General features: G+C 70.3%; 58 protein-coding genes (2 of these 58 running past the window's edge). 23 read left to right on the top strand and 35 right to left on the bottom strand.

All coding sequences use genetic code 11. The annotated features are described in order from the left end of the window. Positions 1-86: the beginning of a PAS domain S-box protein gene (locus tag ACIBZJ_RS27370; RefSeq protein WP_395934435.1), read on the bottom strand. The gene continues 2941 nt to the left of window position 1, outside the view; 86 of the gene's 3027 nt are visible here — the first part of the coding sequence; its start codon is at positions 84-86; its stop codon lies beyond the left edge, outside the window. A gap of 339 nt (positions 87-425) precedes the next feature. Between ACIBZJ_RS27370 and ACIBZJ_RS27365 the strand changes: the two genes are divergently transcribed. Next, the gene (locus ACIBZJ_RS27365; protein WP_395934433.1) at positions 426-2135 is read left to right on the top strand and encodes a PAS domain-containing protein; all 1710 of its coding nucleotides are present in this window, start codon (positions 426-428) and stop codon (positions 2133-2135) included. Position 2136: 1 nt separating this feature from the next. Here the strand turns inward: ACIBZJ_RS27365 and ACIBZJ_RS27360 are convergent, their stop codons facing one another. From ACIBZJ_RS27360 to ACIBZJ_RS27345, 4 genes are read right to left on the bottom strand one after another with little or no spacing between them, the layout of a single operon-like run. Next, on the bottom strand, positions 2137-3828 hold the full coding sequence (locus ACIBZJ_RS27360; RefSeq protein WP_395934431.1) for an ABC transporter permease: 1692 nt from the start codon (positions 3826-3828) through the stop codon (positions 2137-2139). 5 nt (positions 3829-3833) lie between these two features. Continuing rightward, on the bottom strand, positions 3834-4976 hold the full coding sequence (locus ACIBZJ_RS27355) for an ABC transporter ATP-binding protein (RefSeq protein WP_395934429.1): 1143 nt from the start codon (positions 4974-4976) through the stop codon (positions 3834-3836). Continuing rightward, complete coding sequence (locus tag ACIBZJ_RS27350; RefSeq protein WP_395934427.1) at positions 4973-5743, bottom strand: SDR family NAD(P)-dependent oxidoreductase; 771 nt, start codon at positions 5741-5743, stop codon at positions 4973-4975. Before ACIBZJ_RS27350 ends, ACIBZJ_RS27355 begins: the two co-directional genes overlap by 4 nt. Before the next feature lie 22 nt (positions 5744-5765). Then, positions 5766-6803, bottom strand: coding sequence for an ABC transporter substrate-binding protein (locus tag ACIBZJ_RS27345; RefSeq protein ID WP_395934425.1), 1038 nt, complete (start codon positions 6801-6803; stop codon positions 5766-5768). A gap of 147 nt (positions 6804-6950) precedes the next feature. Here ACIBZJ_RS27345 and ACIBZJ_RS27340 point away from each other — a divergent pair, with 147 nt between their 5' ends. Then, positions 6951-7703 (top strand): SDR family NAD(P)-dependent oxidoreductase, encoded by a 753-nt coding sequence (locus tag ACIBZJ_RS27340; protein WP_395934423.1) that lies wholly within the window; start codon positions 6951-6953, stop codon positions 7701-7703. Between the two features lie 8 nt (positions 7704-7711). Here the strand turns inward: ACIBZJ_RS27340 and ACIBZJ_RS27335 are convergent, their stop codons facing one another. Both ACIBZJ_RS27335 and ACIBZJ_RS27330 read right to left on the bottom strand, forming a co-directional pair. Then, the gene (locus ACIBZJ_RS27335; protein ID WP_395934421.1) at positions 7712-8734 is read right to left on the bottom strand and encodes a zinc-binding dehydrogenase; all 1023 of its coding nucleotides are present in this window, start codon (positions 8732-8734) and stop codon (positions 7712-7714) included. 4 nt (positions 8735-8738) lie between these two features. After that, entirely contained in the window at positions 8739-9389 is a 651-nt protein-coding gene (locus ACIBZJ_RS27330) for a TetR/AcrR family transcriptional regulator (RefSeq protein WP_395934419.1), read from the bottom strand. A 120-nt stretch (positions 9390-9509) separates the two neighbouring features. On the opposite strand from ACIBZJ_RS27330, the gene ACIBZJ_RS27325 reads away from it, so the two are divergent. Next, positions 9510-10205 (top strand): alpha/beta fold hydrolase, encoded by a 696-nt coding sequence (locus tag ACIBZJ_RS27325; protein WP_395934417.1) that lies wholly within the window; start codon positions 9510-9512, stop codon positions 10203-10205. A 49-nt stretch (positions 10206-10254) separates the two neighbouring features. Here ACIBZJ_RS27325 and ACIBZJ_RS27320 read toward each other — a convergent pair whose 3' ends face one another. From ACIBZJ_RS27320 to ACIBZJ_RS27265, 12 genes are all read right to left on the bottom strand, one after another. Further along, positions 10255-10578, bottom strand: a complete 324-nt coding sequence (locus ACIBZJ_RS27320; RefSeq protein ID WP_395934415.1) for an EthD family reductase — start codon at positions 10576-10578, stop codon at positions 10255-10257. 50 nt (positions 10579-10628) lie between these two features. Next, positions 10629-12119 (bottom strand): class I adenylate-forming enzyme family protein, encoded by a 1491-nt coding sequence (locus ACIBZJ_RS27315; protein WP_395934413.1) that lies wholly within the window; start codon positions 12117-12119, stop codon positions 10629-10631. A 22-nt stretch (positions 12120-12141) separates the two neighbouring features. Next, a complete protein-coding gene (locus ACIBZJ_RS27310; protein ID WP_395934859.1) occupies positions 12142-13164 on the bottom strand; it encodes an alcohol dehydrogenase catalytic domain-containing protein in 1023 nt (340 codons plus the stop codon). Between the two features lie 5 nt (positions 13165-13169). Continuing rightward, positions 13170-13934, bottom strand: coding sequence for an SDR family NAD(P)-dependent oxidoreductase (locus tag ACIBZJ_RS27305; protein ID WP_395934411.1), 765 nt, complete (start codon positions 13932-13934; stop codon positions 13170-13172). Further along, positions 13934-14677, bottom strand: a complete 744-nt coding sequence (locus ACIBZJ_RS27300; RefSeq protein WP_395934857.1) for an SDR family NAD(P)-dependent oxidoreductase — start codon at positions 14675-14677, stop codon at positions 13934-13936. The genes ACIBZJ_RS27305 and ACIBZJ_RS27300 overlap by 1 nt, the downstream gene beginning before the upstream one ends. A 5-nt stretch (positions 14678-14682) precedes the next feature. Next, positions 14683-15888 (bottom strand): acyl-CoA dehydrogenase family protein, encoded by a 1206-nt coding sequence (locus ACIBZJ_RS27295; RefSeq protein ID WP_395934409.1) that lies wholly within the window; start codon positions 15886-15888, stop codon positions 14683-14685. 29 nt (positions 15889-15917) lie between these two features. Continuing rightward, positions 15918-16880, bottom strand: a complete 963-nt coding sequence (locus ACIBZJ_RS27290; RefSeq protein WP_395934407.1) for a phosphotransferase family protein — start codon at positions 16878-16880, stop codon at positions 15918-15920. Then, positions 16877-18067 carry an acyl-CoA dehydrogenase family protein gene (locus tag ACIBZJ_RS27285; protein ID WP_395934405.1) on the bottom strand — a complete coding sequence of 397 codons (1191 nt, stop codon included), beginning with the start codon at positions 18065-18067 and terminating at the stop codon, positions 16877-16879. Before ACIBZJ_RS27285 ends, ACIBZJ_RS27290 begins: the two co-directional genes overlap by 4 nt. Before the next feature lie 11 nt (positions 18068-18078). Next, complete coding sequence (locus ACIBZJ_RS27280; RefSeq protein ID WP_395934403.1) at positions 18079-19227, bottom strand: thiolase family protein; 1149 nt, start codon at positions 19225-19227, stop codon at positions 18079-18081. Continuing rightward, complete coding sequence (locus tag ACIBZJ_RS27275; RefSeq protein ID WP_395934401.1) at positions 19224-19565, bottom strand: Zn-ribbon domain-containing OB-fold protein; 342 nt, start codon at positions 19563-19565, stop codon at positions 19224-19226. Before ACIBZJ_RS27275 ends, ACIBZJ_RS27280 begins: the two co-directional genes overlap by 4 nt. 22 nt (positions 19566-19587) lie before the next feature. Beyond that, a complete protein-coding gene (locus ACIBZJ_RS27270; RefSeq protein ID WP_395934399.1) occupies positions 19588-20376 on the bottom strand; it encodes an enoyl-CoA hydratase/isomerase family protein in 789 nt (262 codons plus the stop codon). Positions 20377-20465: 89 nt separating this feature from the next. Further along, a complete protein-coding gene (locus ACIBZJ_RS27265; RefSeq protein ID WP_395934397.1) occupies positions 20466-21554 on the bottom strand; it encodes an acyl-CoA dehydrogenase family protein in 1089 nt (362 codons plus the stop codon). A gap of 105 nt (positions 21555-21659) precedes the next feature. Here ACIBZJ_RS27265 and ACIBZJ_RS27260 point away from each other — a divergent pair, with 105 nt between their 5' ends. The 4 genes from ACIBZJ_RS27260 to ACIBZJ_RS27245 all read left to right on the top strand — a co-directional run bounded on the left by ACIBZJ_RS27260 (position 21660) and on the right by ACIBZJ_RS27245 (position 23421). Continuing rightward, positions 21660-22043 carry a hypothetical protein gene (locus ACIBZJ_RS27260; RefSeq protein WP_395934395.1) on the top strand — a complete coding sequence of 128 codons (384 nt, stop codon included), beginning with the start codon at positions 21660-21662 and terminating at the stop codon, positions 22041-22043. Continuing rightward, entirely contained in the window at positions 22040-22402 is a 363-nt protein-coding gene (locus ACIBZJ_RS27255) for a hypothetical protein (RefSeq protein WP_395934393.1), read from the top strand. Before ACIBZJ_RS27260 ends, ACIBZJ_RS27255 begins: the two co-directional genes overlap by 4 nt. Before the next feature lie 132 nt (positions 22403-22534). Next, entirely contained in the window at positions 22535-23149 is a 615-nt protein-coding gene (locus ACIBZJ_RS27250) for a superoxide dismutase (RefSeq protein ID WP_395934855.1), read from the top strand. Next, positions 23146-23421, top strand: coding sequence for a superoxide dismutase (locus ACIBZJ_RS27245; protein ID WP_395934391.1), 276 nt, complete (start codon positions 23146-23148; stop codon positions 23419-23421). The genes ACIBZJ_RS27250 and ACIBZJ_RS27245 overlap by 4 nt, the downstream gene beginning before the upstream one ends. Positions 23422-23767: 346 nt before the next feature. On the opposite strand, the gene ACIBZJ_RS27240 is transcribed toward ACIBZJ_RS27245, so the two are convergent. The 11 genes from ACIBZJ_RS27240 to ACIBZJ_RS27190 all read right to left on the bottom strand — a co-directional run bounded on the left by ACIBZJ_RS27240 (position 23768) and on the right by ACIBZJ_RS27190 (position 33554). After that, the gene (locus ACIBZJ_RS27240; protein ID WP_395934389.1) at positions 23768-24229 is read right to left on the bottom strand and encodes a cupin domain-containing protein; all 462 of its coding nucleotides are present in this window, start codon (positions 24227-24229) and stop codon (positions 23768-23770) included. A gap of 14 nt (positions 24230-24243) precedes the next feature. Next, positions 24244-25197 (bottom strand): helix-turn-helix domain-containing protein, encoded by a 954-nt coding sequence (locus ACIBZJ_RS27235; RefSeq protein ID WP_395934387.1) that lies wholly within the window; start codon positions 25195-25197, stop codon positions 24244-24246. A gap of 67 nt (positions 25198-25264) precedes the next feature. Continuing rightward, entirely contained in the window at positions 25265-25870 is a 606-nt protein-coding gene (locus ACIBZJ_RS27230) for a nuclear transport factor 2 family protein (protein WP_395934385.1), read from the bottom strand. A 10-nt stretch (positions 25871-25880) separates the two neighbouring features. After that, on the bottom strand, positions 25881-27308 hold the full coding sequence (locus tag ACIBZJ_RS27225) for an aldehyde dehydrogenase family protein (protein ID WP_395934383.1): 1428 nt from the start codon (positions 27306-27308) through the stop codon (positions 25881-25883). After that, positions 27301-27951 carry a 3-oxoacid CoA-transferase subunit B gene (locus ACIBZJ_RS27220; protein ID WP_395934381.1) on the bottom strand — a complete coding sequence of 217 codons (651 nt, stop codon included), beginning with the start codon at positions 27949-27951 and terminating at the stop codon, positions 27301-27303. The genes ACIBZJ_RS27225 and ACIBZJ_RS27220 overlap by 8 nt, the downstream gene beginning before the upstream one ends. Next, a complete protein-coding gene (locus ACIBZJ_RS27215; RefSeq protein ID WP_395934379.1) occupies positions 27948-28610 on the bottom strand; it encodes a 3-oxoacid CoA-transferase subunit A in 663 nt (220 codons plus the stop codon). The genes ACIBZJ_RS27220 and ACIBZJ_RS27215 overlap by 4 nt, the downstream gene beginning before the upstream one ends. Continuing rightward, positions 28607-29800 (bottom strand): thiolase family protein, encoded by a 1194-nt coding sequence (locus ACIBZJ_RS27210; protein WP_395934377.1) that lies wholly within the window; start codon positions 29798-29800, stop codon positions 28607-28609. Before ACIBZJ_RS27210 ends, ACIBZJ_RS27215 begins: the two co-directional genes overlap by 4 nt. Further along, positions 29800-30702 (bottom strand): LLM class flavin-dependent oxidoreductase, encoded by a 903-nt coding sequence (locus ACIBZJ_RS27205; protein ID WP_395934375.1) that lies wholly within the window; start codon positions 30700-30702, stop codon positions 29800-29802. Before ACIBZJ_RS27205 ends, ACIBZJ_RS27210 begins: the two co-directional genes overlap by 1 nt. Continuing rightward, a complete protein-coding gene (locus ACIBZJ_RS27200) occupies positions 30703-31776 on the bottom strand; it encodes an ABC transporter substrate-binding protein (protein WP_395934373.1) in 1074 nt (357 codons plus the stop codon). Positions 31777-31809: 33 nt separating this feature from the next. Next, entirely contained in the window at positions 31810-32661 is an 852-nt protein-coding gene (locus ACIBZJ_RS27195; RefSeq protein WP_395934371.1) for a hypothetical protein, read from the bottom strand. Continuing rightward, positions 32658-33554: a DUF6282 family protein gene (locus ACIBZJ_RS27190; RefSeq protein ID WP_395934369.1), complete on the bottom strand. Its 897-nt coding sequence runs from the start codon at positions 33552-33554 to the stop codon at positions 32658-32660. Before ACIBZJ_RS27190 ends, ACIBZJ_RS27195 begins: the two co-directional genes overlap by 4 nt. Before the next feature lie 199 nt (positions 33555-33753). Here ACIBZJ_RS27190 and ACIBZJ_RS27185 point away from each other — a divergent pair, with 199 nt between their 5' ends. The 4 genes from ACIBZJ_RS27185 to ACIBZJ_RS27170 are packed head-to-tail and all read left to right on the top strand — an operon-like array spanning position 33754 to position 36986. Then, the gene (locus ACIBZJ_RS27185; protein WP_395934367.1) at positions 33754-34533 is read left to right on the top strand and encodes an IclR family transcriptional regulator; all 780 of its coding nucleotides are present in this window, start codon (positions 33754-33756) and stop codon (positions 34531-34533) included. A 38-nt stretch (positions 34534-34571) separates the two neighbouring features. Continuing rightward, positions 34572-35360 carry an ABC transporter ATP-binding protein gene (locus ACIBZJ_RS27180; RefSeq protein ID WP_395934365.1) on the top strand — a complete coding sequence of 263 codons (789 nt, stop codon included), beginning with the start codon at positions 34572-34574 and terminating at the stop codon, positions 35358-35360. Positions 35361-35368: 8 nt separating this feature from the next. Beyond that, a complete protein-coding gene (locus tag ACIBZJ_RS27175) occupies positions 35369-36232 on the top strand; it encodes an ABC transporter permease (protein WP_395934363.1) in 864 nt (287 codons plus the stop codon). Positions 36233-36236: 4 nt separating this feature from the next. Further along, entirely contained in the window at positions 36237-36986 is a 750-nt protein-coding gene (locus tag ACIBZJ_RS27170; RefSeq protein ID WP_395934361.1) for an SDR family NAD(P)-dependent oxidoreductase, read from the top strand. Positions 36987-37001: 15 nt separating this feature from the next. Here the strand turns inward: ACIBZJ_RS27170 and ACIBZJ_RS27165 are convergent, their stop codons facing one another. Beyond that, complete coding sequence (locus ACIBZJ_RS27165; RefSeq protein ID WP_395934359.1) at positions 37002-37646, bottom strand: TetR/AcrR family transcriptional regulator; 645 nt, start codon at positions 37644-37646, stop codon at positions 37002-37004. Positions 37647-37718: 72 nt separating this feature from the next. On the opposite strand from ACIBZJ_RS27165, the gene ACIBZJ_RS27160 reads away from it, so the two are divergent. Then, positions 37719-38189 (top strand): SRPBCC family protein, encoded by a 471-nt coding sequence (locus ACIBZJ_RS27160; protein ID WP_395934357.1) that lies wholly within the window; start codon positions 37719-37721, stop codon positions 38187-38189. A 157-nt stretch (positions 38190-38346) separates the two neighbouring features. After that, entirely contained in the window at positions 38347-38865 is a 519-nt protein-coding gene (locus ACIBZJ_RS27155) for a TrmH family RNA methyltransferase (protein ID WP_395934355.1), read from the top strand. Positions 38866-38885: 20 nt separating this feature from the next. Here the strand turns inward: ACIBZJ_RS27155 and ACIBZJ_RS27150 are convergent, their stop codons facing one another. Both ACIBZJ_RS27150 and ACIBZJ_RS27145 read right to left on the bottom strand, forming a co-directional pair. Beyond that, positions 38886-39287, bottom strand: a complete 402-nt coding sequence (locus ACIBZJ_RS27150; protein ID WP_395934353.1) for a hypothetical protein — start codon at positions 39285-39287, stop codon at positions 38886-38888. A gap of 127 nt (positions 39288-39414) precedes the next feature. Beyond that, positions 39415-40254 carry an alpha/beta fold hydrolase gene (locus ACIBZJ_RS27145; RefSeq protein ID WP_395934351.1) on the bottom strand — a complete coding sequence of 280 codons (840 nt, stop codon included), beginning with the start codon at positions 40252-40254 and terminating at the stop codon, positions 39415-39417. Between the two features lie 180 nt (positions 40255-40434). Between ACIBZJ_RS27145 and ACIBZJ_RS27140 the strand changes: the two genes are divergently transcribed. Further along, positions 40435-40866, top strand: a complete 432-nt coding sequence (locus ACIBZJ_RS27140; RefSeq protein ID WP_395934349.1) for a MarR family winged helix-turn-helix transcriptional regulator — start codon at positions 40435-40437, stop codon at positions 40864-40866. Further along, positions 40863-41096: a hypothetical protein gene (locus ACIBZJ_RS27135; RefSeq protein WP_395934347.1), complete on the top strand. Its 234-nt coding sequence runs from the start codon at positions 40863-40865 to the stop codon at positions 41094-41096. Before ACIBZJ_RS27140 ends, ACIBZJ_RS27135 begins: the two co-directional genes overlap by 4 nt. 142 nt (positions 41097-41238) lie before the next feature. On the opposite strand, the gene kstD is transcribed toward ACIBZJ_RS27135, so the two are convergent. Next, positions 41239-43011: a 3-oxosteroid 1-dehydrogenase gene (gene kstD, locus ACIBZJ_RS27130; protein WP_395934345.1), complete on the bottom strand. Its 1773-nt coding sequence runs from the start codon at positions 43009-43011 to the stop codon at positions 41239-41241. A 609-nt stretch (positions 43012-43620) separates the two neighbouring features. Between kstD and ACIBZJ_RS27125 the strand changes: the two genes are divergently transcribed. The 7 genes from ACIBZJ_RS27125 to ACIBZJ_RS27095 all read left to right on the top strand — a co-directional run bounded on the left by ACIBZJ_RS27125 (position 43621) and on the right by ACIBZJ_RS27095 (position 51603). Further along, positions 43621-44217 (top strand): DUF3761 domain-containing protein, encoded by a 597-nt coding sequence (locus ACIBZJ_RS27125; protein ID WP_395934343.1) that lies wholly within the window; start codon positions 43621-43623, stop codon positions 44215-44217. Positions 44218-44790: 573 nt separating this feature from the next. After that, complete coding sequence (locus tag ACIBZJ_RS27120; protein WP_395934341.1) at positions 44791-46017, top strand: cytochrome P450; 1227 nt, start codon at positions 44791-44793, stop codon at positions 46015-46017. Continuing rightward, positions 46014-47846, top strand: coding sequence for a RiPP maturation radical SAM C-methyltransferase (locus ACIBZJ_RS27115; RefSeq protein ID WP_395934339.1), 1833 nt, complete (start codon positions 46014-46016; stop codon positions 47844-47846). Before ACIBZJ_RS27120 ends, ACIBZJ_RS27115 begins: the two co-directional genes overlap by 4 nt. Then, entirely contained in the window at positions 47843-48403 is a 561-nt protein-coding gene (locus ACIBZJ_RS27110) for a DUF5825 family protein (RefSeq protein ID WP_395934337.1), read from the top strand. The genes ACIBZJ_RS27115 and ACIBZJ_RS27110 overlap by 4 nt, the downstream gene beginning before the upstream one ends. 37 nt (positions 48404-48440) lie before the next feature. Beyond that, positions 48441-49862, top strand: coding sequence for a M28 family peptidase (locus ACIBZJ_RS27105; RefSeq protein ID WP_395934335.1), 1422 nt, complete (start codon positions 48441-48443; stop codon positions 49860-49862). Beyond that, a complete protein-coding gene (locus ACIBZJ_RS27100) occupies positions 49859-50632 on the top strand; it encodes a class I SAM-dependent methyltransferase (protein ID WP_395934333.1) in 774 nt (257 codons plus the stop codon). The genes ACIBZJ_RS27105 and ACIBZJ_RS27100 overlap by 4 nt, the downstream gene beginning before the upstream one ends. Further along, positions 50629-51603 (top strand): aspartyl/asparaginyl beta-hydroxylase domain-containing protein, encoded by a 975-nt coding sequence (locus ACIBZJ_RS27095; protein WP_395934331.1) that lies wholly within the window; start codon positions 50629-50631, stop codon positions 51601-51603. The genes ACIBZJ_RS27100 and ACIBZJ_RS27095 overlap by 4 nt, the downstream gene beginning before the upstream one ends. 71 nt (positions 51604-51674) lie before the next feature. Here ACIBZJ_RS27095 and ACIBZJ_RS27090 read toward each other — a convergent pair whose 3' ends face one another. Then, entirely contained in the window at positions 51675-53408 is a 1734-nt protein-coding gene (locus tag ACIBZJ_RS27090; RefSeq protein WP_395934329.1) for an NB-ARC domain-containing protein, read from the bottom strand. Positions 53409-53540: 132 nt separating this feature from the next. On the opposite strand from ACIBZJ_RS27090, the gene ACIBZJ_RS27085 reads away from it, so the two are divergent. Then, positions 53541-55168, top strand: partial view of a BTAD domain-containing putative transcriptional regulator gene (locus tag ACIBZJ_RS27085; protein ID WP_395934327.1) — the 5' portion only. Its footprint extends 1555 nt past the window's final position; the window shows 1628 of its 3183 coding nt (coding positions 1-1628); it begins with the start codon at positions 53541-53543; its stop codon lies off the right edge, out of view.

The following is a 55168-nucleotide window of genomic DNA, read 5'->3' as shown; positions in this document are numbered from 1 at the left end:
AGCCGCTCCTGCACCAACAACGCCAGCGCCGCCGCCTGGACCGCCCGGTCGGAGAGCGCGTCGAGCACACCACTGTCCTGGGTCACTACAAGCTCCTAGCCACTGCGACTGGCGCGCCGTCAGGTCAGAGGGGAACGGCCAGCATTCCGATCGGCAGCCCCCATGCCGACCTGAGCGAACGCGCCGATCCGAGCGAACGCGCCGGACCAGCCGGCCCTGGCCGCCAGGTCGTCGGTCGCCCTGCGGGGCCCTTGGCGAGGTGGCGTGACGCATCTCCGCGGCGGTCCGGCCCGGCAAGGGCGGCGCCCGCTACCCCTGGATGCGCGACGCGGACGCGGACGCGACCGCCAGGGAGCCCATCCGGAACCGGCGGCACCACTGCACGACGCCCCACAAGGGTTTTCCCCTTATAGTGAACTTACCTGATGAAAGGAGGATTAATGGAACGTGGCGGCGTAAATCAGTCGGACGCGCCGTCGAGGGTGGTCGCGCCCTCATCGGCTGACCTCGCGCGCCGTCTCGCACACCCGGCGATCCGTGCGCCTCTCGCTATCGCCCTGACCGATGCGGCCGGCTCGATCGAATGGGTGAACTCGGCGTTCACACGCCTGAACGGCTACCAACCGGCGGAGGTGGTCGGGCGGAATCGCCTCGATCTCTTCCGGGGACCGGTACTGCAGACAGGCGAGCTGTTGCGCGTCCGGGAGTCGATGGCGGCGGGCCGGCTCATCGAGACGGAGTTTCAGACCACCGGCCGTACCGGGCAGCCGTACTGGGTGTCCTGCGTCGTGGCTCCGTCGCTGCGCGACGGCGAAGTCGAGTCGTTCGTCTTCGCCGAGGAGGACATCACGCAGCGTCGGCGCAGCGAGGACGCCGCTCGAGCGGCGATCGAGCACGCGGAGGGACTCGCCGATGAGTTGCGTGCCGAGCGGGAGTTGCTCGTCAGCGTGCTCTCCACGATTCCGCACGTGGTCTTCTGGAAGGACGCCGAGAATCGTTATCTGGGCTGCAACGACGCCTATCTCGGACTCCGTCGGCTCGAGACCGTGAAGCAGCTCCTCGGCCGCAACGAGAGCGATCTGCCCGACGGTGACGCGCTCGTCGAGACGATTCGGAGCTTGGAGGAACAGGTCGTCCGGACAGGGACACCGGTCGTCGACCACTCCGTCACTGTGGAAGGCCCCGACGGGACGCCACGCATCATGTTGCTGAGCATCTTGCCCCGATACGAGGAGCACTCCCGGATGGAGGGCGTCATCGGCGTCGGCGCGGACGTCACTCGCGTGAGCGAGCTCGAACGGCAACTAGCGCAGGGCACGCGGCTGGAGGCCATTGGGCAACTGGCGGCAGGCCTGGCGCACGAGATCAACACGCCGGTGCAATACATCTCCGACAACGTGCTGTTCCTTGCCGACTCCGTCGGCGACATGCTCACGCTCGTCCAATCCGTCGCCGAGACGGTCCACAGCGCAGGCGCGGAGCCGGACGCCGCGGCGGCAGCGTGGCAGAGCCTCCGGGCATTGGTCGACGGCGTCGACTTGGACTTCATCAAAGAGGAGATCCCCGGGGCCCTCGAGCAGACACTCGAGGGTGTCGGTCGGGTGGGCGAAGTCGTCCGCGCGATGAAGGAATTCTCCCATCCGGGACAGGGCCGGTCGGAGACCGACCTCAACCGGTCGGTCGAGACGACCGCGAAGGTCACTCGGAACGAGTGGAAGTACGTCGCGGAGCTCCGTCTCGATCTCGACCCGACGATGGGACTGGTGCCGTGTTACGAGGGCGAACTCAAACAGGTCATCCTGAATCTGATCGTCAACGCCGCGCACGCGGTCGCCGACCGGGCGGCAGGCGGCGAACTGGGCCGGATCGAGGTGGCGACCCGCCGGTCGGCTGACGAGGCCGTCATCACGGTGAGTGACGACGGAATCGGCATGGACCAGGCGACCAAACAGCGGATCTTCGATCCGTTCTTCACCACCAAGGAAGTGGGGAAGGGTACCGGGCAGGGCCTCTCGATGGCCCTCAATTGCATCGTGGGCAAGCACCGCGGTTCCCTCGACGTGACCTCCGTGCCGGGCAGCGGATCGACCTTCACGATCCGGCTACCGCTCGCTGCCCCCGAGGACGAACAGTGACCTACAGGTTGTCGAGAACGTTTCGGCCACCGACGAGCATCGCCAGAGCAACGCCGACTCCGGTCACCGCAGTCATCAACAGCGCCATCGCCGCCACCAAGGGATAGGAGCCGTTCGACCACAGGTCGAACAGTCTCGTCCCCATCACCTGCGTCGTGGGTGCGCGGACGAGGAGAGACGCCGCGAACTCGTGGGTCAGCAGGATGAACATCAGTGCCATCGCGCTGAGCACGGCGGGCCGAAGCAACGGGAGCGTCACCCGCAGCGTGGTGGTCAGCGGGCTCGCCCCGCTGGTGGCGGACGCTTCGTGGTAGGTCTCGCCGAGCGACAGCAGCGCCGTCATCTGCAGCCGGGTCGCGAACGGCACCATCAGCACGATGTACACGAGGATGATGACGGCGCGTGTGCCGTAGAGGATGAACGGCGGCTCCGTGTAGGCCAGCAGGAAACCCACGCCGAAAATCACCGCCGGGATCCCGAGCGGAAGCGCGGTGATCAGGTCGGCGAGCAACCGCAACACGGCATGGCGCCGCCCGCGCACCAGCAGATTTGCCGCGACGAAGCCGATCGGCACGCAGAACAGCACCGCGACCGACGACGTGATCAGGCTGGTGCCGACGGCGTCCAGGATGTCGCTGGTCGCGAACAGCGTCTGGTAGTTGTCGAGGGTCAGGAGGTCGAGCGAGATCGATTTCGACCAGTAGGGCGTGAGCGAAACGGCGACCAGCCCGAGGAGCGGCAGGACGAGCGCGACCAGGCCGTAGATCACCACCGTCGCCACCGCCCAGGCCGAGCGGGTCGAGACCGGTCGGGAGGCTTTGCCCCCGTGAGTGACGAAGCGGGACTGGTCCCCGAGGAGCGCCCGCTGTCCGAGCACCACCAGCAGGCCGAGGATCACCAGCGGTGATCCCGCCGCCGCGGCCGCGCCGAAGTCGGCCGGCGACTCGGACACCCGCAGGTACATCTCGGTCGTCAGGACCTTCACACCGTTGTTCGCCCCGAGGAGCAGAGGGCCGGTGAACTGTCCGAGCCCGAGGAGCAACGCGACGCCGCCGCCGTAGATCAACGAGGGGCGCAGCAGCGGCAGCACGACGCGGAAGAAGACCCCGATCGTCGACGATCCGCTGGTGGCGGCGGCCTCCAGGTGCTCGGCGCCGATGTTCGCCATACCGGCACTGACGAACAGGTAGACGAACGACGTCAGCCCGAAGCCGGTGAGGATGATGATCCAGTTCGTGGTGTAGATGTCGACGGGTCCGGATTCCAGGTGCCGCCACCAGGGCAGCGCGCGCAACGCCGCGTTGAGGTAGCCCGGTCCGGGCGAGAGCAGGAACGCCCAGCCGGTGACGCTCGCGACCGCGGGCATCACGATCGGCAGCAGGGGCACCATCCGCAAGAACGAGAACCGCGCGGGCAGCCGGCTGGTCGCGTAGGCGAGCACGGTACCCAGCACCATCGCGATCACCACGGATCCGAGGGCGAGCCGGACGGTCGTGGCGAGCACTTCGCCGATGCCCGGCCGCCCGTACTGAGCGCGGTAGCCTGCACCGCCGTCCGCGAACGCCTGGGATTGCAGCTTGAACAGGGGCACGACGACGAGGTACGCGAGGCCGAGCACGAACGCGCCGTAGAACAGGCGCGCGAGCCAGACGGCCCGGTCCACCGGGCGGCGCACCACGGCGACGACGGACATCGCCATCACACACCAGCCCCGATCGGGACGGTCGACACGTCCGCCGGATCTGCCGTCGTGCCGCTGAACACGCGGAGGTGCGCGGGCGCGAAGCTCACCGTGACCGGCGTACCCGGGCCCGACGCACGGAGCCAGTCCCCACTGTCCCGGCCGTCCGCCCGCGCTTGGAGCCGGCGACCGTCCACCTCGACGAGCACGTCGTAGGTGCGTCCGGCGTATTCCGACGTGACCAGCACCCCGGAGAGACCTCTGTGTCCCGCGGGAACGTCGTCCGCCGCCCGGTGGAGCCTCAGGTCCTCCGGACGCAGCCGCACGACCGCCCGCTCGCCCGCGGGGGAAGGGTGATCGCCGAGGTCCACGACGTCGCCGCTCTCGGTCGCCCAGCCCTCGGGTCGCCGGGTCAGCTCCAGCCGGTTCGACATTCCCATGAACGCCGCCACGTACTCGGTGGCCGGCTCTTCGTAGACCCGCTGCGGCGTGTCGAACTGCTCGAGCCGGCCGGCGCGCATCACGGCCAGCCGGTCGGCCAGGGCCAGCGCCTCGGACTGGTCGTGCGTGACGAAGACCGCGGTGAAGCGGAGGTCCTGGTGGAGCTGGTGGATCTGGGTGCGGACCTGGTCGCGCAGCCGGGCGTCGAGGTTGCTCAGCGGCTCGTCGAACAGAACCAGGTCGGGCTCGGCGACCAGCCCGCGGGCTACCGCCACGCGCTGCTGCTGGCCACCGCTGAGCTGGCCAGGGTACCGGTCGAGGAGGTTCGCGCAGTCGACCATCTCCGCGGCTCGTTCCACCGCCCCGCCGCGGAGCGCTCCCGACATCCGGCGCACCGTGAGCGGATAGGCGATGTTCTGCCGGACCGTCTTGTTCGGCCACAGCGCGTAGGACTGGAAGACCATCCCGATGTTGCGCTTGTGGGCCGGAACCGCGACTCTGGCCGCGCTGTCGAACACCGTCCTGTCACCGAAGCTGATCCGCCCCGCCTCCGGCGTCTCCAGTCCGGCCAGACACCGCAGCGTGGTGGTCTTCCCGCACCCGCTCGGCCCGAGGAGGACGATGAACTCGCCCGCTTCGATCGGAAGCTCGAGATCGTCGACGATCGTGTTCGTGCCGTAGCTCTTGCGCAGACCTTCCACCCGGAATCCGGATTTCATGCTTCACCTCGGGGGTCGCGCTGATTCAGGAGTGGTGTCGTGGCGCCGGCGGCCGTGCCACCGTCGATCACCAGATCGGCACCGGTGATGTAGCCGCTCTCGTCCGAGCAGAGGAACGCGACCAGTGCGGCGACCTCGTCGGGCCTGCCCCGGCGCCCGAGCGGGATCGTGCGCACGTAGGCGTCCATGTCGTCGTCGGCGAATCCCGCGCCGGCGGTGATCGGGGTGACGAAGCTGCCGGGGCAGACGGCGTTCACCCGCACGCCGCGCGGCGCCAGCTCGAGCGCGGCGACCCGGCTCAATGCCCGGACGCCGAATTTCGAGGCGCCGTAGGCACCGAGTCCCGTCGTGGCCAGCACGCCCCGCAACGAGGCCATCGTCACGATCGCACCGCCGTCCAGGACGAGTGACGCGGCCGCTCGCAGCGCGAGAAACGTACCGGTCAGATTGAGGTCCACCAGCCGCCGGAACTCCGACGGCGAGGTGTGGGCCAGGGGCGCCTTGAAGGCCGCTCCGGCCGAGTGCACGAGGGCGTGGAGCCCTCCGATCTCCGCGGTGAGGGCCTCCCACCGCCCCTCGTCGGTCACGTCGAGACGGTAGAACTCCGCCCGGTCGACGAGCTCGCCGGCCAGTGCCTGGCCGGCGAGCTCGTCGATGTCGGTGAGGAGCAGGTCGGCACCGCGTGCGTGGAGCAGCCGGCTGCAGGCGGCCCCCAGCCCACTGGCGGCACCCGTCACGAGAATCCGGCGTCCCTGGAAGTCCGTCACCGCTGCTCCCCTCTGTTCCGACTCATTTCCGGAGGAAGAGCGACTCCCACTCGGACTGGAACGCCTGGTTCTTCGCCGGCGTCAGGTCGTCGGGGTTGGGGAGGGGGATGTCCTGCGCGTTCGCGACCGCACCGTCCACACCGGGGATCGCGCTGGCGTAGCCCACGTTCAGCGCGGCCTGGCCCTCGGGCGTCACGATGAAGTCCGCGAGCACCTGCGCCGCGTTCGGATGCGCGGCGCTGCTCAGCACGTGGCTGTACCAGGGCGTGCCCCACGGCTTTTCCGGCAACGCCCACTTCACCGGCGCGCCCGCCTTCACCTCCGCGACCAACGGCTGCACCACCGGCGTCGCGGCGATCTCACCCGACGTGAGCGCCTGGGCGATCGTCAGCGCGCTCGGGTAGACCCGAGGCTGGAGCGCGGCCAGCTTCGTCAAGTAGTCGTCGCCGTAGTTCTTCTGCATGAACCGGTAGAAGTCGACGTACGCGGCGATGCCCTGCGGGTTCGTGATGCCGATCTTGCCCTTGAACTCGGGCTTCAGGAGATCGCGCGGGTCCTTCAGGCCGCCGGGCACCTGCTGGGTGTTCCAGCCCAGGGAGAAGACGGCTGCGCTGCTGAGGAACATGCGGTCGTCCATCACGGTCTTGGACCGGTTGTAGCCGCTTTCGTCGAAGTCGGGCCCGCGCAGCTCAGCCGAGAACTTACCGCTGGACGCCGCGGTCTTGATCCAGCTCGCGTCGGTGAGCATGTGCACGTCACCGATTCCCTTGCCGGTCCGCTGCTCGACCTCGACCTTGGGGTTGAGCTCGGCGTCGGTGCCCCGCACGAAGGTCATGGTGATCTTCGGGTACTTCTTGTGGAACGCGGTCTTGAGCGCCGCTAAGTTCACCGGGTTCTGGCTGGAGTAGAGGAGCACGCTGCCCTCTTTTTCCGCGGCGGCGACCACGTCGCCCCAGTCGCCCTCGACCGCCTGGCTGGTCTTCGATCCGCCACCACTGCACGCCGTGACGCTCAGCAGCAGGGTGGCGGCCACCGCACTGGCCAATCTCAGTCTTCTCATCGTCGAGAGTCTCCCGTTCGAACTGATATCAATTCAATTTAGAGAGAGACTCAGGTCACGTCAACCGCCCGACGATGCCGTTATGAAGCAGCTGGAGGACGGGACCGTGGCTCACACCAGAAGTGAATTCAACCCGAATGGAGTGACATGAACAGGTTCGCGGGCCGCACCGTGCTGGTCACGGGCGCGACGGGAGGACTCGGCGTCGCGATCTGCGAGCGCCTGGCGGCCGAGGACGCTCGCCTGATCGTGACCGACACCACGGAGGGGCCCTGCCTCGATCTGGCCGCCGGACTGCCCGGTGACCGCGAGCACCTGAGCGCAGCGCTCGACGTCTCGTCGGAAGCCGGCTGGACAGCGGTGACCGCCCTGGTCGGAGAACGTCTCGGCGGGCTCGACGCCCTGGTCAACAACGCGGGCATCGGCAGTCTCGCCACGGTGACCGACGAGACGGCCGAACGCTGGGACTCGGTGATCAGCGTCGACCAGACCGGAGTCTGGCTCGGCATGAAACACGCCGGCGCGCTGATCGAGCGCTCCGGCGGCGGCGCGATCGTGAACCTCTGTTCGATCCTGGGCACCGTGGGAGGGTTCGGCAACAGCTTCGCGTACCACGCCGCCAAGGGCGCGGTCCGCACGATGACGAAGAGCGCCGCGCTGCACTGGGCGACCCGTGGCGTCCGAGTGAACTCACTTCACCCCGGCTTCGTCGGTACGCCGCCCCTGCTGGAGCGCTTCGCGGGCACCGAGCGTCACCGCGCGATGCTCACGGGAACACCGATGGGACGGCTCGGCACTCCGGAGGAGATCGCGGCGGTGGTCGCCTTTCTGGCGAGCGACGACGCCGGCTTCATGACCGGCTCCGAGGTGTACGCGGACGGCGGCTGGACGGCGCAGTAGCCACGCGCTCAGAGGCGCACCAGCACCTTCCCGACGTTCTGGCCGTTGAGCAGTCCGATCAGCGCGGCCGGGGCGGACTCCAGCCCTTCGTGCACCACCTGTTCCAGTCGTAGCCGGCCGGTCCGCCACAGCTCACCCAGCTCGTCGCGGGCCTGCTCGGCCTGCGCCGCGAACGCCCCGGCCCGGAAACCACGCAGCGTCAGGTTCTTCGCGGTGGCCAGGAACAGATTGCCGGGGCCCGGAGCGGGAGCGCCGTCGTACCCGGCCACCGCCCCGCACAGAGCCACCCGGCCGTACGGACGCAGCGCGGCCAACGCCGCCTCCAGGTGGCTCCCTCCGACGTTGTCGAAGTAGACGTCGATCCCCTCCGGCGCGGCCTCGGCCAGACCCTCCCGGAGCCCGTCGTGGTAGTCGAAGGCCGCGTCCAGACCGAGCGATTCCCGGAGGTAGGCGACCTTGGCCGGGGTTCCGGCGCTACCGATCACCCGGTTGCCGCGCTCCCTGGCCAGCTGGGCCGCGACACTACCGACCGCGCCGGCGGCCGCCGAGATCCACACCACGTCGCCCGGCGCGAGCGCGGCCACCCGGGTCAGGCCGGCCCAGGCGGTGAGTCCGGTGCCGCCGAGCAGGCCGAGCTGGACGTCGGGCGGGGCCGACCGCTCGTCGATCGCGCGGAGCGAACCCACGCCGCCCAGTGCTCCACCGCCTGGGGTGACGACGGCGAACTCCCGGTAGCCCCGAGCGTGTTCGACCAGCTGCCCCGCCTCGAACCCGGGCGCCCTGGACTCCACGACCGCACCGATGGCCAGGCCCTCGAGCGGACGACCGAGTTCGACCGGCGGTAAATAGCCCTCCGGGCCGGAGGCGTCGAGCCGCAGCCGGACGGCCGCGTCCACGGAGAGCCAGGTGTTGCGGACCAGCACCTCGCCGTCCCGCAGCGGCGGGATCTCGGCATCGGCGACGACCAGGTCGTCGACGCTCAGCCGGCCGACCGGGCGACGGACCAGCCGTACCTCACGGTGGCGGGGCATCGGCTCACCGCTCGGACGCGGGAGCCGGGTCGTCCCCGACCAGCCGCACGCAGGCATCCGCGATGAACTCGGCGATCTCGGCCAGGCTGCGGCTGCCGTCGGGGCGGTACCAGCGCCAGACGCTGTTGACCAGCGCGAGCAGGGCGAAGCTCGTCTGCCGTGCGTCGCGCTGCGCGAAGATCCCGTCGTCCATGCCCTTCTGCGCCATCGACGCCCAGGCGTCCTCGATCGCGCGCACCAGCGTGCGCGCCCGCTGCCGCTCGGCCTCCTCCCGCCGGGCGGGCCGCTCGGTAGCGAGCAGATCCGTGTGGGCGAGCAGGATCCGGGCCGACAGAGCCTCCCTCGGCGAGACGTCGTACGCGCCGGCGACCGCGGCACGCAGACGCCCGGTGTGGTCCGGAGCGACCACGGTCGCGATCGTGAACTTGGAGAGGGAGCGCTCCAGTTCCAGGCTCATGATCGTCAGCAGGCAGTGGGCTTTGGACTCGAAGTAGTGGTAGAGCGCGGTCTGCCCGATTCCCACCTCGTCAGCGATCGAGGCCCATTTCGTCGGCTCGAAGCCATCCCGGCCGAATTTGTCGATTGCCGCATCGAGGATCACCCGACGCTTGGATCGCGGCCCGTCGCTGCGATCGGCCGCCGTCTGCGCACTCATGCTCGGGCATGCTACCTGAACAGAGATAGGTTCATGGCCCTCCACCGCTGTTGACACGGCCTCGGCGGCACCTTAGCGTTCGAACAAATTTGAGTTCAGTTCAATTACCCGGGAGACACAATGGCGTTCGTCCTGGTCCACGGCGCCGGCATGGGCGCCGCCTGCTGGAAACCTCTGCTTCCCGAGCTCGACGGCCCAGTGCTCGCCGTCGACCTGCCCGGCCGCGGCTCGCGTGCCTCCGTCGACGTTTCGACGGTGACGCTGGACGACTGCGCGCGGGCACTGATCGCGGATGTCGAGCAGGCCGACCTGCACGACGTGGTGCTGGTCGCCCATTCCTTCGCGGGGGTCGTGGTACCGCGCGTCCTACCCGCGCTGGCCGGCCGCCTGCGTCACGTCGTCTTCCTCTCCGCGGTCGTTCCGCCCGAGGGCACGAGCGTGCTGGATCAGATCGACCCGGCCGTCCGGGCGGCGGTGGAGCAGTCGATCTCCGGTGGCGTCTATCACCAGACCCGGGAAGGCGCCGAGGCCATGCTCTGCAACGACCTGGACGACGAGGCCACGGCCTGGACCCTGGACCAGGTCACCGACGACTCGGCCGCGCTGTTGACGGAGGTGGTCGATCTGTCCGGCCTGCGCACCGACGTTCCGCGCACCTACGTCCGCCTCACCCGGGACATGTGCTACCCGCCGCAGTTGCAGGAGCCCTCGGCCGCGCGGGTCGGCGGCAACGTGGCGTTCCTGGACTCCGGACACATGGCGATGGTGGCCGTGCCCGGCGAGCTGGCCGCGCTTCTCGCCACGGTGCACGGCTGACCGACGTCGGCTCCGGCGACGGCGGCCGGCAGGAACCGGCCGCCGTCGATCACCGCTCCGCGACCATCACCTTCTCCTCGCCCATGACCGCTATCCGCCGGCCCCGCATGGTGCCGACGTGGGCGACGGCTGCTTTCCACTCGTCGCTGGCGAGCGCGGCGTCGAGGGCGGCGCGGTCGTCGAAGCTGAGGATCGAGACGCCGTCCCAGCCCGCGGAGCGCGTCTCGAAGGCGTCGAGGATCTCGGTGTGCTGCCACCGCCGCAGGCCGGGCAGCGGGTACGTCATTTCGGCGTGTTCGCCGCGCCACCAGGTGATGAACTGCTCGTGCGTCCAGTCGTCCGGCTTGGACGCCATCAGGATCAGGTTGTACACGGTTCCTCCGTTGTCGAGGGTCGCGGGCCGACGATGCGGACGGACGTCCGTCATCCTTCGCCCTCGAGCGTTCTGGCCAGGTCGGCGGCCGCGACCCGGTTGAGCTTGCCCACCCGGCTCTGCGGGAGATCGTCGACGCGGTGGACGAACTCCGGCCATTTGAACTTCGGGAAGCCGGCCGCCGCGAGGCCCGCGCGCACCGATTCGAGAGTGACCGGCACCGTCGCGACCAGAAGCGCGGCGGCCCGCTCACCCAGCATCCGGTCGGGTACCGGTACGACGCAGACCTGCACGATCCCCGGGAGCGCGGCGAGCGCGGCCTCCATCTCGTTGACATCGAGGTTGCGGCCGCCACGGATGATGACCTGTTTCTCGCGGCCCATGATCGACAGCGTGCCGTCGTCGTTGATCCGGGCGAGGTCACCGGTGGGCAGGAAGCCGTCCGGCGTGAGTTCCGGCAGCCGCGGGACGCCGCCGCGCGCGTATCCGACGAACAGCGACGGGCCACGCACCTGCGCGTGGCCGGTCTCCCCCACCGGCAACACGACGTTGCCGTCCCCCACCACCCGGACCTCGGTGCCGGGGAACGGCCGGCCGTCCCGCCCGAGCCGGACGGCCACGTCGTCGCCGGGCAGCGGCGTCGTGTGGCCGAGGCACTCGGACATGCCGAAGACTCGCAGGAACCGGGTACCGAGGCAGCGCTCGGCGTCGGCGAGGGCGTGCGCGTTCATCGGGCCGCCGCCCACGGTCATCGCCGTCAATGAACTCAGGGTGCCCTCCGCGCCCGGCACCAGCGCGAGCTGGAGCGCCATGGTGGGCACGAGCATCGTCCAGACCACCCGGTGCCGCTGCATCACGTCCAGCGCGGCCCCGGGTTTCCAGCCGTCGAGGCAGACCTGCGGTCCGCCGAGCATCGCCGGGAGGTACAGGCCGAAGCAGAAGGCCGCTACCGAGGAGAGCGGGACCAGCGCGGCCACCGGGTCACCGGGGCGCAGCCCCACGGCCTCGATGGTCGACCGTCCGGCGTAACGCAGGGCGCTCTCCGTCTGCACGACACACTTGGGACGCCCGGTGGAGCCCGACGTCATCGCGATGGCGACGCCGCCCTTCCACCGGTCGACGCCCGCGGTGGCACCGGGTCGAGCCCGCAGTGACCAGCCCCGCAGCGCGGCGACGTCGCCGGCGAAGTCGGCGTCGCGCAACCCCCAGTGACGCAGCGCCCCGGGCGCGGCGACCACGGCGTCCGGGACGATGTCCTCCAGCGCGAGCGCGTACTCCGACGGGGCGGCGTGTCTGCTGATCACCGCGACCACCCCGCCGCGCAGGCCGACCGCAACCGCCGCGGCCATCGTGCGCCAGGTGTTGTCCGCCTGCAGCAGCACCGTCGGCGCGCCGTCCACGGCCCGATCCAGCAGATCGGCGAGTTCGGTCGCCGCCTCGACCACGGCGCCGACGGTGTGCGCGCCGTCGGCGTCGATGACCGCGACGGCGTGGGGGTCGGTGGCCGCACGATCCCTCAGTTCGGCCGCTAGGACCTGCATGCGCCAGCCTCCTTCGTGTCCATCAGGGAACGACCACCGCCCGGCCCTCGACGCGCCCCGATCGCAGAGCGCGATACGCGTCGAGAGCCTGATCGAGGGAGTATGTGCTGGTCGTCGGCCGGCCGACACCGTCGACGGCCAGGCGCACCACGGCCGCGAGATCGTCCCGCGGTCCCCAGAACGGCGCGGAGAGCCGCCAGCCGCTCGGCAGCCCCCCACCCTTCCCGACGGTCGTCTCGCCGCCCCCGGATCCGACGATCGCCGCCGCGCCACCCGGCGCCAGCAGCCCGGGCACCGCAGCGAGCGTCTCGCGGGCCCCGACGAAGTCCAGAACGACGTCCGCGCCCCCGGATTCGGCGAGCAGCGCGCCGGCCTCCGCCGGTGACGCGACGGCCTGCTCCGCACCGAGTCGCCGAGCGTGCGCCCGCGCCTCCGGACGGGTGTCCACCGCGACGACCCGCGTGCCGGTCAGGGCCGCGAGGTACTGGAGCGCCATGTGTCCCAGCCCGCCGACGCCGAGGACCAGCACGGTGCCGCCCTCGGCGAGGTCCCGGACTCCGGACAGCGCGTGAAACGCGGTGAGTCCGGCGTCGGTCAGCGGCGCGGCGTCGCGGGCGGCGAGACCCGGCCTGCGGACCAGTTGCCCCACTCCGGGGACCAGGGCGTAGTCGGCCAGTCCGCCGTCGTGGCCCAGCCCGCCGCCGATCGGGCCGCCGGCCAGCCGCAGACAGTAGTTGTTCCGGCCCCGCACGCAGTTGCGGCACTGCCCGCAAGACCAGATGCCGTGGACGACGACCGGCTCGCCGACCCAGGCGGCATCGGCCTCGTCACCGACCGCCGCCACCGTACCGGCGGTCTCGTGGCCGAGCGTGAACGGCAGCCGGTAGGGCAGCGTGCCGCTCGGTGCGTCCATCACGTGCAGGTCCGAATGACAGAGCCCCACCGCCTCCACGCGCAGGAGTACCTCTCTCCCGCGCGGAATCGGCACCGGGATCTCGACCAGCTCGGCGTCGCGCTCCCAGGCGAGCAACCGCACCGCGCGCATGGTTCTCACCGCGCCGTCCAACCGCCGTCGACGACCAGGGCCTGGCCCGTCATGTAGCTGGAGGCGTCCGAGGCGAGGAAGAGCAGTGCGCCGTCGACCTCGCCCTCGCGTCCGCCCCGTCCGAGCATGGTGTTGCGGCGCACCCAGGCGGCGGACTTCTCGTCGGTGAACAGTCCGTCGGTCATCTCGGTGTCGAACCACCCCGGCACCAGCGTGTTCACCCGCACTCCACGGCGCCCCCACTGCCCCGCGAGTTCCCGGGAGACCCCGAGCGTGCCCGCCTTCGACGCGGCGTAGCTGGCACCCCCGATCGGCGCGGTCGACACCATCCCGACGACCGAGGCGATGTTCACGATCGAGAGCGACCCCTGCGCCGGCATCGCCTCGACGACGGCGACCGCGAGGTGGAATCCGGCCGTGAGGTTGAGGTTCAGCACCGCGTCGAAGACCTCGGGGGTGTCTTGCACCGCGTCCGGCGGACCGGATCGACCGGCGTTGTTCACCAGGACGTCGATCCGGCCGGTCTCGGCCATCGCGCGATCGACGAGCGCGGTGCGATCCGACGCGTCGGTCACGTCGCACTCGACCGGGAGGATGCCGGGCGTCCCGGCTGCGAGTTCCGCGAGCCGATCCGCCCGCCGGGCCGCGGCGTAGACGGTTGCCCCCGCCCCGGCCAGGGTCCTGGCGAAACCCGCACCCAGCCCGGACGACGCGCCGGTGACGAGCGCCACTCTGCCGGTGAGCGCGAACAGCGCCGGCGAGCCGCCCATCAGTAGACCGCCGTTCGGCCGCCGTCGACCGGAATGAGCGCCCCGGTGGTGTAGCTCGACGCGTCCGAGGCCAGGTGCACGACGAGGCCCCCCAGTTCCTCGGGCCGGCCGAGCCGTCCGGCGGGCAGCCCGCCGATCACCACGGCGCGGAACTCGTCGTCCCAGTTCTGCGCCATGTCCGTGGCGAACGCGCCGGGCATCACGCAGTTCACCCGCACGGCCGGCGCGTACTCCTGAGCGAACGCTCTGGTCAGGGCGTTCAATCCGTTCTTCGCCGCGGCGTACATCGCCTCGGCCGGGCTGGGCCGCTCGGCACCGATGCTGGAGATGTTGATGATCGACCCTCCCCCCGCCTTCGCCATCCGGTCCCCGGCCACGGCCATCAGCCGGAACGGCCCTTTGAGGTTCACCTCGATCGTCTTGTCGAAGAGAGACTCGCCGACCGCGAGCAGCGTCGGAGCCAGCGGGGCGATGCCGGCGTTGTTGACCAGCACGTCGAGGCCGCCGTGGTCGGCCACGATCGAGTCGATCGCCGGCTCGATCGCGTCCCACTCGCCCACGTGCAGTCGCAGCGGGTGCACGTCGGCGCCGGTACGGGCGGCGATCCGCCCGGCGGCGTCCGCGCAGGCGTCGAGTTTGCGGCTCGCGACGATCACGGTGGCTCCGGCCTCCGCGAGCGCCGTGGCCATCGCGTGTCCCAGGCCCCGGGTCGCTCCGGTGACCAGCGCGACCTTGCCGTCCAGGACGCTCACGGCTGGTACGCCTCCAGCTCCAGGCGGGCGATCGTGCGCAGGTGCACCTCGCTGGGGCCGTCGGCGATCTGGAGCGCGCGGGTGATCGCGAAGAGCCTGCTCAGCACCGTGTCGTCGCTGACTCCGGCGGCGCCGAACGTCTGGACGGCGCGGTTGACTACGGTGTGCGCGGTCTCCATCGCCGCGACCTTGATCGCCGCGACCTCCGATCGGGCCGCGGCGTTGCCACCGGTGTCCATCAGCCAGGCGGCCTTGAACGTGAGCAGCCGGATCTGATCGATCTCGATCCGGCTGCGGGCGATCCACTCCCGGACGACGCCACGTTTCGCCAGCGGCTCGCCGAACGCCACCCGGGTGGACGCCCGCCGGCACAGCAGTTCGAGAGCCCGCTCGGCCATGCCGATCGCCCGCATCGCGTAGTGCATCCGGCCCGGACCGAGCCGCCCCTGGGCGATCGCGAACCCGTCGCCCTCGGCACCGAGCATGTTCGCGGCCGGCACCCGCACGTCGGTGAACTGGACCTCACCGTGGCCGAGCCGGTCGCGATAGCCGAACATCGGCAGATCACGCAGCACCTCGACGCCGGGTGCGTCGGCCGGAACCAGGATCATGCTCTGCTGCCGGTAGGTCGGGCCCTCCGGGTCGGACTTGCCGATGAAGATCACTAGTTCACAATCGGGATCCAAGATACCTGATGTGTACCACTTACGGCCATTGAGGACGTATTCGGCGCCGTCACGCCGGATCGTGGAGGTGATGTTGCGGGCGTCAGAGCTCGCCACGTCGGGCTCGGTCATCGCGAACGCGGATCGGATCTCCCCCGTCAGCAGCGGTTCCAGCCACGTCGCCTGCTGGTCGGGCGTGCCGTAGAGCGCGAGGATCTCCATGTTCCCGGTATCGGGGGCGGAGCAGTTGGTGGCCTCGTTTCCCAGCAGCGAGCGGCCGAGCAACTCGGCCAGCGGCGCGTACTCCAGGTTGGTCAGCCCGGCGCCCCGGTCCCCGTGGGTCATGAACAGGTTCCACAGGCCCAGCTTCCGCGCGGTGGCCTGCAGCTCCCTCATGACCGGCGCCTGCTCGTGCGGGTTCGCGCCGCTCGCCAGCTGCGCGTCGTAGACGGCCTCGGCCGGATAGACGTGCTCGTCCAGGAAAACGCGCAGCGTGTCCGCCAACGCGGCGGTGCGCGGGCTGAATTCGAAGTCCACGGGCATTCCTTCTCGAGGTGGTACGGGCTTCAGCCGAGGCGTTCCGAGCCGGATTCGACGAGCCGGGTGATGGTGGCCGGCAGCTGCTCCTGGGCCGGGTCGTGATGGCGTCCCTCGCGGTGACGGCGCAGGTTGTGGCCCATGATCGCGGCCATCTTGAAGCGGCCCAGCGCGTGGAACCAGGGCATGTCGGCCGGGCCGGCGCCGCTGGTCGCGAGGTCGACGAGCTCATCCTCGGGAGGGAGCCCCGGCACGTCACGGCCGACGCCGGGAAAGTTGGTCCCGTCGGCGAAGACGCCGAACCAGCCCAGCTCGACCCGCGGGTCACCGGCGTTCCAGATCTCCCAGTCGATCAGGGCCTTCGGCTCCTCGCCGAGGCTGAGGAGGTTGCCCAGCCGGTAGTCCCCGTGCACGAGCACCGGTGCGGTCCCCGCCGGGATCCGGGCCGCCAGGCGTGCCTGTAGTGCGGCGGCGCCGGGAACGAGCTCGGGAGGGACCGCCGCGAGAGTGCGCGACCAGCGGGCCAGCTCGTCGCCGGGGGTGAGGGCCGGCCCGTCGAGCGGGATCGCCTCGAGCGGCACGGCGTGCAGACGAGGGAGCAGAGCGGCGGCCCGTCGCATCCGGATCGCCGCCAGACCCGGCTCCACCGGTGGGTCGTCGAGCACCGGTTCGAGTGACTCCCCCGGCACGAGCTCCATCGCGAACCAGGCCGGGGCGTCCTGGTCGACGGCGACCACTCCGGGCACCGGGACACCGAACGGTGCCAGCGCGCTCAGGACGCGGGCCTGGCGGAGCATGTCGTGGCGGCCGATCGGCCGTTGTCCCGGCGGCACCGCCTTGACGACGAGGGATCGTCCGGCGGCATCGAGCCGATAGGTCAGACCGGAGTGGCCCCCCGGCAGGATCTCGAGTTCGGTGGTCTCGAGGCCCAGCGTCCGCGCCACCCGCGGACCGAGCGCGACCGCGTGATCGGCAGCGGTACGGACGCTCATGCGCGATCCCGGGGCAGGCCGAGGACGCGCTCGGCGAGGATGTTGTGCTGGATCTCGTCGGTGCCGCCGGCGATGCGGTAGCCGGGGGCGCCGAGCACGTGCTCGCCCCACGCGTAGGTTCCCCATTGGCCCGGATCAGCGGTGAGGTCGGGGCCGAGCAACAGCCGGACGACCTCCGAGGTCCGCGCCATCGTGTCGGTGGCGAGCAGCTTGCCGACCGAGGCCTCCGCGCCGGGGTCGCGGCCGGCGACCACGGCGGCCGCCACCCGCATACCGGCCAGACGCTGGACGTAGCCACGGGTGACCAGGTCGGCGACGCGATCCCGCACGTACGAGTCGAGCGGGGTCCCGCGGTGCCGCGCGAGCTCGACGGCCCGGTCGGCGTTCTGGAGGCCGAGGATGCCGGAGTCGAGCCGTTCGGAGGCCAGCACCGTCAGCGCGACCCGCCAGCCCTCGTTCTCCGGCCCCAGCCTGGCGTCGTCACCCAGGCGTACGTCGTCCAAGTACACCTCGTTGAACGAGCTGCCGCCGGTCATCTGACGGATCGGCCGCACGGTGACGCCGGGGGCGTCCATCGGCACGAGGAAGACCGTCAGCCCGGCGTGCTTGGGCGCGTCGGGATCGGTCCGGCACACGGCGACACCGACGTCGGCGACTCGCGCGCCCGACGTCCACACCTTGTGGCCGTCGAGACGCCAGCCGTCGCCGGTGCGCACCGCTTTGGTCCGCACCGCGGCCAGGTCGGAGCCCGCCTCGGTCTCGGAGAAGAGCTGGCAGGCGATGACGTCGGTGCGCAGCATCGCCCGGACGTACCGCTTCTTCTGCTCGGCCGTTCCCCACTGGGCCACGGTGGGGGCGATCAGCTGCTGAGTGACCGGGAACATCTCGGTGCGCCGCGGGACGTCGAACTCCTCCTCGACCCGGCGGAAAGCCAGCGCGCAGGAGACCGGCAGAGCCCGGCCGCCGTACTCCTCCGGCCAGGTCAGCGGCCCCCAGCCGGCGTCGAAACGCGCCTGCTCGTAGGCGCGGATCCGATCGGTTTGGGCGCGCTCCTGCTCGTCGGTCCAGTTCTCGAAAACGGCGACGGAGTCGCTGCCCTCGCCCCACGGCCGCGCCCCACGGGGGGCGGCGACCGAGGCGAGCCAGGCGCGCGCGTCGGCGACGAACGCGTCGAAGTCCGGGAGCACGGGTTCCTCCTTCAGACGCTCAGGACGGTGCAGGCGCTGAGCCCCGGAGCGCCGTAGACGTGGGTGAAGCCGAGCCGGGGATCCCCCGGCACCTGGCGGGCGCCGGCCGCCCCGCGCAGCTGGGTCACCACCTCGTGGACCTGACGGAGACCGGACGCCCCGATGGGTTCTCCGTTGGCGATGCAGCCGCCGTCGGTGTTGACCGGGAGCCGGCCGCCGATCTCGGTGACGCCCTCGGCGATCCACTTCTCCTGCTCGCCGTGCTCGCAGAAGCCGCACTCGGCCAGGTGCATGATCTCCGCACCGCTCTCGGTGTCCTGCAGCTGCGCGACCTCGATGTCCTCCGGTCCGACGCCCGCGGCCTCGAACACGGCGCGGGCCGCGTCGGTGCTGACGCTGGAGGGCTCGCCGGTTCCCTGGACGGCGGGGCTGAACACCTCGAACGACCCGAACCCGCGGGTGCGGGTGGCCACCGCGCGGATCCGGACCGGCCGGACCGCCAGCCGCCGCGCAACCGCCTCGCTCGCGACGACGACGGCGGCCCCGCCCTCGCCGGGAGAGCAGAACATGAAGCGGGTCAGCGGGTCGTTGACCAGCTCGGACGCCGCGATGGTGTCGGCGTCGATCGCCTCGCGCCGCCACGCGTTCGGATTGAGGGCGCCGTTGCGGTACGCCTTCGCGGCGACCTCGGCCAGAGTCCGGGCCGTGATGCCGTACCGCTGCTGGTAACGGGCGATCTTGATCCCGAAGAACTGGGTGGTGACCATCAGACCCGCCTCGCCGTAACCGGCGGGCAGTCCCCAGTCCTCGGGGCGCGGGTCGAAAGCGCCGCGCGGGTGCTTGTCGAATCCGACGGCCAACGCGATCTCCGCCGCGCCCGACCGGATCGCGTTGACTGCGGCGACCAGCGCGCTGCCCCCGGTGGCACAGCCGTTCTTGACGTTGGTGAACGGGATGCCGGTCAGCCCGAGGTCGCCGACGAGCGTGTCGGCCAGTCCGGAGCCGTCGCTCCCGCCGAACGCGACCTGCACGTCCGGCCAGGTCAGCCCCGCGTCGGCCAGGGCGGCCCGGATGGCGTGCACCGCCATGGCGCGGCCGCTGACCCCGGGCTGGCGCCCGAACTTCGACAGACCCGCGCCGACGATCGACACCGTGCTCATGACGCGACCACCGCGAAGCGGGGTACCGGCGCGGTCGCCACCAGAGTGACGTCCGCGCCGGGCAGGTCGGCGAAGTCGTCGCAGTCGAGGACGGCCTCCACCCGCACACCCTCGGGCAACTCGACGTAACCGACGGCGAACGGCCGGAAGCCCTCGGCCGGCGGGACGTAGGGAGGCGACTTCGGAGCGAACCGTTGCACGGTGAAGCCCCACACCCGGCCGCGACCGGACAGCGTCACCGGGACCAGCTCCTGCCCGCCGCAGCGCCGGCAACCCGACGCCTCGGGAAAAGCGACGGTGCGGCAACCGGCGCACCGGCTGCCCACGAGCTCGCACATCGTGGGGTTCCTCCCGGCGTCGTCAGCGGCCGACCCATTTGGGTTCGCGCTTCTCCAGGAAGGCGTTGACGCCCTCACGCGCGTCCTCGGACTGCAGGGCGTTGCCCACCGCGAGGTGTTCCATGACCATCAGCGACTGGATGTCGGCGTCCAGCCCGCGGTCGATCGTCATCTTCGTCAGCCGCATCGCGAACGGGCTCTTGTCGATGATCGGGGCGACGAAGTCGGCGACCAGCCGGTCGAGCTGCTCGGCCGGAGCGGCGTCGTTGATCAGGTCGAAGTCGACCGCTTCACGGCCGGAGAGCAGCTTCCCCGTCAGCATCAGTTCCTTGGTCTTGCGGATGCCGATCATCCGCGGCAGCCGGTAGATCGGGCCGGCCCCGCCGAACAGCGCCCGCCGGATGTGGAAGTCGCCGATCTTCGCGTCTTCTGCCGCCACCGCGAAGTCGCACGAGATCATCAGCTCGAATCCGCCCGCGGTGACGTACCCCTCGAGCACGGCGACCGACGGCGTGTTCATCGAGTAGAGCCGGTCGCACACCTTGGCCGAGAGAACCGCCACCTCCATCGCGTTGGTGCGCCCGACGTAGTTGGCGAGCAACTCGTCGAGATCGAACCCGGAGCAGAACGTGTTGCCGCGGCCGCGCAGGACGAGCACCCGCAGCTCGGGGTCCTCGTCGACCTCCTTGATGATCTCGTCCAGCCGGTGCAGCAGCTCGACGGTCACCGCGTTCTTCTTGTGCGGGCGATTGAGCCAGACGCGGGCGATCGGCCCGTCCTTCTCGAGGAGGATGTGGTCGGTGTCGATCACGGCTTACCGTCCTTCGCCATTGAACTGGATTCAGTTCAGTATGTCAGCTGCGCATTTACAGTCAAGACTGCTCGTTGAGGTGAGTTCGGTTAAAAGCCGAGGAGTTCGGCGAGCCGCAGCCGGTGCGCGTGCGCGGAGCCGAAGAGACCCTCGTCCCCCAGCGCGCGGCGCAGGTAGTGATGCGCGGAGTGCTCCCAGGTGAAGCCGACGCCGCCGTGCAACTGAACCGTCTCGTGCGCGGTTCGCATCAAAGCGTCGCCGCACACGGCGGCGGCCACGGCCGCGGGCACCCCGGCGCCGTCCGGGTCGGCGTCGTACGCGGCCGCGGCGAACCGGGCCGCCGAGAGGCAGCGTTCGCGGTCGACGAGAACGTCGGCCAAGCGGTGCTTGATCGCCTGGAAGGATCCGATCGGACGGCCGAACTGCTCGCGGGTGCGGACGTAGCCGACCGTGAGATCGAGCAGGTGCCCGACGATGCCGGCGTGCTCGGCGGCGACCGCGACGTCGCGAAGTGTCCGCAGCCGGGCGAGCACGACGGCCGAGCGCGACCCGGCCACGAGCACCCGGGCCGGCGCCGCGTCGAAGACGACGTCGGCCTGCGGCCGGGTCTCGTCGACGACCCGCCTCGGCCGGACGGTGCCGGGCTGTACGTCGACCAGGAACAGCGCAGTTCCCACCGGAACGACGACGTGCCGGGCCCGTGCGCCGTCCAGCACCCGGTCGGCGAGCCCGCTCACCGTCCACGCGCCGTCGGCTTCGGTTGCCACCGGCGCGGTGCCGGATCCGAACCACACCGTCACCAGGTGCTCGCCCCTCAGGACGTCCGGCAGCAGGTCGTCGGCGGATCCGGAGAGGACCAGAGCCTGCGCGCCCAGCACCGCGCCGGAGAGGATCGGATGCGACACGAGCGCCGCACCGGCTTCTTCCAGCACGACAGCGACCTCGCGCAGGCCGTAACCCGAACCGCCGAGGCGCTCGGGTACGGCCATTCCCGCCACGGCGAGTTCGGCGGTGAGCAAATCCCACAGGTCCGGAGCCGCGGCGTGCCCAGCCAGCATCGCGCGGGTCACCGAGCGCAGATCGTCGTGCTCCGGGATCGGCACGAGCACGGACGGATCGGCATCCGGCCAGAGCGGCGGAAGAATTCCGGTCGTCGTCGGCACTCCGATCAACCCCACTTCTGCTGATGTGAGTTCAATTTAGTCCTGCAATCACCATGGCCACCCACAATGCACGCCCAGCAGCGCGTAGACAACCACGACGTCCTGAACTAGGTTCAGTAGGTGGACTCCAACGAGAGCCGCCTGGTGCGGTACTACGCCGCGGTGGACCGTGGTGACTTCGCCGGGGCGAAGTTGATGCTCCACCCTGGTGTGACCTTCGCGATCCATCTGCCGGGTGGGGCCAACCGCGGCGCGAGCGCCGAGGAACTCCTCGGCTACCTCACCGGGCGAGGCGACGTCGTGCGGCGCCACGTCCCGCTCCGTACGGCGGCCGACGCCGGCACGGAGTTCGTCTACGGCGCCGTGGTCGAGGACGACGTACGCACCACCGGCCACTTCCTCGCCGCCGTCCGAGTGGACGAGAGCGGCCTCATCGCGTCGTACCACGTCTCTTTCGACATCGAGCTCGCACTGCTCGCACCCGAGGAGGGCCCCGGCGCATGACCTCCACCCCGATGCTGGCCCGGTGGTTTCGCACCATGGACTCAGACACCCCCGACGACGTGCTCGACATGATCACCGGCGACTTCGTGATGTCGGTGCAGTTCTCCACCGGCGCCGGAGGTTCGCGGGAGTTCGTCGGCGACCGCGAGAGTCTCATCGCTTACCTCGCGCAACGCGAGAAGAGCACGCTCGTGCACCAGGTCACGGCGGGAGCCCGGGTCGGCGACACGGAGCTCGTCCTCGGCGAGACGAGGCGCGGCGGCGCGTTCGAGGCGAGCTTCAACGCGTCCGCCCAGGTGGTCGATCACAAGGTCAGGCGCCTGCTGATCTGTCGTACCCCGGAGCTGGACTTCAGCTGACGGACGTCGACGCGTTCGAGCGCTCGCCCGTTTATGCCAACACACTGCTGTTGCAAGATACTTGCATTAAGGGCCGGAAGCCGGAAGGCTCGGGTGCGTTCGTCACCCTCGACTCCGGAGGCCCGCTTCCCGATGGCCACGTACTCGCTGCCGGATCTGCCGTACGACTACGCGGCGCTCGAGCCCGCGATCACCGGCGAGATCCTCGAACTGCACCACGCCAAGCACCACGCCGCCTACGTCAAGGGCGCCAACGACACCCTCGAACAGCTCGAGGAGGTGCGCGAGAAGGACGGCTTCACCCCGACGGGGCTGGTCGGGCTGGAGAAGACGCTCGCGTTCAACCTCTCCGGGCACGTGCTGCACACGCAGTTCTGGCAGAATCTGACCCCGGACGGCGGCGACCGCCCCGACGGAGTCCTCGCCGACGCGATCAGCGAGCACTTCGGGTCGTTCGAGGCGTTCCGGAAGCAGCTCGACGTCGCCACCACGAGCGTCCAGGGCTCGGGCTGGGGCGTGCTCGCGCACGAGCCGATCAGCGGCAAGCTGCTGATCCACCAGGTCTACGACCACCACGGCAACGTCGGCATCAACACCACGCCGCTGCTGGTGTTCGACGCCTGGGAACACGCCTACTACTTGCAGTACAAGAACGTCCGCCCGGACTACGTCCAGAAGCTCTGGTCGCTGATCAACTGGACCGACGTCGCGGCCCGCTACTCGGCCGCGGTAGCGAAAGCGTCGTGACGGCCGACCCCTCCGCGGCGATCCACGCCGCGGCCGACGCCGCACAGCGCGCCGCGGGCGTCATCGCGGCCCGCCGTCGCGGTGACGACGCGGGCGCCGAGGCGCTGCTGAGCTCGTTCCCGGGCGAGGCGGCGAAGGCCGGTGCGTTTTTTGTTCTGGCCGACCTGGCGATCGCGCTGCTGGCGCGGGCATCCGATCAGTCCACCGACGAGGTCGTGCAGGACCTCACGATCGTGCTGGCGGCCAACGTCACGGTGCCCGGCCAGCACTGACTGTCGGTCAGGTGCCGTGCCGTCGGCTGTCCCGGCGCCGAAGCGGAGGTACTGCACGCGGTGGACGCGGGAGCTTTCGGGGTGCTCGGGCCCGAGCCCGCCTAGATCGAGTCAGGGCCGGATCGGTTCGCGCGGAAGCCGGGCCGGGTCGGCCGCGATCGCGGCCGCGGCGGCGTCCGACTCCCAGCCGTCGGCATAGGCGTCCGCGAACTCCTCCTCGCCCAGCGCGGCCCGGCCGCCGCGGACGAGGTCGTCGGAATCGCCGGGATCGTCGAGTTCGCACGAGTGTGGAGCTGGGTGGCGTCCGGCGCGACGGTGCTGCTCCTCGCCGGACTGATTCGGCGCCTCACGAGGCGTACTCGTCCGAGATCTCGGTGGCGTAGTTCTTCCAGAGCGGCGCCATCGTGTCGGCGTTGACCGGCTGCCCGGAGTCGATCATGGCCTTGAAGTCGCGGAAGTACTGCACGTACAGGTCCGGCGTGAACGTGTTCAGCATGACCGCCAGATCGTCACCGATGTTGGCGAAGGTGTGCGGCGCCCCGGTCGGCACGATGACCCAGGTGCCGGGCCCGGCGTCGTACTCGTCCTTGCCGATCGTGAACCGGAACGTTCCCGACAGCACGTAGAAGCCCTCGTCGTGCTGGGCGTGACGGTGCTGCAACGGGCTCGGGGTGCCCGGCGGGATGGTGATCTCGGCGAAACCCAGCCGGTGGTCGGTGTGCTCGCCGTTCTCCAGGATCCGGATCTGATGCGCTCCGCTGCCGAGGATTTCGCCTTCACCGGGCCGAACGATGGATACCTTCGCCACGATTTCCTCCACTGCTATGACGTGCCTTGGTGCTCACCATCCTGTGCCGGGCCGGCCGCGCGCGTCTTGGCCGTCACTGCACCGTTGCTGGTCATCAGTGCACGGGCGGTGTAGCCGTAGGTCGTTTTGAACAGCCTGCTGAAGTGCGTGGGATCAGTGAATCCCCACCGGGCGGCCACGGCAGTGACCGTCCGTCCGCTGACGGTCAGCTCGGACCGGCAGCGCTCCAGACGGCGACGGCGGATCAGGGCCGCGACCGTGAGTGGTTGGTCCTCGAACAGCTTGTGCAGCCGGCGCACGGAGATGTGGTGTGCTGCGGCGATACCGGGCGGCGACAAATCGGGATCGGCCAGCCGAGACTCGATGTAGCCGGCGATGCGGTCCCGCAGTCGCTCGTCCGGTGCCGGCCGCTCGTCGTCCAGGCGAGCCTCCAACGCGACCGCGATCAACTCGACGACGGCCGCGGCTGACCGCACTGCCTCACCCGGGCGGAACCCGGTCACCGACCGGGCCGCGTCCCGGGCCAGCGCGGAGACGAGAGCTCCCGGACCCTGGCCGCCGTCGATGCGCACGCCGACGAGCCGGTCGACCTGCGCGGGCCGGATTCGCAGCTCCCGTCGCGGAACCAGGATCGTGACGTGCGCCGAGGCGGTGCTCTCGAACCGGACCGTACGGGTGGGATCGAGCAGCACCAGATCGGCCGGCCCGAGCTCGGCGTCGCCGCGGCCCTGTTCGATTCGCGTCCGGCCCCGCGTCATGATCTTGACCGCCAGGTTGTCCCCGTCCCGAGCGTCGCGTTCCCTCCCGACACACGCGCTCGCGGGGGTTTCGAGAGAGATCAGTCGTAGCGGCCCGAGGTCGCGCGCAGTAATCCGGGCCGTGAAGCCGGCCCCGGCCAGCTGGTTGACCAGCGGAGGAATCCCACTGGCCGCCAGCTCGTCCTGGAACGTCTCGATATCGCTGATCACCAGTCAACGATAGGCCTGGTTTTCACCCGACCCGGAACGCCGCGACGTCTACTGTCCCGTGCCGGGTCTACTGTCCCGTGCCGGCGAGCCAGGCGGTCTCGCCCTGGTGGAACGCGTCGAGCTCGGCCGGTCGGTCGTCGCCGAGCAGGTCCTGACTCACCGTCACGCCGCGGGTGGACTGGATCCAGGTGAGGAACCGGTAGGACGGTCGAAGTCCGGCGAGCCGGGCCACGTCTACCGGCAGCACCTCACCCGCGTGGACGGGACGCAACTCGTCGCGCTCCAGCAGGACCTCGAAGCTCATCAGCTTCCACCGCCCCTCGTCCCGAACGGCACGGGAGAAGAACCGGCAGTAGGCGTGGAAGTCGACCTCCACTCCCTCCACGGTGGTCCGGTTGAAGATCTTCGCCGGGCTCTCGACGGTCGCCCGATCGCCCTCGACCCGCGCGTAGGCGGGGAAGACCCAGTGCTTGCTGTTCCCGGTCCGCGCCATCCACGTCTTCGTCGCCTCGACGTAGGCCTCGCCGCCGCGTCCGTCGTACCACGTGGTCCGGACGTAAGCGTCGTCGTGGAAGCAGTCCCGCATCACGTCGAAGAGCCGCTGGTCGCGGGCGAAGCGCTCCCGCCTCACCAGGTCGAAGAGCTCTTCACGGTTCACGAAGTCCGCGTTCACCACATCCCCTTTATCGCGGATAGCCCAGCACCGCCTTCACCTCGAGGTACTCCTCGAAACCGAACCGCCCGAACTCTCGTCCGTTCCCCGACTGCTTATAGCCGCCGAACGGCAGGCTGCGGTCGAACGGAGCGCCGTTGAGGTAGACGCGGCCCGCGCGGATGCGGTTGGCGACCCGGCGGGCGCGGTCGGCGTCCTTCGACTGCACGAAGCCGGCCAGCCCGAACGGCGTGTCGTTCGCGATCTCGACCGCTTCGTCCTCGGTCTCGTAGTGCAGGATCGAGAGCACGGGGCCGAAGATCTCCTCGCGCGCGATCCGCATCTTCGGCGTGACGTCGCCGAACACGGTCGGGCGCACGTAGAACCCCTCGTCGAGCCCGTCGGGCCGGTCCGGGCCGCCGACCACGAGCGTCGCGCCCTCGTCGATCCCCGACTGCACGAGCGCGGTGACCTTCTCCCGCTGGGCCCGGCTCACCAGAGGCCCCATCGTGGTGAGGGGATCGAGCGGGTCCCCGAGTCGGACCTCCTCGACCGCCCGTCGCGCGGCGGCGTACGCCTCGTCGCGCTGCGAGTGGTGCACGAGCATCCGCGTGGGCGACTGACAGTTCTGGCCGGCGTTGGTGAAGCACGAGTGCACCCCGGCGACGACCGCGGCCCGGAGGTCCGCGTCGGGCAGGATGATGTTCGCGGACTTGCCACCGAGCTCGAGCGCGACGCGCTTCACCGTGTCGGCCGCGAGCTTGGAGACCCTGATGCCGGCACCGGTCGAGCCGGTGAGCGAGACCATGTCGATGTCGGGATGCGCCGCGAGGGCCTCCCCGACTCCTGGACCGTCACCGTTGACGAGGTTGAACACGCCGGGCGGCAGCCCGGCGTCGTGGATGACCTCGGCGAGCACCATGGCGGACAGCGGCGCGATCTCGCTCGGCTTGAGCACCACGGTGCATCCCGTGGCCAGGGCCGGGGCCACCTTCGACGCGACCTGGTTCAGCGGCCAGTTCCACGGAGTGATGAGACCGCAGACGCCGATCGGTTCGCGCCGCACGATCCCGGCTCCGCTCTCCTCCTCGAAGGGGTAGTCCGCGAGGACACGGGCCGCCTCCTCGAAGTGGAACAGCGCCACCGTGGCCTGGCGTTCGGTCGAGAACGTGATCGGCGACCCCATCTCCCGCGTCATCGTCCGGGCGATCTCGGGCAGCCGGGCCCGGAAGCCGGAGATGATCCGCTCCAGGAACTTCAGCCGTTGCTCCACGCTGACCTGCGAGTACGCGGCGAAGGCCGTGCGCGCCACCGCCACCGCGCGGTCGACGTCCTCGGCCGTCCCGAGACAGATCGTCGCGAACGTCTCCTCGGTCGCGGGGTCGAGGACGCCCACGGTCCGCGGCGCGATCGGGTCGACCCACGCACCCCCGACGTAGAACTGGCATTTATTAGGCATATCGCTCCAATGGAACATCGACGCGCGAGAGCAGCTCGGAGAACGAGATCCCCCACGTCTCCCGGACGAGGACCCGGCCTCCGCTGGTGATCTCGAACGTGGCGACGTCGGTGTAGACGCGGTCCACGCACCGCAGCGCGGTGAGCGGATACGTGCATTCGCTGACCAGCTTCGGCGCGCCGGACCTGGTGAACAGCGACATCAGCACGAAGACCTGCTTGGCGCCCACGGCGAGGTCCATCGCGCCGCCGACCGCCGGGATCGCGTCGGGCTCGCCGGTGTGCCAGTTGGCGAGATCCCCCGCTGCCGAGACCTGGTACGCACCGAGGACGCACAGGTCGAGGTGGCCGCCTCGCATCATCGCGAACGAGTCGGCGTGGTGGAAGTACGAGGCGCCGGGCAGCTCGGTCACCGGGAACTTGCCGGCATTGATCAGGTCGGGATCGATCGCGTCGCCCGTCGCCGCCGGCCCCATGCCGAGCATGCCGTTCTCGGTGTGAAGGATGACCCCCGACTCCGCAGGCAGGTGGTCGGCGACGGTCGTGGGCAGACCGATGCCGAGGTTGACGTACGCCCCGTGGGGAATGTCGCGCGCGAGCACCCGGGCCATCTCGTCCCTCCCGAGCGGGCCACCGCCGGTCATGACGGCACCCGCACGATCCGGTCCACGTAGATGCCCGGCGTGACCACGGCCTCGGGATCGAGCACTCCCGGCTCGACGACGTGCCGCACCTGCACGACGGTGGTCGTCGCGGCCGTCGCCATGACCGGCGCGAAATTGCGTGCCGTCTTGCGGTAGACGAGGTTCCCGAGGGTGTCCGCGGTGTGGGCGCTGAGGAGCGCGACATCGGCGGCGATGGGCAGCTCGAGGACGTACGTCCGGCCGTCGATCTCGCGGGTCTCCTTTCCCTCGGCGAGGAGGGTCCCGACTCCGGTGCGGGTGTAGAACCCGCCGATCCCGGCGCCGGCGGCGCGCATCCGCTCGGCCAGGTTCCCCTGTGGTGCGACCTCGAGCTCGATCGTCCCGTTGCGGTACAGCTCGTCGAAAACCCAGGAGTCCGTCTGCCGGGGGAACGAGCACACGATCTTGCTCACCTGCCCGGCCGCGAGCAGTGCCGCGAGCCCGGTGTCCCCGTTGCCCGCGTTGTTCGACACGACGGTGAGATCGCGCGCTCCCTGCCGCATCAACGCGTCGATCAGGTGGAACGGCATGCCGGCCGTGCCGAAGCCGCCGACCAGCACCGTCGAGCCATCGGCGATGCCGCCGACCGCCTCGTCGACCGACGTGCAGAGCAGCGTCATGCGACGTTCTCGAGCACGACCGCCAAGCCTTGACCCACACCGATGCAGATCGCGGCGACACCCCATCGTTCACCGGACTCCATGAGCCGCGCGGCGAGCGTCCCGAGAAGCCGCCCGCCCGAGGCACCCAGTGGGTGCCCGATGGCAATCGCCCCGCCCTTGGCGTTGACGACCTCGGCGTCCCGCAGCCCGAGCTCGAGCCAGGCGTCGACACAGGCGATCGACTGGACGGCGAACGCCTCGTTCAGCTCGACGGCGCCGATGTCGTCCCAGGTGATTCCCGCCCGCTCGAGCGCGCCGTTGGCGGCCTCGACCGGGGCGTAGCCGAACTGCTGCGGCTCCAGCGCTGCCCAGCCGCGACCGGCGATCCGCGCGACCGGGTCACGACCGATGGTCGCGGCCGCGCTCGCCGAGCCCAGCAGGACCGCACTCGCGCCGTCGTTCAACGGCGAGCAATTGCCGGCGGTGATCGTCCCGTCGGGCCGGAACGCCGGCTTCAGCCCGGCCAGCGCCTCGAGCGAGGTGTCGGCCCGGATGCTCTCGTCCCGCACCAGGTCGACGCCGGGGACACCCACGACGAGGTCGTCGTAGAAGCCCTTCTCCCACGCCGCTGCCGCGAGGCGGTGCGAGCGGGCGCCGAGCTCGTCCTGCCGCTCGCGCGAGATCGAGAACTTCTCCTGCAGCTGCTCGTTGCACTCGCCCAGCGAGACCGTCCACTCGGCGGGCATCCGCTCGTTCACCAGGCGCCAGCCCAGCGTCGTGGAGACGGCGGTGACGTCGCCGGCCGGGAACCGGCGCGACGGCTTCGGCAGCACCCACGGCGCCCGCGTCATCGACTCCACGCCTCCGGCGATCGCGATTTCCGCGTCGTCGACTTCGATCAGGCGTGAGGCCATCAGGGCGGCGTCCAGCGACGAGCCGCAGAGCCGGTTCACCGTGGTGGCCGTCACCGAGACGGGCATGCCCGCCAGCAGCACGGCCATCCGGCCGACGTTGCGATTGTCCTCTCCGGCGCCGTTCGCGTTGCCCCAGAGCACGTCGCCGACCAGGCCGGGATCCAGGCCCGGCGAACGATCGAGAAGTCCCTTCATCGCGGTCGCGGCCAGATCGTCGGTCCGCGTGTCGGCCAAGGCTCCGTTGAACCGGCCGAACGGGGTCCGGACCGACGCGTAGACGTAGGAGCTGCTCATCAGGACGTCCTTTCCAGCCAGTTCGGGAGGGTGTGCCGCCCGACGAGGTCGAGCGTGTGGCGGGCGACGTCCGGCGGCACACCGAACGGGGCGACCCGCAGCTGGACGGACGTGATCCCGGCCCGGGCGTACCGGGCGAGCGTCGTGTCGATCTCGTCGGGCGTGCCCACCAGGGGTAGTTCGGGGCCGTCAGCACCGATCCACGAGCCCCGCTCGGTGTAGTAATCGGTCGCGGCCTTCAGATGGCGCGCCGCGAGTTCGCGCGCCGTGGCGGCGTCCTCGTGGACGACGCAGAACCTGGTCGTGGCGACCACTCCCTCGGAATCGCCCCGATACGACCAGTAGGTGGCCGACTGCTGGAACAACAGGTCGTCGCAGTAGTTCGTCGCGCCGTAGTAACCGTCGGCGAGCGTCGCGGCACGACGGGCCGAGGCCGCCACCTTGCCGCCCACCAGGACCCGCGGCCCACCGCGCTGCACCGGCGACGGGATCGACGCGGACCAGGCGTCGCGCAGCAGCGTCAGCGTGGCGTCGAAGTCCACGCCCGCCGGGAGCCCGACCCGTTCGGCGACCTCCGGGCTGCCGAGCCCGAGGCCGAGCGTGAACGTCCCGCCGCAGAGCTGGTCGAGCAGCGCGGCCTCGTAGGCGAGCTTCCGCGGGCTGTACGCGCGCAGGAGCAGCACCGCCGACCCCAGCGCCAGGGAGGTCCGTCCGGCCAGATGTCCCAGGACCATCAGGACGGACGGGAGATGGAACGGCTGAGGGGTCGCGTGATAGCTCTCCCCCACCCACGCGGAGTCGAACCCGTGTTGCTCCGCGCGGGCGAGCATCGTGACCGCGCGATCCACCTGCGGTCGGACCGGCTCCTGGGAGCTCAGGTCGAGCGCGACCCCCAGCCGCATCTAGCCGGCGCTCTTTGCTTTTTTGGCGACGTCGTCGTAGGAGAAGTTGTTGATCGCCGTGAACATCTCGTCGGTGTAGACGTCCTTCGCCGGGAACTTCTTGATCAGCCCGGCCGAGGCCAGGAAGTCGAGCGAACGGGTGAACCCGGCCTCGTCGATCCGGCCCACGGTCTTGCTGTCGACGCCCTGTCCCTCCAGGCGGACCTCGAGCACCTTGACCGCGTCAGCCATCGCCTTCTTCTCCGGGCCGGACCCGCGGGTCTCGGGGTGGAGCTTCCACAGGTCGCGGATCGCGGCCTCGGGGTTGGCCTGGGAGAAGACGAACGCCTTCGCCACCGCACGACCGAACCGTTCGTAGACGTCCTTCTTGGCGTCGAGCTTCTTCCGGGTCGTCGCGAAGCCGCCGCCCCACGCGTCCGCCGTCTCCTTGACCGGAAGCGGCGTCAGGGTGACGCCGGCGTTCTTGACGGCCTGGTACTGGATGTCCCAGAGCGCCAACGCGTCGACCTGGCCGCTCTTGATGGCGTTGATCTGCTGGGCGCCGGCACCGATCGGCACCAGGCTGGCCGCGTTCTCCTTCATCCCGTTGAGCTTCATCGCGGTCCGGGCGAACGTCGCGCCGGAGCTCGCGACCGCGGTGACGCCGATCTTCTTGCCCTTCAGGTCGGCGATGCTCTTCACGTCCGAACCCTCCGGCACCTGCAGGCTGTAGATCCACTTCGGCCAGTAGGAGTCGAAGTAGGTCAGGTCCAGGTCCTTGTCGTGCCCGATGGCCACCGGCTCGACGGTCATGAGCCCGAGGTCGGCCCCGCCGCCGGCGACCTGCTGCGCTGCCTGGGTGGCCGACGGGAACAGGTTGGTCGTGACCTTCAGCCCCTCCTCCTCGTAGAAGCCTTCGGCCTCCACGACGGCCATGACGGCGAAGCCGGCGTTCCAGCTCGGGGACGCCATCGCGAAGCTCACCGACGTCAGGTTGCCGGACTTGCCGGAGTCGCCGGATCCGCTGTCGGAACCGCACGCACTCAACGTTGCGGCCGCGCACAGGACGGCGACCGCACCACTCACGAGCTTCATTGCTCGTCTGGTCTTCACGATGGGACCTTCCTCTTACTGGTGGGGGAGCGGGTAGGTGTCTTCGTTGAGCACTCGGCCCGGCGTCCGGGAGAAGTCCAGACGCGGCGGACTGAAGATGTCGATCAGCTGGTTGGTGTCGGGGCCCACGGCCTCGCTGGTGTGGATCATGGGCGGAGGGATCACGGCCACCGAGGGACTGCCGCACCGCAGGTGCTGGTCCTCGCGCCACTCGCTGCGCCGCTTCGACCACGGGGTCCGCAGGTGGTGGACGTACTCCCCCTCCACGGCGAGCGAGCACTGCTCGAAGTCGTCGTGGTCGTGCGGCGAGAGGCTGTCGGGATCACGCGGTCCGACCCTGGGCGCCAGGAAGTTGACCATGAAGGTGCTGCACCGCACGATCTGGCCCGGGCGCACGGCGTCCTGCGTCACCGCCAGGTCGGCCAGCCGGTAGGGCCGGATGCGGTAACCCTCCGGCGGATCCGGCCACGGCTCGAACGGGCGGACGTTCGGGTGCGGCTCCGCGTACGAGCTCCGGTTGCGCGCCTTGTCCAGCAGATCGGTGGACCGAGAGCTGAACAGCCGCACGACGGTGCAGTCTTCGATGCCGACGACCGCGCTGAAGCCCGGCGGGACCATCACCACCGCCTTGCCCGAGACCGGCGCGACCTCCCGCGACGCACGGACTTCGACGCTGGACTCCTCGTAGGGGAGGATCACGACGTACTCGTCCGGCTGATCACCCCGCTCCAGCACGTCGCCGGCGACCAGCGTGGTGTGGGCGAGCACGAAGTTGTTCCCGCGGAAGTACCACGTCGACGATCCGCCCGGGGTCGTCTCGTCGGGATCGCCCACGCCGAGGTCGGAGAACTCCACGTCGGGGGTCATCGCCGGTCCTCCAAACCCAGCAGGAACGCCGGGTTGTCGCAGAAGATCTGCCGCAGCGACCGCTCGTCCAGGCCCAGGTCCAGCAGCAGGGTCGCGACGCGGATGAAGGAGTCCACCGGCAGCGGCCGATCCTGCTGACCGAGGTCGGAGGCCATCACGGTGTGCTCCGGGCCGATCTTCTCGATCCAGTCCAGGAGGACCTTCGGGTCCCACTTCTTGGTCCCCTCGGGGTCGTAGAAGCCGGTCTCGTGCTCGACGAACGCCCCGTAGCCGACGAGCTCACGGCACTTCGCCTCGTCCGCACCGATGACGTAGTCGGGATGGTTGAGCAGCATCCGGGTGACACCCTTGTCCTGGGCCGCCGCGAACAGCTGGGTGATCGACTCGGTCCCCATGTGCCCGCCGGTCACCATCGCCCCGGTCTCCTTCACCAGGTCGAGCACCTCGTAGACCTCAGGGATGAGCTCACCGTTCTCCCGGTGGATGTCGACCTGAGACGACGGCACCTCGACGCTCGCCGTGGGGAAGCCGACGCCCTCCGGATGGCAGTCGATGTGCCGACCGGCCGAGAACGTCGGAAACCACACGGCCCGGCCCCCCATCCGCAGCGACATGGCCACCGCCTGCGGATTGATGCCGCCGACCATGCTGTTCAGGGTGATGCCGCCGTAGACGGGTGTGCTGATCTTCGCCAGCCGGTCGCTCATCGAGAGCAGGTCCATGACGGTGTTGTGGTGGTGGGACTTCACCAGCACGCCCCGCATGCCGAGCCGCTCGCCGTCCTTTCCGGCCTCGGCATGGTCGAGGCGCCGGGGGAACGGGTTCGGGCCGGAATGGCAGTGCAAGTCCACGCAGCCGTTCAGCAGCTTGACGATGGCGGGCGTGTCGGTCATGAAGCCTCCAGGCATCGGCGATGGCCGCATCACAGACTGGGAGTTCGCTATCCGGTCTGTCAATAGTGGAGTCGTTGGACGAGGTTTTCGTGAATCCCCAGGCAGACCTTGCAGCGAGACCTAGGTCACGCCTACTCTCCGTCCGTACTGCGAACTACATGAACGCTTTGTGGACGCTCAACGAAACGGGTAAGAGCCAATGCCGGAGGACCAGGCCGACAAGCCAGACACTGCTCGCGAGCAAGACATCCAGGCAGTGAGCCGGACCGCGCAGATCCTCGGACTGTTCGCTCCCGAGACTCCGGAGCTCTCGGTCGCGGAGGCCACCCGCCGGCTCGGCCTGAAGCGGACCACGGTGCACCGCTACTTCAGCTCGATGATCAGCTCCGGCCTGCTCGAGCGCGTGGAGGACTCCGCGCTCGTCCGTCCCGGACGGTCGATCCTGCAGCTCGGCAGCTTCGTACTGGGACAGCAGCGCATCATCCAGATGGCACCGGCCTACCTGCGTGAGCTCGCGCTCGACATCAAGGTCAGCATCGTGCTGTCGCTGTGGGGCGCCTCCGGCCCGGTGGTCTCGCTGGTGGAGGAGGCCGAACATCCCACCCTCGTGACGGTGCGGGTGGGCTCGCAGCTCGCCCTGAACTCCTCGCAGGCCAAGGTCTTCCTGGCCTTCCTCCCCGACCAGTTCCACGCCGACCGGCTCACCGGCAGCCTCCCCGAACCCCAGCGCACCGGGATTCGCCGTCGGATCGAGGCGATCCGGCAGGCCGGCATGAGCAGCGACGTCAACCACCGCGGCATCTGCGTCCTCGCGGCGCCGGTGTTCGCGGCGAGCGGGATCTGCGCCACGATCGCGGCCGTCGGCACCGAGCGGATGCTGCCGGAGGCGCTGGACTCCCGGGAGGCCACGGCATTGAAGGCCGCCTGCAAGCGACTGACCAAGGAGATGGGCGGCACATGGCCCTCGTCGACCGACTGACTGCCAACCGCGCTCGAACCAGGTGAGGAAGGACAGACGTGCCGATCAGCACCGACACCGACTGCGTGATCCGCTTGGACTCGCTGTCCATGCTCTATCCGACGAAGTCCGGCGGGACCGTCCAGGCTCTCGACGACGTCTCCCTCAGCGTCCGAGCCGGTGAGTTCATCTCCATCGTCGGCCCGAGCGGCTGCGGCAAGAGCACGCTGCTGCGGATCATCATGGGCCTGTCCCGACAGACCTCCGGGCAGGTCACGTTCTCCCCGTCGAAGGACAGCCACCGCAACCAGCTCGGCATGGTCTTCCAGCAGCCTCTGCTGCTGCCCTGGCGCACCGTGCGGAAGAACCTGCTGACGTCGCCGGACCTCCACCACGCCCGGGACGCCGCGACCCACGCGAAGGCCGCCGAGTTGCTGGTGATGCTCGGCCTGGAGGAGTTCGGCGACCGGTACCCCAACGAGCTGTCGGGCGGGATGCAGCAGCGGGTCGGGATCGGCCGCGCCCTGATGCACGACCCGCGCATCCTGCTCATGGACGAGCCGTTCGGCGCCCTCGACGCGATGACTCGCGACCAGATGGGACTGGACCTGCTGAAGATCTGGGACTCCGACCGCAAGACCGTCCTGTTCGTGACGCACAGCATCCCCGAGGCGGTGCTCCTCGCCGACCGCGTCGTGGTCATGACACCGCGCCCCGGCCGGTTGGCGGACGTCATCGAGGTCGCGCTCCCCCGACCACGGCGGCTCGAGAACATCAACACACCCGAGTTCGGCGAGATCGTCCTGAAGATCCGCAAGCTGCTCGACTCCGAGCACAGCGCCCACTAGGAGATCTGATGTCCACGCGTCACACAGCCGACCGAGAGGCAGTCGCCGCCCCGGAGGCGCCCACGAGCTCGGACACCCCGGTCCGGCGCCGACGCCGACGGGTGCCGGAGATCACCTACAGCGTGCTGGTGTTCGTCGGGTTGTTAGTCGTCTGGCAGGTCGTCGTGAAGGTCTTCGACGTCTCCGACATCCTCGTCCCCGCACCGACGGCCGTCGCCGACTCCCTGGTCGACGGCTTCCGCGACGGCAGCCTGGTGACCCAATCGATCGTCACCCTGAAGGAGATCCTGATCGGATTCGGCATCGCGGTCGGCTCGGCGCTGGTATCCGCGGTGCTCATCACCCAGTTCCGGACGGTGGAGCGCGTGCTGTTCCCGCTGCTCATCCTGACCCAGACGATCCCGAAGGTCGCCATGGCGCCTCTGCTGATCGTCTGGTTCGGCATCGGGATCAGCTCGAAGGTGCTGACCGTGGCCCTGATTGCGTTCTTCCCCCTGCTCATCAACGCCGTCCTGGGATTCCGGTCCGCCGCCTACGAGCAGGTCGAGATGCTCCGGTCCTTCGGCGCGTCCCGCATGCAGGTCATGCGGCACCTGCAGATCCCGTCCGCGCTTCCGCACATCTTCGCGGGACTCGAGGTCGCCGTCATCCTGTCCGTGACCGGCGCCGTGGTCGCGGAGTTCGTGGGCAGCTCCGAAGGTCTGGGCTACCTGATCCAGGCGAGCAACTTCACTTTGGACGTGGCCAGGACGTTCGCGGTGATCGTCGTGCTGTCGGCCATCGGGATCGCACTGCACGCGATCGTCGTGCAACTCGGCAAGTGGCTGATCTTCTGGACCTCCACCCCCACCGACACCGCCAGTGGGATCTGAGCGAATGACACGTGTCGCCATCGTGACCGGCTCGAGCTCCGGGATCGGGGAAGGGATCGCCCGCGCGCTCGCGGCCGACGGCTTCACCGTCGTGGTGACGTCGGCCACCTCGGTCGACGCCGGTGAGCGGCTCGCGGCCGAGCTCCCGGGAGCGAGCTACGTCCAGGTCGACATCGCCGATCCGGCCGACGCCGTCCGCCTGGTGGAGACGACCATGGAGCGGCACGGCCGGCTCGACCTGCTGGTGAACAACGCCGGGGTGTCGCGGCCCGTCCCCCACACCGACCTGGAGGCGGTCACCGCTGCCGACTGGCACCGGATCCTCGGCGTCAACGTCGTCGGGACGTGGCAGGTCTCCGTCGCCGCCGTGAAGGTCATGGAGCCCGGCGCCCACATCATCAACATCACCTCGGTGGGCGGCTCGCGCCCCCTCGGCAGCTCGATCCCCTACTCCGTCAGCAAGGCCGCGCTCGACCACCTGACGAGGCTGCTGGCCAAGGCCGTGGGCCCGGACGTCCGGGTGAACGCGATCGCCCCGGGCCCCGTCGAGACCCGGCTGACCTCGGACAGCCTCGCCCCGCGGGCCGCACGCACCGCGGCCATGACACCGCTGGGCCGGCTCGGGCAGCCCTCCGACGTCGCGGCGATGGTCCTGGCGCTCGTCAAGGCCCCCTTCGTCACCGGTGAAGTGATCCGCGTCGACGGCGGCATCAACCTCGTCACCCACGTCGACGTGGCTCGCCACGACGCGTGATCCGTCCCGGCCCCTCTACCGGGAAGGTGCCGGCGGGGTTTCCGGGTGGCGGTGGTCGGGCCGCAGGCCGGCGAGGCCGGTGACGACCCGGTCGGTCAGCACCTCGGTGTCGGGCCAGGCGAAGGCCGGTGTCGCCCGCGGCAGCGTGACGATGCCGTGCAGCGCCGTCCACAGTGCGGTGCTGTCCAGGGTCGGGTCGGTGCTGGTGGAGGATCCTTCGGTGATGCATTCGGCCACGAGCGCGGAAAGGCCCGTGAACGCGGCCGCCCCGCCGGGTGCGGGTGGCCTGGCCCGCGCGTCTTCCGTGGAGGCCTCGAACAGGATCCGGTAGCGGCCGGGATGATCACGGCCGAATCGAACGTAGGCCGTCGCCAATGCTCGGAGCCTCTCGGCGGGACAGTCCAGCCCCTCCTTGGCCGCGTGGGTCGCGGCCGTCAACGCCTCGTACGACTCCTCGATCACGGTGTCGATCACCGCAGCCCGGTCCGGGAAGTGCGAATAGACCGATGGGGCGGCGATCCCGATCCGCCGCGCGATGTCGCGCAGCGTCACTCCGTCGTCGGCGGAGGCCTGGCCGAGCAGGTCGACCGCCGTGTCCAGGATGTCGCGCCGCAGTCGTCCGCCCTGGCCGCGCGGGTTGACCTTCCGGTTCTCGATCACGACTGAGCCTATCAGGTGTTAGGCGAGCGTGGTACGTTCGCCTAACACCTGATAGGCGATGGAGGTTTTCCCGTGAATTCGTCGCAGTGGCCCGCCGGGTTCGATCCCGAGACGGCGCCCGTCTACGCCCGCAACGAGATCCGTACACCGGTCCCCGCGGAACGGCTGTGGCCGGCACTGGTCACGGCCACGGCCTGGCCGACCTGGTACCCGCACGCCGCGGAGGTGGTGATCCTCGACGGCGGTGACGAGCTGACCGCCGGATCCCGGTTCACGTGGACGACGCTGAACGTCCAGGTGCACACGCAGGTGACCGAGTTCGAGCCGGCCCGGCGCCTGGCCTGGTCCGGCAAGGCGCGCGGCGCCGGCGGCTACCACCGCTGGATCCTCACGCCCGAGGCCGGCGGCGGATGCCACGTCCTGACCGAGGAGGTGCAGACCGGCCTGGTTCCCCGGTTGGCGGCCCGGCGCCTGCGGCGCGTCCTCCACACCAACCACCAGGAATGGCTGGAAAACCTGGTCGAGAGACAGACTCGGAGTTGAACGTCGCCCTCCGAACCCCCTGCGCTTGACCGGATGTTCTTTCCGGGCGGTGCGGGTATCGTCCGGGGCGGTCGTGTCGTCGTCGATGGCCCGGGTGCGCCGCGAAGCACCCCCTGACTGTGGCACTAGAACTCCGGGGCGCATCCGCCTCCGTGTGGTGAGCCCCGCGATCCGGGTCAAGTCCCGGAAGGAACTTCACCGGACCCGACGCCACCAGGCGCACCGCTGCTGGGGACACCTGCTGGCCGCTCCGCTCTGGCCGCTGCACGGGGCGAACCTCGGGACCCTGCTGCGCACGTGCGACGCGGTCGGAGCATGCCTGGCGGTTCCGCCGTTCCGCTGGGTGGACGAGGCCCTCGCCCGTGGCAACACGCTGCGCCGTCCCGGGTGCGTCCACCGGATCGGCAACCCCAGCGACTGGCTGACCGCCGAACGTGCCGCCGGTTCACGGATCGTCGGCGTGGAACTGGCTGACGAGGCCGTCCGGCTCGCCGATCTTCCGGCCGCACGGCAGCGGACCGTCATCGTCCTCGGTCACGAGTCCACCGGCATTCCGCCCGATGCGCTCGACCTTCTGGACCTCGCCGTCGAGATCCCGATGGTCGGCACCGGTCACAGCCTCAACGTCGCCGTGGCCGGCTCACTCGTGCTCTACAAACTGGCCGGACTCCTCTGAACGGCGCGGAGCCCGGGAGCTCAGCCGATTCCGAAGGTGCGGGTCTTCTTGGCGCCGGAGGCGCCGTTCCACACCTCGAGCACCGCCTTCGAGATCGACGTGTTCGACGTCGTGGGGATGCTGTACTGCACGGTGCCGCCCGTGGTGCAGGACTTCCCGGTCTGGGAAGTCAGCAGCGTGGTGTTCGAGTCGTTCTTGTAGACGACCCGGGCGTAGGCGCAGGAGCCGTCGGTCTTGGTGTCTTTGATCGTGAAGAAGCCGGTGAGCGTCGCGCCGGTCATCGAGATCTTCGTGTAGCCCAACGCGTTGCTCTGGGTCAGCGAGCCTTCCGCGACGACAGTGGCAGCCTGCGCCGGCGAGGCGGCCAGCAAGGCGCTTCCGAGCGCGATCGTGCTGAGGGCCACGGCGATGAGACGACGCATGGTTCTCCACTCCGTCTACTGCGGACGCTGACCGGCCAGACGCTAGCGCACCCGGACAACGGCATCGGCAGATCGCCGGTGAGCACGCCGAGTCCCGGGTCCGCGGCGCAGAACGTGTCTGCTCTGGTCACACGCTTTTGATCCGCTCCAGAACGTGCGCGGACAGTTCGTCCGGCGCCTGTTCAGGAATCCAGTGCGAGACGCCTTCGAGGACCTTGAATTCGAACGGACCCGTGACCCATCGGCCGGTCAGCTCCGCGGCACGCCGGCCGAGAGCGACGTCGCCGGTGCTCCACACATACGTCGTCGGGACCGTGACGGCACCGGTCCGCAGTCCGGTGAGGACGTCGAGGGGCATCGCGCGGTACCAGTGCAGCGCTCCGGCCAAGGCACCCGGGTCGTCAAGGAGCCTGTCGACGTACTCCCTCGCCAGATCGTCACGAAGGCCGGATCGCCGGAGCACGGCGACCGCGAGGCGACCGCCCCGGGAGCGGATCGCAGCCTCCGGCAACCACGGCAGCTGGAAGAACGCCACGTGCCAGGCTTGCAGCAGCTGCCGGCTGGTCAGCATGGCGTTCACCACCGCGCGGGGATGCGGAGACGAGGCGACCGTCAGCGTACGGAGACGATCCGGCCGCGTGGCGGCGACCATCCACGCGACCCCACCACCCCAGTCGTGGCCCACCAGATGAACCCGATCGACGCCCGCACTATCGATCAGGGCAATGACGTCGCCGACCAGATCACCGAGCCGATACGCCCGCCGGGACCGCGGCCGGGCCTCCGGGGTGTAACCGCGCTGTTCCGGTGCGATGACCCGGTAGCCGGCCTCGAGCACGTGCCGCGTGACCCCCGCCCACGACCGCGCTCTCTGCGGAAAACCGTGCAGGAGCACGACCGTCTCGGCGTCGGCCGGCCCCTCGTCCAACACCTGGAACCGCATGCCCTTGCCGGAGAACGCGTCCACGAGCCGGGACGCTACCGCCTCCCCATCGAGCGAGAGGCGCGATCGGGATTCGCCGGGACGTCCCGGCGAACGAGTGCTTGCTCGGATGGACCCCAGCAGGCGAAACCGTCGCCGCACCGGTGATCGTCCCGTGGATCCATCGGGATTGACGATGCGTCGCCGACGGCAGATCGTGATCGCGTGCACGACACAGCAGCCGATGCGGCCCGGTTCGAGGAGCTGTTCCAAGCGGTCTACCTGGCGTTCCACCGCCGTGACCGGAAGCGCTCGGAACTTTCGGGCGCCTCCCGCGCGGTGCTGCACCACCTCGCCCACACCGGTCCGCTCACCGTGGGCGAAGCCGCACTGCACCTCGACCGGGCGCAGTCGGTGGTGAGCGAGATCGTCAGCCAATTGGAGCGCAACGGGCTGCTCGAACGTGAGCGGGACCCGTCCGACCGCAGGCGGACCCTGATCTGGCTGACGCCGGAGGGCCAAGACCGGCTGGCCCGGGATCGGGCGGTACTCGACAGGCCCCGGCTGGCCGAAGCTCTCCAGGCAGTGCCGGCCGACACCCGCGAAGCGCTGCTCGCCGGATTGCACGCCCTACTCGACTCCGGGGAGAAACCATGAACTGCGAGAGCTGCGGCATGCCGATCGAGAGCGGCCCCTATTGCGAGCACTGCACGGACGCCGGCGGCGCGCTGCAGCCGTTCGACGAACGGTTCGAACGGATGACCGCCTGGCAGGCCCGCCGCAGCCCGGGAGCGCCTCGCGAACAGATCGAAGCCGAGACGCTGGCGTACCTGGCCACCATGCCCGCCTGGCGCGACCACCCCCGGGTCGCCGCCGCCCAGCAGTAGGCGCACCTTCCGGGAGCGGCGACCGGGCTAGGACCCGGGCGGGCGGCACCACGATCGGAGCCGCCGGCCCGGGCGTTCTGGTCCCTCTCGTGCGAGTGGTGAAAAGGCGGCGGGGCCTGTAAGGCGGCTGGCCGCGGACGGATCAGCGGTTGGCGGCGATGTGGTTGGCGGCGACGTAGCCGAAAGTCATGGCGGGTCCGATCGTGGACCCGGCCCCGGCATAGCTGTGACCCATCACCGCAGCGCTGGCGTTACCGGCCGCGTAGAGGCCCGGGATGACGGCTCCGCCGGTGGTCAGGACCCGGGCGTTGGCGTCGGTCACCATGCCGCCCTTGGTACCCAGGTCGCCGGGGACGATCTTGAACGCGTAGTACGGAGCCAGCCGCAGCGGCGCGAGGCAGGAGTTCGGCTTGACCGCCGGGTCGGTGTAGTAGTGGTCGTAGGCGCTGTCGCCACGCTTGAAGTCCAGGTCTTTCCCGGACGCGGCGAAGCCGTTGAACCGGGTGACGGTGCTCTGCAACGCGGCGGCCGGGACGCCCATCTTCGCCGCGAGGCCCTCGATCGTGGTGGCCTTCACGAGGGCGCCGCTGTTGTACCAGGCGTCCGGGAACGGCAGCACCGGTGCGAGGTCTTTGAACAGGTAGCGGTTGCGGTAGTTCTGGTCGATGACCATCCACGCGGGGATGTCCGGTGAGGCAGCGTTCTTCTCGTACATCACATGGACGACGTCACTGTAAGGGGCGGCCTCGTTGACGAAGCGGTTCCCGGCCTGGTTGACGATGATGCTGCCGGGCAGGGTGCGCTCGGCGAGACAGAAGTACGGCTCGCCGGGCAGCGGGATCGCCGGCCCCCACCAGGAGTCTTCCATCAGGGCGAGCGCCGCACCGACCTGCTGGCCGGCCCGGATGCCGTCGCCGGTGTTGCTGGCGGCACCCACCGTCCACTCGGTACCGATCGGCTCCTGCTGGTACTGGTCGCGCATCGCGGCGTTGTGCTCGAACCCTCCGGAGCCGACGATGACCCCGTACCTCGCGGTGATCAGGGTCTGGGCGCCGTTGCGGGTGACCAACACACCGGTGACCCGGCCGCCCTCGACCTTCAGGTCGACCATCGGAGTGCTCAGCCAGACCGGTACCCCCGCCGACTTCAGGCCCGCACGGAGGGCTCCGGCCAGCGCCTGGCCCATCGTCAACGGAGTCTTTCCCAGCGTGGTGGCCGCCAGCCACCGGGCGATGGTCTCTGCCGTGACAGCTGCGCCCTTGGCGTTGACCAGCGCCAGGTTCAGCCACTTGTAGTCGGCGCTGAACACCACCGTGCCGGTCGGAACCGGAATGTAGGCCGGGTTCAGATCGGCCAGGTCGGTGCCGAGACGTTTTCCGTCGAACATGTCCGGCTCGATCGACCGGCCGTTGGGCATCCCACCGGCGAGCTCCGGGTAGTAGTCGGAGTAGCCCTCCATGAAGCGGAAGCGCAGCGGGCTGTTGGCCATGACGAACGAGATCATCGCCGGCCCGTTGGTGAGGAACGCCGCCTGCCGGGCCGCCGGGACCTCGTTACCGACCACTGCCGCCAGGTAGGTGGCGGCCTTGGCCGGCGTGTCGGGCACTCCGGCAGCGAGGATGACCTGGTTGTTCGGGATCCAGACACCCGCGCCGGAGCGCGCGGCCGAGCCGCCGAACTTCGCCGCCTTCTCGACGACGAGCACGGTCATCCCGCGCTTGGCCGCCGCGAGTGCGGCGGTCATCCCCGCAGCCCCGGAACCAACCACCACCACGTCGTACGCGGTGGTTTCGGCGGCTGCCGCCGTGGTGGCGGCGAGGGCACCGAACAGCTGGGAGCCGACCGCGGCTCCCGCTCCGGCGGCCAGGCCCTGCAGAACGCGGCGGCGGGTCGGTCGAGGACCGGTATGTGACATGGGAAGCCTTTCGCACAAGGCCACGTCGTCGTCGACGTGTCGCGGTCAGGTGACGGTGCGGGGCCGTAGCCTAAACGAACAAGCAATTGCTTGGCTACCGGGTGTCGACATCGGATTGCACATCGGTGCACTGCCGTTACACATCGGAGGGCTGCGAGCGCGTGACCGGGCCGCAGGCGCCCCTCGGCCCGAACTCTGGCCACGCACCCTTGCCTGCGGGTTCCTACCGATGTCAGGAGGAGCGCCGATCACCCGGGACGGCTTCCCGCGTCGGCCACTCGCCGTGGGTCGTGTGACGCAGCCGAGTGCCCGCTGAGCTCGTCGGCCCCGGTTCGCGGTGCCGTCGGCCGTCAGCGCGGCTCGGCCGCATGCCGGCCTCGTCGCCCACAGCGGCACTCCGATGCCGGCTGACCGCCCCGCCGGCCGACCGGGCCGCCGGCCGACCGCCCCGCCGGCCGACCGGGCCGCCGGCTGACCGGGCCGCCGGCCGACCGGGCCGCCGGCTGACCGCTGACCGGTGGTCAAACACCGAGGAGTACCTGTTCGGCCAACGTCCTGTCGCTACGGTGAGCGGCACCCATCCGCCCTCGCCGGGGGAAGTGATCGGCAATGCAGCCGGCACACCGCCGACTACCCGCGAAGCTCAAGCCTTGGCAGCTACCCTTCGTCATCCTCAGCGGCTTCGTGGCCATGCTGGTGCCCTGCTGCACGGGTGGCTTGGTCCTCAACGCCGCCGGGGTAGGTGATAACGCCACGGTCACCACGACAACGACCCCGGGGACTCCGGCCGCTACGTCGTCAGCCGCGGCCACGCGGGCCACCACGAACAAGCTCACCGACTCGGCCGCGCCGCTGCTGCGGGCCCCGATCGCCGGCCCGCCCGCCTCGCCCGACACGTCGCCCACACCGAGCCACGCCGCGCCGAGCAGGGCCACGCCCCGGACGGCCGCGCCCAGCACGACCGGACCCCGCACGACCGGACCCCGCACGACCGGGCCCCGCACGTCCGCGCCGCATACCGGCGGGAACGGCTCCTGCGCGGACGAGTACTACCGCAACGTTGACGGCGACTGCGTGCACCGGCCGACGAAGGCACCACAGGCACCCGCGGGCGCGACCGCGTTATGTGAGGACGGCAGCTGGAGCTACTCCCGACACCGGCAGGGAACCTGCTCCCACCACGGCGGCGTCGAGAGGTGGCTGTAGTCCCGAGCGTTTCAGGCTGTCCGATGAGGCCGGTGGCACTCAAAAGCCGGAAATGCCGAACGGCCGGGGAACGAGGGAAGTCGCCGAATGATCCGATCGTCACGTCACCGAGGTCCGCCCCGTTTTCGGTCAGGGCGTGTTCGGATAGAGGCTTCAGTCGTCCCTCGACCGGCGATGCCGGAATCCATTCGCAGCTTTCAATGTGCACGCCGAGAGTTTCGCAAGAATAGAAAAAGAATCTGCGTCCATCCAGGACGAAGCCGTTGACAGTGACCCCCGGGTGAGGCAACGTGACCCGTGTCGATCGGCATGCACCATTTGGGAGTTCGCTGCCGGACGGTCGGTGCGGGAATCCGCCCGCCGCCGTAGCTCGTTTCCCTGAATCACTTTCATCTGCGTGAGTCGCGCTGTCCGCGCGGCGTTCTTCCCAATTTCAGAGAGGGGGGAATTGCCATGCGCTACATCCACTGATCACAGAGAATTTTCGGCGATCGGCCGCGGGCCGGCGTATTCGAATACGCCGGCCCGCGGCGACCATCTCGATCTCACCGAGCCGGCAGAAGGCGGTGACACGTGACGTCAGAAGCGCAGGCCACATCGGATTCGAGGATTCTGGGGCGAGATCCGATCTACGATCCGCTCGCGCCGGATGTCATCGCCGATCCGTTCCCCTTCTACCGGCGCCTGCGTGACGCCGATCCGGTGTACTGGCATGCGCAACTGGATTCCTGGGTGGTGACCGGGTACGACCCCTGCCGTCAGGTGCTCAGCGACACGACCGCGTTCGCGTCGGACTTCCGGCGGAGCGGCGAGGACGTCCCGTCCGCCCGGCTGAGCATCCAGTCGCTGGACCCGCCCGACCACACCGCCGTGCGGCATCTGCTCGTCTCGGTCCTGCGCGAACGCTCACCGGCCGGCCTCGACGCGTCGATCGCCGCGCTGATGGCCGATACGCTCGCCGCGCTTCCCGCCGGCGGCGCCACCGTCGACCTCGTCCGGGATCTGGCCCGGCCGGTGGCCTTCACCACCATCACCGCGTTCCTCGGCGTCCGGCTACCGGCCGGACCGGAGTTCGAGGAGATGTCCCACGCCATCGTGCGCAGCATGGACGCCGGCCTGGACCCGGGTCGCGCCACAGCCGGTGACCAGGCACGTTCCGCGCTCAGCGAGATCATCACCCGCTGGCTTTCCGATCGGTCCGGCGCCGGCTTCCTCGCCGCAGCGGCCCGGCAGCACGAGCAGGGATCCGGCGTCCCGCTGCCGGTGCTGGCCAACTCGCTGCGCGCGGTGCTCCATGCCGGGTACGAGTCGGTGAGCCGGCTGCTCGGCAACGTCCTCGGGCGCCTCACCGCCGACGCCCCGCCGTGGGCGCGTACCGCGGTGGACGCCGCTCGTCTCACGGACGAATTGCTGCGCCTCGACGGGCCGGTCCAAGCCGACGCCCGCGTCTGCGTCCAGGACACGCTCCTGGGTGAGCATCTCGTCCGCCGCGGCGACGTCCTGGTGCTGATGCTGGCCGCGGCCGACCGCGATCCCGCCGTCTTCCCCGCGCCGGACGCGGTCGACCTGACCCGCGGTCGCGGACGTCACCTGGCCTTCGGACGCGGCGCGCACGCGTGTCTCGGCGCCGCCCTCGGCACGCAGCAATTGAGTGCGCTCCTGACCGCCGTCGGCGAGACCGGAACACGTTTTGTCCCCGCCGGAGCACCGCGGCACGACGACACCGCCACCCTGCGCGGTCTGGCGTCTTTACCCGTGCGGCTCGACCGGCCCGCGTACCCGGGAGGAACCGGCTCATGAGAATCGCGCTCACCGCCATGCCCTGGCACGGGCTGGAGACGCAATCACTGCCGCTGGGAATTCTGAAAGCCTGCGCCACGCGATGCCACCGGCCACACCAGGTCGTCGAATATTACGCCAACCTCGCGTGGGCCGATCTGCTCGACGAGAAAAGCGACAGCATCATCACCACCGACGATTACGACTACATCGCGAACGTCGGCGTGTGGCACTCGATCGGCGAATGGGTGTTCGCCGGGGCCCTGTACGACGACCCGGAGTGGCGGCGGGAAGAATTCCTCCGTTACGTATCGGAGCGGCACGTCGACCCCGGAAAAGCACTCGAAATGCGGCCGGTGGCCGATGAGTTCGTCGATCTGGCCGTCGATCATCTCCTGGAGCTGGATCCGGACCTGGTCGGCTTCACCACGACGTTCTCCCAGAACGCGGCCTCGCTGGCCGTGGCCCGGCGCGTGAAACAACGCCGTCCGTCGCTGCCCGTCGTCATCGGTGGGGGAAACTGTGACGGCCCGATGGGACGAGCGATGGCCACCAGTTTCCCGTTCGTCGACTACGTGGTCAGCGGCGAGGGTGAACGCGCGTTCGTCGCCCTCGTCGACGCCCTGGCCGACGGCGGCGACCTCACCGGCGTCCCTGGCCTGATCTGGCGGCAGGAGGACTCCCAGCGGGTCAACCCCCCGGTCGCACCGATGCCGATGGGGCAGGTCCCGCGACCGGATTACACCGGGTGGCAGCAGGCGTTCGACGACAGCCGCGCCGCCGCCACCGTCCGGCCCCGGCTGACCCTGGAAGCCGCCCGAGGGTGCTGGTGGGGCGAGAAGCACCACTGCACGTTCTGCGGTCTCAACGGCACCAGCATGACGTTCCGCGCCAAGCCCGCGGCGCAATTCCTCGAGGACCTGACCTCGATGGTGGCCACGCACCAGATCCTCGACGTGGTGATGGTCGACAACATCATGAGCAACGACTACTTCCACGAACTACTGCCCGAGTTGGAGAAGCTCGGCTGGGACGTGACGATCCGCTACGAGGTCAAGGCCAACCTCCGCGCCGAGCAACTCGGCGCGCTGTCCGCGGCCGGTGTCCGGCACATCCAGCCGGGGATCGAAAGCCTGTGCAGCACGGCACTGCGGCTGATGGACAAGGGCGTCCGCGCCTCGCAGAACGTCCAGGTGCTCCGGGATTCCGACGATTACGGCCTGACCGTCGACTGGAACATCCTCTACGGCTTCCCAGGCGAAACCGACGAGGACTACGCCGTCCTGCTGGGGCAACTGCCCGCGCTGATCCACCTCCAGCCGCCCGCGGGGATCACCCGCATCCTCCTGGAGCGCTTCAGCCCGTATTTCGAGCGCCCTGAACTGGGATTCGCGCTGCGTCGCCCGGCCTCGCAGTACCAGCACGTCTACGCGATGCCGACCGAGTCGCTCTACGACCTGGCCTACCAGTTCGAGGGTGAGATCAAAGGACTGACCGGGGACCTCGAAAAGGACCTGCACCGCGCGGTCCGGACCTGGCAGGAGGCCGGCCCGGCCAGCGTCCTCACCCAGACGGAGACCCACGACGGCGTACTCGTCGACGACCGCCGGTTCGGCTGGCCGGAGCGCACCTACACGCTCACCGATCCGCTGGCCGTCCGCGTGCTGACCGCGCTGCGGGTGCCCCGGTCCCTCCGCGCCGTGCTCACCGAAGCCGCAGACGGTGACGCCGAGCGGGCCCGCCCCGCGCTGGACGCACTCGTCGACCGCGGTCTGGTCTTCCTCGACGGCGATCGCGCGGTGGCGTTGCCGACACTGACCGTCCCGTTCCGACCGGGCGTGTCCTCATGAGCGTTCTCACGCAGAACCTGCCGCCCCACCCCGTCACCGGGACGCTCACGATCCGCGGGCGCCTCGCCCTCGGCGGCACCGTGCGGATCACCGACGGCGTGACGCCGCGGGAGACCCTGACCGCGATCCGGCTGCTGCGGGAGGCCGCCGGGCTGGCCGCCGCGGTCGAGTGGTCACTGGAGACGACCGACGCCGTGCCGCTGTGGCAGCTCGCCCATCTGCCACCACCCCGGCACGCCGTGGGGCTGACCCCGGACGCCCTGGAACGCTGGCGCAGCAATTACCGCTACGCCCTCTGCTACTACCGCCGCGGACCGGGTTTCGTCGTCCTCCGCGACGAACGCCGCGGCGAGAACACCCCGCTGACGATCGCCGACGCGGCGACCGTCACCGCCCTGGAGGCCCTCCGGGATCCCCGGCCGATCGCGTCCCTCGACGCCGCTCAGCGCGGTGTGCTGCCCGAGCTCGTCGACCGCGGCCTCGTCCTGCGCTGCGGTGACGCCGGGCTCGCACTGCCGTGGCGGCCGAGCGCCTGGCCCGTTCCCTGCACCCTCTGACCCGGCACGGCCCGTACCCCACGAACGGCGAGGCGTCATGAACATCGCAACTCTCCGCAGAGCAACCCTGGCCTCCCTGGCCGTGCTGACGCTCACCGTGACGGTGACGACGCCGGCCCGCGCCGCCGCGGTCCCGTCAGCCGACCGGCTCGCCGCGGGCGTGACCACCGGCGCGCTGCTCGATCATCTGCGCGCGCTCCAGTCCGTCGCCGACCGCAGCGGGGGCGATCGCGGCTACGACGGGGTGGGGTTCACGCGGTCGGTCGATTACGTCGAGGGCCGGCTGCGTGCGGCCGGCTACCGGGTGACCAGGCAGACCGTGCCCTACACCGACTTCGCGGTCTCCACCGAGACGCTCACCGCAGGCGGAGCCCCGGTGCCGGTGCTGATGACCCGGTTCACGCCGTCCACCCCGGCCCAGGGCCTCACCGCCCCGGTCGCCGCGCTACCGGCCGGGAGCACCGGATGCGCCGCCGGCGACTACCTCGGCGTCACCGGGCGCATCGTCGTCCTCCCCCGAGCCGCGTGCGGATACACCGCGCAACAGCAGGCCGCCGCCGCGGCCGGCGCCGCAGCGGTCCTCATCTACTACCCGACGCCGAAACCGGACAACAACTATCGCTTCCTCGCCTACACCCCGGACGACTTCACGATCCCGATGGCGTCGGTGTCCCAGCGCGACGGCGAGAACCTGATCAAGCGCAGCACCGCCGGGCTGCGGGTACACCTGACCCTCCGCGGTGCCGGCACACCCCGGACGACGACCAATCTGTTCGCCGAGACCAGCGGTGGCGACCCGGACAACGTCGTCATGGCCGGCGGCCACCTGGACGCCGTCACCGAAGGCCCGGGCATCAACGACAACGGATCAACCTCCGCGGCGACCCTCCAGACCGCGCTCGCTCTCGCGCCGTACCAGGCGCAGGTCACCAACAAAGTGCGGTTCGCCTGGTGGGGCGCCGAAGAACTCGTCGATGTCGGTTCCGCTTACTACGTCACACACTTGTCGGACGCCGAACGCGCGCGCATCGCGCTGCTGCTCAACGGCGAGCTCCTCGGATCTCCGAACTCCGGCCGATTCGTCTGGGACCAGGGCAGCGGCGGCAGCCACGTGATCGCCGACCTGTTCGCCGGCTATCTCGACCGGCAGAAGCTGCGCTACCAGCGCACCAGCCCCGACTCGGTCGGCTCCGACCACCTCGAGTTCCTCCCGGTGGGCATCCCCGTCGGCGGCATCGACGGCGGCAACCTCGGCCTAAAGACACCCGAGCAACAGGCACTCTTCGGCGGCCGGGCCGGGCAGATGTTCGACCCGTGCTACCACCAGCCCTGCGACCGCGTCGAGAACCTCGACACGTCGGCGCTGACCACCAACGCCCGCGCCATGGCCTGGGTGCTGGCACGACTGGCCACCTCGGCCGACGACGTCCGCGCCGTCCGGACGGCGCCGGCGTCATGACCGCCCCGGCCGCCGTCGAGATGCGCGACCGCGATGAGTACGCGGTCGTCGCCGGGCTCTACGACGTGTTCGCCGTCGCGCAGGGTGAGGCGGCGCTCCCCCGGATCCCGGCCTTCGCGAACCGAGCCCGGCCCGGCTGGCGGGTCCTCGACGTCGGCGCCGGCACCGGCCGGGTCGCACTCGCCGTCGCCGGGCGAGGCGCGACCGTCCACTGTCTGGAGCCCTCATCCAGCATGCGCAGCGCACTGCTCGCGAAAGTCGCCGCGCGGCCGGCGCTCTGGCCGCGGATCACGGTTGTCGCCGGGCAGGCGCCCGAGATCACCCTGCCGGGCCCGTTCGACTACGCCTACCTCGCCGGGTCGCTGCAGTTCCTCACCGCCGACCAGCGGCGCGCCACGTTCCGGGCGCTGGCCGAACGCATGCCGCCGGATGCGGTGCTGGCCCTGGACATGGTCGACGACACCGTCGCCGAGTACCGGCCCGACCCGGCGGGCGTCGTCGTGGCGGAGGCCCGCATCGGTGACAGCCACTACCGGATGCACGCCGCGGTCACCGACGGCACCGGCGACGCGGTCCTGATCACCTACCGGTACGAGACCACCCACCAGGGCCGCACCGACGTTCAGACGCTGCGCCGCCGGCGGTACTTCCACCTCCGCGACGACGTCCACGCGGACCTGCGCGCCGCCGGATTCACCCCCGACCCGCACGACCCACCGGACGCCGGTGCCCGTGGCGACGACGTCCTGACCGCCCGGAGGACCGCATGACCGACCCGTTCGCCGGCCTGCCCGCGGCAGTCCGGCTCCAACGAGACTTCGACCCCGGTCGGCTCCGGGCCGACCTCGACCGCTTGACGCTCGACCGGTGGCGCCACCAGCGCACCTACGCCGACGACGGGAGCAGCACCGAGTACCGGGCCGACTGGCGCGTACTGCCGCTGCGCAGCCAGGGTGGCGACGCGCACCGCACCGACGCCGGCGGCCCGGGCCCGGCGCCGTTCCGCAGCACCCGATGGCTCGACGAGGCCTCCTACCTGGGCGAGATCCTCGCGTCGCTGCCCAGCGGACTACGGGCCGCCCGGCTGATGTCGCTGGCGCCCGGAGCGAGCGTCGAGACCCATCGCGACACCCCGCTCGGGCCCGCCGTCGGCATGGTGCGACTGCACGTTCCGCTGATCACCAACGACGGCGCCGTCCTGATCCTCGACGGCGAAAAACACTGCTGGCAGCCCGGTGAATTCTGGTACGGGGACTTCTCCCGCCCTCATTCCATCGCCAACACCGGCACGGCCGACCGCGTCCACCTGGTCCTCGACACCGCACTGCACCCGGACCTGTTCGCGCTGTTCCCGCCGGAATTCACCGACCGCCTGAGCCACGCCGACGTCCTCTACGAACGCCCTGAGCGCCCACTCAACCACTGGGAGCAGGCATCCTTCCGTGGTGACGTCGACGTGCCCGGTCCCTTCGTCCGCTGGTCGGGAGAACCTCTCGACGACACCGTCGGAGGCCCCGACGAGCAGCGGTGGTCGATCCTCACCGCCGACGACGGGCTGTTCCTGACCGGCGGTCCCGCCCCGATCGGACTCCGGCACCTCGGCGCCGGCGAGTTCCGGCTCCAGGGCTGGACCGACGAGCGCACCCTCCACATCGACCGGACCGCCGCCTCGGTGCGTTTCACGATCCGAACCGGCTCCTCCACCCGCACCGAGGAACGTCCGCTGCTCCCGGCGGTCTAGCGAAGTGGAGTCCCCCGCTGTTGGTGCTGCCCGGAGTCCGGCGCGCTCGCCGTCGAGCGCGGGACCCCGATTCACGCCGCCGTGCCGGCCATCTTCCGTCGGACCAGGTCGAGGCGCTGCTGGATCGCCGCCTCTCCGGCCGCGTCGCCGATCGAACGGGCGGCGCGCCGGCCGTGCTCGAGGGCCGACTGGTACAGGCCCCAGAGCTCCCGGTCCTGAAGCAACTCGCCGAGCCGGTTGAGGAGAACCACGGCCCGCTCGGGCGTGGCCCCGATCGCGAGCCGTCCGACGATCTGGACGCTCGCCGCCAACTCCTCGTTCAGCCACTCGCAGGCGGCCTCGCGACTAGCGAACGCGATCTGCGCCGGGTGTCCGCCGAGCGCCCCCGCACCGCGCGCGAACATCCTGGCCGCCGCACGGGCCGCCTGCTCGTACCAGGAGCACAGACGATCGTCCGCCTGGCTCACGACAGCCGGGGACTCGGCCCGGACCAGACACTCCCGGGCGAAGAGCTGCCCGAGGTGGTGGAAGCCGTACCGGTCGGGCGCCGGCGAGGTCAGCAGGTTCGCGTCGGTCAGGGCCTCGAGGTCGTGCCGGGCGGCGTCAACCGTGTCGCCGATGACCGCCGCCGCGGCCGCCGTGCGGAACTGCAGGCCCGGCATGAGCGCGAGCCGCCGGAACATCACCTGGCTGCGGTCGTCCAGCCGCTGATAGGAGTGGGCCAACCGAGAGCGCACGGTCAGGTCGCCCGCGGCCAGTTCGGACAGCCGGGTGTTCTCGCCCGCCAGGTAGCTCACGTACGTCGACAACGGCCAGTTCGGACGCGCGGCCAGCCGAGTCCCGGATACGCGCAGGGCCAGCGGGAGGCCGCAGCACAGGCTGACGAGTTGCGCGGCCGCATCCGGCTCGGCGGCGATCCGGTCGGCGCCGACCAGGCGGGTGAGGAACCGCACGGCGGTGGTCTCGCTGAACCCGGTGATCTGTACCCGGTCTACACCCTCGAGCCCGAGGAGCGCCGAGCGACTGGTCACGATGCAGGCGGAGCGCGACGTCGGCGGCAGCAGGAGACGAGCGACCGCCTCATCGGGGACGTCGTCGAGCACGACGAGGGTCGGCCGGTCCACCAGCCGGGTGCGGTACATCGCCGACCGCTCCTCGGCGTCGTCCGGGATCTGGGCTTCCGGAACGCCGAGCGCACGCAGCACTCGCCCGAGCGCCTCGCGGGCGTTCACCGGCTGGTCACCGTGGCCGTTGAGCCGCACGAAGAGTTGTCCGCCGGAATACGCCGCCCGCCACTGATGGGCGGCGCGCACGGCGATCGCGGTCTTGCCGATGCCCCCCGGACCGACCAGTACCGTCGCCCCAGAGTCCGGCGCCGAGCCGGCATCGTGGCCACGCAGTCCGGTAGCGAGCATCTCGAGTTCGGACGCACGGCCGGTGAAGTCCGCGATGTCGGGCGGGATCTGCGCCGGAGCGGACGGCGAGCTCCGCTCGGTCGCCGGCGCCGGGGCCACCGATGCGGGCAGGTCACGGACCCGGCCGAGCTGCGCGCTGACCTCGTACCAGCGCGCCTCCCAGGCCTTCGGGTCTCCCCCGCACGCCAGTACGAAAGCTTTCGTGACCGGCAACGTCGGCAGCGCGTGCCCCGCCGCCGCGGCGGCCAGCACCGAGGCGGAAAAGTTCGCGCGACCGGCCATTTCGCGGTAGGCCGGGCTTCCGGCTCGCCGACGCATCGTGCGGAGTTCCCCGGCCAGTTGGGTGATCGGATTGTTCCTCGCTGGTAGCTTGCCTTCCGGTCGGGCCACGACACCTCCACAGGTGACTACTGCATCCCTTATCGATACCTTCACACCGGTTCTTGATACGTTTCCTACACAGTCAAGTCGGCGTCCACCGTCGGGCGTCCGGGCGATCACTAAGCGTTCACGGGGAAGCTGGTGGCTGCGTTGCGGTTCGTCGTGCTCGGACCAGTGCAGGCCGAGGTCGATGGTTGCCCGGTACCGATCGCCCGGGCTCAACGGCGGGCGATTCTCGCGTACTTGCTGTTGCACCGGGATCAGACCGTTTCGGCCGACGAACTGATCGACGCGCTCTGGGGCCCCGAACCGCCGGCCACCGCACGGACGCAGGTCTTCGCCGCGGTCTCGGCGGTTCGCCGGGCCTTACGCGGCGCGGGGCAGGACCCGGTGACCAGCAGCGTCGGCGGCTACCGGCTCTCGGTGGGCGACGCCGAGCTCGACCTGACGACGTTCCTCGACCGCGTCGGCTCCGCCCGGGCACTGGCCGACCGCTCCGCGCCGGATGCGGCCGAAGCGATGCGCGAGGCGCTAGGGCTGTGGCAGGGCGTCCCACTGTCCGGAATCACCGGCGCGTTCGTCGAGGTGGCGCGATCGAGGCTCCACGAGCATCGGGTCGAAGCGCTCGAGCAGCTCTCCCGCTACGAGCTCGCGGCCGGACGGCACCAGGCGGTACTGCCCGAACTCACCGAGCTCGCCGCCACGTACCCCTACAGCGAGGCACTCGCCGGCAACCTGATGCTGGCGCTGCACCGCAGCGGCCGGTCGGCGGAAGCACTGTCGGCGTTCCGGGAGATCCGTCGGCGGCTCGTCACGGAGCTCGGCATCGAGCCCACGTCCGACCTGCACCAGCTGCACACCCGCATCCTCGCCGACGACGCAGCGTTACGTCTGCCGTCGGCCGGTGCGGCCTCCCCCGGGTCGAGTTCGCGCCCCAGTGCTACCCCGGCCCCGCGGCAGTTCCTGCCGCGGGACATCCCCGATTTCGTCGGCCGGACGACGGCGCTCGACTGGCTCGACACGATGGCCGACGAGACCGGGGCGACGTCCGGCGCGGCCATCGTCAGCACGCTCGGCGGCGTGGCCGGCGTCGGAAAGACCGCGCTGGCCGTCCATTGGGCGCACCGATCGACCGAGCGGTATCCCGACGGCCAGCTCTACCTCGATCTGCGTGGCTACGACGCCCGCGATCCGATGGGGCCGGCCGAGGCACTGACGTGGTTGTTGCGCGCACTGGACGTGCCGCCCCACCGCATCCCGCCCGACGTCGAGCAAATGGCCGCCGTCTACCGCTCGACGATCACCGGCCGGCGGATCCTCGTCCTGCTCGACAACGTCCGCTCGGCGGAGCAGGTACGTCCGCTGCTTCCGGCCGGTCCGGGTGCGTTCGCGCTGTTGACCAGCCGCGACGCGCTCGGTGGACTGGTCGCACGGGACGGCGCGCGCCGGTTGGCACTCGAGGTGCTGCCCGAGGCCGACGCGGTCGAGCTGCTCGCACACGTCCTGGGCGCCGACCGCGTCGAGGCCGAACCCGAGGCGGCGGCGGAGCTGGCGGCCGCGTGCGGGCACCTACCGCTCGCTCTGAGGATCGCGGCCGCGAATCTGGTCGGCACCCCGGAGCGTTCGCTGGCCGCGTTCTGGGTCGAACTCGAGGCCGGCACCCGTGTCCCGGCACTGGCCGTCGAAGGCGACCCCCAGAGCGACCTGACCCAGGTCTTCGCTCACTCCTACCGCGCGCTGAGCGAGCCCGCGCGACGGATGTTCCGGCT

It is taken from the genome of Cryptosporangium sp. NPDC051539, assembly GCF_044454545.1.
Taxonomy (GTDB): domain Bacteria; phylum Actinomycetota; class Actinomycetes; order Mycobacteriales; family Cryptosporangiaceae; genus Cryptosporangium.
Note: the sequence above shows the minus strand (reverse complement) of the source record. Positions and strands in the feature narration are given on the sequence as shown.

Excerpts from the sequence above, each read along its gene's own strand:
- ACIBZJ_RS27185 (WP_395934367.1), top strand. The coding sequence starts at position 33,754 with ATGCCGGAGGACCAGGCCGACAAGCCAGACACTGCTCGCGAGCAAGAC.
- ACIBZJ_RS27325 (WP_395934417.1), top strand. The coding sequence starts at position 9,510 with ATGGCGTTCGTCCTGGTCCACGGCGCCGGCATGGGCGCCGCCTGCTGG.
- ACIBZJ_RS27290 (WP_395934407.1), bottom strand. The coding sequence starts at position 16,880 with ATGAGCGTCCGTACCGCTGCCGATCACGCGGTCGCGCTCGGTCCGCGG.
- ACIBZJ_RS27200 (WP_395934373.1), bottom strand. The coding sequence starts at position 31,776 with ATGAAGCTCGTGAGTGGTGCGGTCGCCGTCCTGTGCGCGGCCGCAACG.
- kstD (WP_395934345.1), bottom strand. The coding sequence starts at position 43,011 with ATGTCACATACCGGTCCTCGACCGACCCGCCGCCGCGTTCTGCAGGGC.
- ACIBZJ_RS27170 (WP_395934361.1), top strand. The coding sequence starts at position 36,237 with ATGACACGTGTCGCCATCGTGACCGGCTCGAGCTCCGGGATCGGGGAA.
- ACIBZJ_RS27115 (WP_395934339.1), top strand. The coding sequence starts at position 46,014 with ATGAGAATCGCGCTCACCGCCATGCCCTGGCACGGGCTGGAGACGCAA.
- ACIBZJ_RS27210 (WP_395934377.1), bottom strand. The coding sequence starts at position 29,800 with ATGAGCAGCTCCTACGTCTACGCGTCGGTCCGGACCCCGTTCGGCCGG.
- ACIBZJ_RS27105 (WP_395934335.1), top strand. The coding sequence starts at position 48,441 with ATGAACATCGCAACTCTCCGCAGAGCAACCCTGGCCTCCCTGGCCGTG.
- ACIBZJ_RS27125 (WP_395934343.1), top strand. The coding sequence starts at position 43,621 with ATGCAGCCGGCACACCGCCGACTACCCGCGAAGCTCAAGCCTTGGCAG.
- ACIBZJ_RS27100 (WP_395934333.1), top strand. The coding sequence starts at position 49,859 with ATGACCGCCCCGGCCGCCGTCGAGATGCGCGACCGCGATGAGTACGCG.
- ACIBZJ_RS27190 (WP_395934369.1), bottom strand. The coding sequence starts at position 33,554 with ATGACCGACACGCCCGCCATCGTCAAGCTGCTGAACGGCTGCGTGGAC.
- ACIBZJ_RS27250 (WP_395934855.1), top strand. The coding sequence starts at position 22,535 with ATGGCCACGTACTCGCTGCCGGATCTGCCGTACGACTACGCGGCGCTC.
- ACIBZJ_RS27335 (WP_395934421.1), bottom strand. The coding sequence starts at position 8,734 with ATGCCCCGCCACCGTGAGGTACGGCTGGTCCGTCGCCCGGTCGGCCGG.
- ACIBZJ_RS27275 (WP_395934401.1), bottom strand. The coding sequence starts at position 19,565 with ATGTGCGAGCTCGTGGGCAGCCGGTGCGCCGGTTGCCGCACCGTCGCT.
- ACIBZJ_RS27175 (WP_395934363.1), top strand. The coding sequence starts at position 35,369 with ATGTCCACGCGTCACACAGCCGACCGAGAGGCAGTCGCCGCCCCGGAG.
- ACIBZJ_RS27150 (WP_395934353.1), bottom strand. The coding sequence starts at position 39,287 with ATGCGTCGTCTCATCGCCGTGGCCCTCAGCACGATCGCGCTCGGAAGC.
- ACIBZJ_RS27110 (WP_395934337.1), top strand. The coding sequence starts at position 47,843 with ATGAGCGTTCTCACGCAGAACCTGCCGCCCCACCCCGTCACCGGGACG.
- ACIBZJ_RS27255 (WP_395934393.1), top strand. The coding sequence starts at position 22,040 with ATGACCTCCACCCCGATGCTGGCCCGGTGGTTTCGCACCATGGACTCA.
- ACIBZJ_RS27345 (WP_395934425.1), bottom strand. The coding sequence starts at position 6,803 with ATGAGAAGACTGAGATTGGCCAGTGCGGTGGCCGCCACCCTGCTGCTG.
- ACIBZJ_RS27355 (WP_395934429.1), bottom strand. The coding sequence starts at position 4,976 with ATGAAATCCGGATTCCGGGTGGAAGGTCTGCGCAAGAGCTACGGCACG.
- ACIBZJ_RS27310 (WP_395934859.1), bottom strand. The coding sequence starts at position 13,164 with ATGCGCGCGGTGCGGTTGCTCGCCTGGGAGCGCGACGCCGAGCTGGTC.
- ACIBZJ_RS27340 (WP_395934423.1), top strand. The coding sequence starts at position 6,951 with ATGAACAGGTTCGCGGGCCGCACCGTGCTGGTCACGGGCGCGACGGGA.
- ACIBZJ_RS27095 (WP_395934331.1), top strand. The coding sequence starts at position 50,629 with ATGACCGACCCGTTCGCCGGCCTGCCCGCGGCAGTCCGGCTCCAACGA.
- ACIBZJ_RS27220 (WP_395934381.1), bottom strand. The coding sequence starts at position 27,951 with ATGACCGGCGGTGGCCCGCTCGGGAGGGACGAGATGGCCCGGGTGCTC.
- ACIBZJ_RS27305 (WP_395934411.1), bottom strand. The coding sequence starts at position 13,934 with ATGGGCGGCTCGCCGGCGCTGTTCGCGCTCACCGGCAGAGTGGCGCTC.
- ACIBZJ_RS27225 (WP_395934383.1), bottom strand. The coding sequence starts at position 27,308 with ATGCCTAATAAATGCCAGTTCTACGTCGGGGGTGCGTGGGTCGACCCG.
- ACIBZJ_RS27315 (WP_395934413.1), bottom strand. The coding sequence starts at position 12,119 with ATGCAGGTCCTAGCGGCCGAACTGAGGGATCGTGCGGCCACCGACCCC.
- ACIBZJ_RS27365 (WP_395934433.1), top strand. The coding sequence starts at position 426 with ATGAAAGGAGGATTAATGGAACGTGGCGGCGTAAATCAGTCGGACGCG.
- ACIBZJ_RS27195 (WP_395934371.1), bottom strand. The coding sequence starts at position 32,661 with ATGACCCCCGACGTGGAGTTCTCCGACCTCGGCGTGGGCGATCCCGAC.
- ACIBZJ_RS27135 (WP_395934347.1), top strand. The coding sequence starts at position 40,863 with ATGAACTGCGAGAGCTGCGGCATGCCGATCGAGAGCGGCCCCTATTGC.
- ACIBZJ_RS27205 (WP_395934375.1), bottom strand. The coding sequence starts at position 30,702 with ATGCGGCTGGGGGTCGCGCTCGACCTGAGCTCCCAGGAGCCGGTCCGA.
- ACIBZJ_RS27360 (WP_395934431.1), bottom strand. The coding sequence starts at position 3,828 with ATGTCCGTCGTCGCCGTGGTGCGCCGCCCGGTGGACCGGGCCGTCTGG.
- ACIBZJ_RS27280 (WP_395934403.1), bottom strand. The coding sequence starts at position 19,227 with ATGAGCACGGTGTCGATCGTCGGCGCGGGTCTGTCGAAGTTCGGGCGC.
- ACIBZJ_RS27330 (WP_395934419.1), bottom strand. The coding sequence starts at position 9,389 with ATGAGTGCGCAGACGGCGGCCGATCGCAGCGACGGGCCGCGATCCAAG.
- ACIBZJ_RS27215 (WP_395934379.1), bottom strand. The coding sequence starts at position 28,610 with ATGACGCTGCTCTGCACGTCGGTCGACGAGGCGGTCGGCGGCATCGCC.